This is a genomic window from Streptomyces sp. NPDC058662 (assembly GCF_042716255.1).
Classification (GTDB): domain Bacteria; phylum Actinomycetota; class Actinomycetes; order Streptomycetales; family Streptomycetaceae; genus Streptomyces.
In genome coordinates, this window is record NZ_JBHXRU010000043.1 from 1 (window position 1) to 52,508 (window position 52,508).

The following is a 52,508-nucleotide window of genomic DNA, read 5'->3' on the forward strand; positions in this document are numbered from 1 at the left end:
CCGCCGCACCATCCAGCCCCGCCGGCGTTTGAGGCGCGGGGGTCCGGGGGCGGAGCCCCCGGCAACGGCGCCGCACCCGGCACCCACACCGGCACGGGCACCGCACCGCCACCCCACCCCGGCCCGCGGCTAGCGCAACGCGTCGGCGACTTCCCGCGCCGCGTCGACCACCCGCGGCCCCACCCGCTCCGGCACCGCATCGGCCAGCATGACGACGCCGACGCTGCCCTCCAGCCCGGTGATCCCCACGAGCGGCGCGGCAGCACCACTGGCGCCGGCCTCCAACTCGCCGTGGGTGAGCGTGTAGCCGGGCTCGATGAGGGAGCCCTGGCGGGCCGCCAGAATGGCCCGCCCCGCGGCCCCGCGGTCCAGCGGGTGGCGGAAGCCGGCCCGGTAGGCCACGTGGTAGTCCGTCCAGGTCGGCTCCACCACGGCGACGGCGAGCGCCTCGGTGCCGTCGACGAGGGTCAGGTGCGCGGTGGCACCTATGTCCTCGGCGAGGGACCGCAGCGCGGGCAGGGCCGCCTCGCGTACGAGGGGGTGCACCTGCCGGCCCAGCCGCAGCACCCCGAGCCCGACGCGGGCCCGGCCGCCGAGGTCGCGGCGGACCAGGGCGTGCTGTTCGAGGGTGGCCAGAAGGCGGTAGACCACGGTGCGGTTCACACCGAGGCGGTTGGACAGCTCGGTGACGGTCAGACCGTGGTCGGTGTCGGCGAGCAGTTTGAGGACTCTGAGCCCTCTGTCGAGAGTCTGGGAGGTTTCCGCGGTCACGACGCCTCTCCCTCTTTCGGTGGGCGGCGGTGACTCTCGGGGTGGCGCGCCGCCGGTCCCGCGGCGGCGCACGGAGAGGCCGCCGGTAGCGGCCATGGCACCGGCTGCGCTCCCGCGGCGGCGCTGCCACGGTGCGTTCGATGCGGGGACACTAGCGATCGGGTTCGCTCAGCGGAAGGGCTCGTCCAGAATCCGGGCGCGTACTACCTCTTTGTGCCGTTTCTTGTCCGCTCTCGGTGTCATTTCGTGACCTCTGGGCTCACAGGTCCCGGCAGTCACGCGAACGGGGCCCGTGCGCGTCCGCGCCCGGGCCCCGCTCCCCTGCCGACGGGCTCACCGCATACGGGTGGCCCACTCCTGCACCTTCTTGATCCGCTCGCGCAGCTGCCCGGCCGTCGCCTCCGCGCTGGGCGGGCCGCCGCACACCCGGCGCAGCTCCGTGTGGATCACGCCGTGCGGCTTGCCGCTCTGGTGGACGTACGCGCCGACCATGGTGTTGAGCGACTTGCGCAGCTCCAGCAGCTCCTTGTGCGAAACCACGGGCCGCCGGTCGGCCGGCAGCTCCAGCAGGTCCGCCTCCGCGTCCGGCTTGCGCCGGCTGTGCGCGATCTGCCGCGACTGCCGCTTCTGCAGGAGCATCTGGACCTGGTCCGGCTCCAGCAGCCCCGGGATGCCGAGGTAGTCCTGCTCCTCCTCGCTGCCGGGGTGCGCCTGCATGCCGAACTCGGCGCCGTCGTAGAGGACCCGGTCGAAGACCGCGTCGGACTCCAGCGCCTCGAAGGACATCTGCTCGTCCTCGCCGGTGTCCTCGTCCTCCTGCTTGTTCGCCTCGTCCATCTCCTTCTCGGACTCGGCGTACGGGTCCTCCTCGCCCTGCTTCTTCGGCTTGTCGAGGACGTGGTCGCGCTCGACCTCCATCTCGTTGGCGAAGCCGAGCAGGTAGGGGATGGTCGGCAGGAACACCGAGGCGGTCTCGCCGCGCCGGCGCGAACGCACGAAGCGCCCGACGGCCTGCGCGAAGAACAGCGGGGTGGAGATCGTCGTCGCGTACACGCCGACCGCCAGGCGCGGCACGTCGACGCCCTCCGACACCATCCGGACCGCGACCATCCAGCGGCTGCCGTCCGCGCTGAACTCATCGATCCGCTTCGACGCGCCGGTGTCGTCGGACAGCACCACCGTGGCCCTGCTGCCGGTGATGTCCTTGAGCAGCTTCGCGTAGGCGCGCGCCGACTCCTGGTCGGAGGCGATGACGAGGCCGCCCGCGTCCGGGATGCCCTTGCGGACCTCGGTCAGGCGCTGGTCGGCGGCGCGCAGCACGTTGGGCATCCAGTCGCCGCGCGGGTCCAGGGCGGTCCGCCAGGCCTGCGAGATGGCGTCCTTGGTCATCGGCTCGCCGAGCCGGGCGGCGATCTCGTCGCCGGCCTTCGTCCGCCAGCGCATGTTGCCGCTGTAGGAGAGGAAGATGACGGGCCGCACGACGCCGTCGCCGAGCGCGTTCCCGTAGCCGTAGGTGTAGTCGGCGGAGGACCGGCGGATGCCGTCGTTGCCCTCCTCGTAGGTGACGAAGGGAATGGGGTTGGTGTCGGACCGGAAGGGCGTACCGGTCAGGGCCAGGCGGCGGGTCGCCGGGTCGAAGGCCTCCAGGCAGGCCTCGCCCCAGGACTTCGAGTCGCCGGCGTGGTGGATCTCGTCGAGGATCACGAGGGTCTTGCGCTGCTCGCAGCGGTTGCGGTGCAGCATCGGGCGTACGCCGACGCCGGCGTAGGTGACGGCGACCCCGTGGTAGTCCTTGCTCAGCGGCCCGGCGGAGTACTCCGGGTCCAGCCGGATGCCTATCCGGGCGGCGGCCTCGGCCCACTGCTTCTTCAGGTGCTCGGTCGGCGCGACCACGGTCACCTGCTGCACGACGTGGTGGTGCAGCAGCCAGGAGGCGAGGGTGAGCGCGAAGGTGGTCTTGCCCGCTCCGGGCGTCGCGACCGCGAGGAAGTCCCGCGGCTGCGTCTGGATGTAGCGGTCCAGCGCCCCCTGCTGCCAGGCACGCAGCGCGTTGGCGGTGCCCCAGGGGGCGCGGCCGGGGAAGGCGGGTGAGAGGTGGTGGGAGGCGGTAGTAGTCACGGTCTCCGGTTCGTGCTCTCGGCGTACTCGCGTACTGGTGCGGGCAGTCGTACGTAGGACAACCGGGCCACCCTACCGGCACGGGCCCGACCCTCGCGGAGGGACAGGCCCGTGACCTCGGCGGGTGCGGCGAGCGTCACACCGCCGGGAGCGCCAGGTCCCGCAGCCCCCGGCCGATGTCCCTGACGTCGTCCGCCCTCCCGGTGGCGACGCCGACCACCGGCCGCTCGGCCGCGTCGATGTCCGCGCGCAGCTGCACGCCGTTCAGCGCGAGAGAGACGACCGCGGACAACGGCGGGGCCGGGCCGGGACTACTCCGCGGCGACGGTTCCCGCCGGGGCCGGGTCCAGCCGGGTGGCGACCCAGGCGCCCACCAGCGCCACGCAGGCCATCGGCAGGAAGACCACCACGAACGCGCCGGGGTGCGAGGCGCTCCCCCCTGCGGTGACGGCGTGCGCGGCCCCCACCGCGCCGCCGCCCAGCGCGGCGAAGGCCGCGCCCCCGCCGGCCAGCAGCACCACGTTCGCCAGCGCGTCCGAGATCTGCAGCGAGGCGGAGTTCGACCCGGCCTCCTCCGGCGCCGACAGTTTCAGCAGCAGCACGCTCGTCGAGCCGATCACGAGGCCCATCCCCAGGCAGCCCGACCCCCAGGCCACCGCCAGCGTCCACACCGGCACCGACTCGATCAGCACGGCGGGGGCCGCGGCGATGGCCAGCGCCACCAGCACCATCCCGCCCACCATCAGCCGCTCCCGGTACGGCGCCATCCGGCCCTTGGACTGCACCCACGAGCCCGCCGCCCACGTCACTCCGCCCAGCGCGAGCGAGAACCCGGCCAGCGTCGGGCTCAGCCCGCGCTGGGTCACGAGCATCAGCGGTATGAAGCTCTCCGCCCCGACGAAGGCCCCCGCCGCCACCCCACGCAGCAGCACCACGGACGGCAGTCCGCGCCGGGCTCGGTAGGTCCCGCGCGGCAGCAGCCCCCGTACGGCGGGGACCAGCAGGGACGCGCCGGCCACGGCCGGGACCAACGACAGCCACCGCAGGTCCTGGGCGGCGTACTGGAGCAGCCCGGCGCCCGCCGAGACGGCCAGGGCCAGCCGGATCCGCCGCCGGTCGAGGGCGACGGGCGGCGCGGACGGGTCCACCGGTCCGGAGGCGGTGCGCCGGATCGCCGGCAGCGCGAGCACGAGCGGTACGACCACCAGCACCGGTATCCCCAGGAAGACCCACCGCCAGCCGAGGTGCTCGGTGACCGTGCCCGAGGCCAGCGGTCCGACGATCGAGGGGACCACCCAGCTCGCGGCGAAGGCCGCCATGATCGCGGGGCGCAGCCGCTCGTCGTAGGCCCGGCTGACGACCACGTACAGGGCGACGATGACCAGGCCGCCGCCGAAGCCCTGCACGGCGCGGCCGAGCACGAACACCCACATGGCGCCGGCCGTCCCGGAGAGCACCAGCCCGGCGGCGAACGAGCCGATGCCGAGGGCGACCGGCCGCAGCGGCCCCTGCCGGTCGGCCCACTGGCCCGAGAGGACCATGCCGAACAGGCTGGTGGTGAAGTAGGCCGAGAAGGCGAAGGCGTAGAGCCCCATCCCCTCCAGCTCGCGGGCGGCGACCGGCATGGCGGTGCCTACGGCGGTGGCCTCGAAGGCGATGAGGAGGACGACGGAGATGATCCCGATGCTGAGCGTCCGGTACGCGGGGCCCAGGATGCCGCGCGGCGGCGGGGGCGGTGCGGCCTGCGCGGTCTTCTCGGGTATGTGGGGGTCGAGGGCGCTCATCGCCCCAGAGTAAGGTGCGTAACCTCGTTTGGACCCTGTCCATTCGGCGGATCCCGCCCTCGGTCGCAGGTCCTGGTCCCTGCGGAACCCGCAGGACTGTGAACGCGGTGTGGCAGTCGCGTTGCGCCGCCCGCCCGACCCTTCCGACGGCCCGCCCGCGCCCCGTACGGTCGGGGACATCACCACCCAGCCGTGTGCCCGAGTGGTTGAGGGACTCGCCTGCAAAGCGAGTTACGCCGGTTCGATTCCGGTCACGGCTTCCAGCGCCTGAGCAGGCAAAATGAAAGGCGGCACCCTTGAAGGGTGCCGCCCTTCTCCCTTCTCCGGTCTCGATTCCCGTCTCAGTTGACGACCACGGGCGAGGCCACCGGACAGCTGATCGAGATGCCTGACGTCTCAACCACGCTGCTCAGGAGCCTCGTTGACCGATCCACTTTGGATCGCATGAATCATTGAATCGTGTGCGAAATCTGAAATCCTGCCGACTTGCGATCAGGATTGCGGAGTGCTGCTCTGGAATAGGCGGGGGCTGAAGAGCTGAATGTTCCGGGCCCAAATCGGCGGCGTTCAGCCGAAGTAGGGGGACGACACGTCGTGTGACGACGGGATGCCCCGCGCTCCGACGCTATTCGGAGGTTCACGATGACCCAGGTCTCTTCTGCCCGCATTCCACTGCGCCAGATCATGGCCCTGCTCTTGACGGCCGCCCTGACGCTCTCCCTCTCGGTGGTGCTCACCGTCACCTCGACGAAAGATGCAGCCGCCTTGTGCTCCGCCAACCGGTTCAACGGCACGTGGCGCTCGTCCGACGCGAGGCTGAAGCGTATTGACGTATGGCAGGGAGAGGACTGCCACCTGTACGCCAGGGCCTGGGACGTCTGCGAGCACGACTCGTCGCGTATCTGCAGCTGGGGAAACAGGAGAATGGGAGACAGTCCCGAGCCGAACTTCCAGTTCGTCGGATACAACTGGAGCAATGCCAATGAGGTGCTGCACCTGCGGATGCAGAGCGACAGGTCTCGCATCTCGGTGTGGGACAGCACCGACTACAACAACGGTAAGAAGGTCAGCTTCACGGTCACGATGTACAAGAGCCGTTGAGCCCGCGAACACCGCGCATCGCCCCGCAAGGCCACCGGTCTGGCGGGGCGGTGCGTCTCCACGCGGCCCCGGCCGCGTGGAGACGGCCCCGGCCGCGGCGGGTCGTGCGCGGGCGTGCGGGCCGGGTCAGCTCTGGGGTGCGGCCACCGCCGCCGAGGGGCGGATCGGGATGCGGTTCACCGGGCGGCCGGTGGCAGCCCGTACCGCCGAGGCCACCGCCGCCGGCGCCGTGACCACGGGCACCGCGCTGGCGGCCTTCGCGCCGAACGGGGCCACCACGTCGCGCTCCTCGACGAGCTTGACGATGCGGACGGTCGGGGCGTCCAGGGAGGTCGGCAGGGCGTACCCGGTGAGGTCCGGGTGGCGGACCAGGCCGGCGACCGTGCGCAGGTTCTCCGTCAGCGCCGCGCCCACGCCCTGGGTGACGCCCGCTTCGATGCGGGCCTCCAGCTGGCGGGGGTTGAGGACCCGGCCCACGTCCTGGGCCACGGCCAGCTCCACCACGCGTACCGAGCCGAGCTCGATGTCCACGTCGACCACCGCGCGGATCGCGCAGAAGGCGAGGCCCACGAAGGCGTCGCCCTGCCCGTCCGCGTCGAGCGGTTCCGTGGGGTGCGGGCGGCATTGCGCCGTCGCCCAGAGTTCCTTGCCCGCGATCGCCTCCGCGACCGTCGTGGAGAACGCGCCGTCATACGAGGTGATCCGGCCGTCCGCGATCTGCAGCAGTTCCGTGGACATGCCCAACTTGTGGGCCATCGGCTGGAGGAGCTGGGTGCGGACCATCTTCGCCGCCCGCTCCACGGCCCCGCCCGACACCCAGGTGTGGCGGCCGTGCGCCGCCGGGCCGGCCGGCGGCTGGTCGGTGTCGACCGGCGCCGTCACGACCTCGTCCACGCCCAGCGTCTCCTGGACGATCTGGCGGGCGAGCGTGGCGAAGCCCTGGCCCGTGTCGACCGCGGCGCAGATCACCGTGGCGATGCCGTCCTGGACCTTCACGGTGGCGGTCGAGACCTCGTCCGTCCCCTCGGCGCCGAGCATGTGCACCATGCCGACCCCGTACCCGACGCCGCGCCGCACCGCGCCCGGCTCCCCCGCGCCCTCGGGGCCGCCGGGCAGCAGCCACTCGTCCTCCGGGGTGTCCTTCGGCAGAGCGGGCAGCTCGAAGTCGCGTACGGCGCGCAGCAGTTCCGCCACCGGTGCCGGACAGGTCACCGTCTGGCCGGTGGGCAGGAGGTCGCCGGTGGACAGCACGTTGCGCAGGCGCAGTTCCGCGCCGTCGATGCCGAGCGCCGCCGCGAGCTTGTCCATCTGGCCCTCGTACGCGGCGCACACCTGCATGGCGCCCTCGCCCCGGACATGGCCCGACGGCGGGTTGTTCGTACGGACCGCCCAGCCCTCCACGAAGGCGTGCGGGACGACGTACGGGCCGCAGGCGAAGGCCACCGCCGCGGCCAGGGACTCCGAGGAGGCGTCGGCGTAGGCGCCCGCGTCCATCAGGATCTGCGCCTCGACCTTGACCAGCCGGCCCTCCGCGTCCGCGTGGTGGCGGTAGCGCAGCAGCGTCGGGTGCCGGTGGGTGTGGCCGAGGAAGGACTCCTCGCGGGTCGCGGCCAGCTTGACCGGGCAGCCCGTACGCAGGGCCAGCAGGCCGAGCGGCAGCTGGAAGGCAGCGTCCTCGCGGTCGGCGGTCGCGCCGGGGACCCCGGTGACGACGACCCGCACCCGGTCGGGCTCCAGCCCGAAGCAGGCGGCGGCCAGGTCGCGGTCGCTGTGCGGGTCGGTGGAGGCGGTGTAGAGCTCCACTCCCCCGTCGGGGCGCGGTACGGCCAGTCCCGCCTCGGCGCCGATGGGCGCGGGGTCCTGGCGGCCGATCCGGTACAGGCCCTCGACGACGACCTCGCCGGTCGCCTCCGGGTCGCCGTAGCGGAGCGGGATGTGCCGGATCAGGTTGCCGTCGGGGTGCAGGGCGGGGGCGCCGAAGGACTGCTCGGGGTCGGTGACCGGGTCGAGGAGCTCGTACTCGACGGCGATGGCGGCCGCGGCGAGCCGCGCCGTGTCCGGGTGGTCCGCGGCGACGGCGGCGATGGGCTCGCCGTGGTGGCGGACGACGTCGTGCGCGAACACCGGCCGGTCGGCGATCCGGCGGCCGTGCGTGGTGGCGCCGGGAACGTCCGCGTGGGTGACGACGGCGCGGACGCCGGGCATCCCGGCGGCGGCCGAGGTGTCGATGGAGAGAATCCTGGCGTGGGCGTGCGGGGAGCGCAGTACGGCGGCCCACAGCAGGCCCTCGGCCCACAGGTCCGCGGCGTACGGGAAGGTGCCCTCGGTCTTGGCCCGGGCGTCGGCGGCCGGGACCGAGGCCCCGATGCCGCGCGGCACCCACTGCTCGGGGGCATCGGGCCCGCCCGATGCCGAGGCCGTCGTCACGGTGCTCCCCGTCGTCACCGCCGACGTCGCCGTCGCCGCGTCCTGCCCGCTCACGCCGTCCCTCCGTGGTGGATGCCGCCCTCGCCGGGCGGTGCCTGGTGCGGGATACGCGGCTCCGACGGCGTCGGAGCCTGTCCCGGTGCCTGGGGGGCGGGTCCGGCTGCGACGGCGCCGCGCTCGGCCACGACCTCGCGGACGGCGCCGATCACCCCTGCGTAGCCGGAGCAGCGGCAGAGGTTGCCGCACAGCGCCTGCCGGGTCTCCAGCTCGCTGGGGGCGTGGTTGCCCTCCAGCAGGTCGTGGATGGTCATGGCCATGCCCGGCACGCAGAATCCGCACTGCACCGCGCCCGACCTGCACAACGCCTGCTGCACGTCCGAGAGTTCCCCGTCCGTGGCGAGTCCCTCGACCGTACGGACCTCACTGCCGGCGGCCGTCGCGGCCGGCACCAGGCAGGAGGCGACGAGCCGGCCGTCGACCTGCACGGCGCAGGCCCCGCACTCGCCCTGCGAGCAGCCGTCCTTGGCGCCGGCGAGGCCGAGGCGCTCGCGCAGCACGTAGAGGAGGGACTCCCCGATCCAGGCGGCGGTGACGGGACGGTCCGCGCCGTTGACGCGCAGCACGTAGGAGGCCGACGGGTGCTCCAGCCGGGCGGCGGCCTCGGCCGCCTCCCGCTCGTCCCCGTGGGCCGGCGCCTGCTCCGTGCCGTGGGGGCCCGTGTCCGCGTCCTCGTCCGGGAGCGCCGCGAGGGGCTCTGCGCCGCCCGGTCCGTCCGCCTCCGGGCCGGCGCCGTCGGCGCCTTCGCCGCCCTCGGCGTCGGGGGCGGCGAACCCGCGCCCGTCCGTGCCGGCGGTCCCGGGGGCCGGGTCGTCGGCGGCGGGGTCAGTGGCCGCTTCGGGTTCGGGTACGGGGCCGGGCGCGGGTACGGAGCCGGTTACGGGCACGGACCCGGTCGCGGGGTCGGCTACGGGTACGGGTACGGGTACGGGTACGGGGCTCTCGTCCGGGCCGTGGCCGAAGGCCGCGAAGCCGTGCCCGTCCGTGTCGGCGGGCGGGGTGGACCGTGCGTACCCCTCGGGCTCCGCGGACCCTTCGGGCCGCGCCTGCGCCCGTACGCCGCCGAACATGTCCAGCCCGTGGGGCGCCGCCGACGGCTGCGCCGCTTCCGCGGCCGGGCCGGCGGCCACCGGGCCCTCGCCCGGCTCCGCCCCCGGGTGCGGGCGCTCGCCCGCGAGGGGGGTGGCCGCCGCGCCGTGGGCGGCCTCGATGTCGTACGCGCTGTCGATGTCGTGCGCGGCCGGGTGGGCCGGTGCGGCCTCCGGCAGCGGGGTGCCCACGCCGGGGCCGCCCAGTACGCGGGGCCCTCGCCGCGGGCCGCCGACGCCCGGGCCGCCGAACGGGCGTGCCGCGGCAGCCTCGGCGGTCGAGGCCGCCACCGCCTCGTCCGTGCCGGGCAGCAGGCCCGCGCCGTGCGCGTCCGGGCCGGTTTCCGCGGCGGGCTGCCGCCCCGCGTAGCCGCGCGCGGCCTCGAAGTCGGGGTGGTTCGCCCACGGGGCCGCGGCCCCGCCGGGCAGCGTCGCCGGCGCCTGGCTCCAGTCGGCGCCCAGCCCGCCCTGCCGGAAGTCCCCGGTCGGGTCGGCGTCCGGCGCACCCTGGTGGAAGTCCCCGCCGTGCTCAAGCTGTTCCGGCGCGGGCCACTGCCCGGTCGCCGAGGCCGCGGCAAGGCCCTGTCCCAGGCCCCGCCCCGCGCCCGCGCGCCCGCCCAGGGCCAGACCCTCGCCCGAGGTGTCCCGGCCCGGCTGGAAGTGCCACTCGGCCGTCGCGCTCGGATCCGACTCCGGCTCCGCCTCGGCGAACGACGCCGCCGACGATGCCGCGAGGGACGCCGCCACCGACGCCGGGATCGGGATCGAGGCCGGGATCGGCCCGCCCACGGACGGGGGACCGGCGGGGGCCGCCGCGGCCCCCGCCTCGGGCCACTGCACCGGGAGCGTCCAGGTGCCGGTGGCCGCCGGGTCCGTACTGGCCGAACCGAGCGGCACGATCATCGGCGGCGGCACGTAGCCGTGCCCGGGCGCGGCCAGCGGCTCCCCGGTGCCGAGCGCGTCCAGCATGTCCTGCGGCAGTTTCACGAAGGCCGTCGCGTCGGAGTCGTAGTCGCCGCCGTGCGGCACCGGCTCCCAGCCCCAGTCGGGGCCCGCCGGCCCCGCGCCGTCCGCGTTCCCAGTCGCTCCGCTCACGTACCCGTTCTCGTTCCCGCTCATGAGGTCAGCGCCCTCCCCAGGGCCCTGCGTGCCAGCACGGCCACCGTCCGCCGCAGATGCAGTACACCCGGAGCCACCGGTTCGCCCTGGTCGGGCACGCAGGCGGCCGCGACGTACTCGCCGAAGGCCTCCAGCGCCTCGGAGGCCAGGCTCCGGTCCCCGTCCCAGTCGATCAGGGAGGCCACCCACTGCTCGGCCTCCAGCGGCCGCAGCGGCATCGGGGCCACCGCGCCGATGGCGATGCGCACGCCCCGGCGTGCGGGGTCCAGGACGAGACCCACGGACGCCACCGCGCGCCCCGGACCCGTCCGCCCCGTGGCCTTGAGGAAAACCTGCGGCGCGTGCAGCAGCGGCACCCGCACGAAGCCGATCAGCTCGCCGGGCCGCAGCATGTCCCGGCCCGCCAGCAGGTGCGACACCGGGATCTCGCGCCGCGAGCCGCCCGGGCCGACGATGAGCAGGAGGGCTTCCAGCGCGGCCAGCACGGGCAGTGCGTCCCCGGTCGGCGCGGCGGTGGCGATGTTCCCGCCGAGCGTGCCGGCGTTGCGGATCTGCGGGGGCCCGGCGGCGCGCGCGGCGGCCGCCAGCGCGGGGATCAGGGCGGCGAAGTCCGGCCGCCCCATCCGGGCGTGGGTGAGTCCCGCGCCGAGCAGCGCGTGGCCGTCCTGGTACTGCCAGCCGCGGATCTCGTTGATGCGGCCCAGGCCCACCAGGGCGGCGGGCCGCAGCAGTCCGGCGTTGACGGCGGCCATGAGGTCGGTGCCTCCGGCGACGGGCACGGCGGCGGGCATGGCGGTGAGAGCCGCCACGGCCTCGTCGAGCGAGACCGGCAGCGTCACGGACTGCGCCGCCTGCGGGCCGCGAGCCCCCTGAGGTGAATCCAGTGCGTGCGGTGCGTGCGTGGTCAACCCAGCTGCCCCTTCCCGATGTCCCGGTCCCGGCGCTCCCGCCTGTCCGCCGTACGGTACGTCCTCACCGCCGGGACGTGGCAACTCTGGCACATCTTCCGGGGCGCTCCGGCGCGAGGGTCCGCCGGGCGGCGCGGCCCGCCCGAGTCGCCCGCCCCGTCCGGTCCACGTCCCGTGCACGTCCGGTCCCGTCCGCACTCCGTCGCGGGGCCCTCCGTCCGACTCGCCCTGTCTGCGCATCACCTCTCCAGATCGCCCGATTTTCGCCGTATCGGGGTAAATCTCAGGAGAGTTCCGGTTCGGGCCGCCACCCGGTTGTCACACGTTCGGGGGCTCGCCCTCGATCGGCCGCCCGAGCACTCCGGGCCTGCGCTGCCACGGCAGCGGACCTCCCGGCGGCCGGTAGCCGACGCCGAGCGCGTCCAGCCGCGCGTAGTGCCCGTCGCGCTCCCCCTCGCCGCCCGCCAGCCGCGCCGCGAAGTCCGCGAAGTCCCGGTCGGCCGGCTCCGGCAGCCGGGACCACACCACTTCCGCGAAGGCCACCAGCCGGGGGAACACCTGGTAGTCGACCCGGCTCTGGCTCTCCATCACCTCGGTCCACACATTGGCCTGCGCCCCGAGCACATGGGCGGCGGCCAGCTCCGACAGCTTCGGCGGCACGGGCTCGAAGCGGTAGACGTCCTCCAGCGTGCGCACGTACCCGATGGGCATCGGCTCCCGCACGCCGCCGTCCTGACGGTGGTCCAGGTACACGTGCTGCTCGGGGCACATCACCACGTCGTGCCCGGCCTCGGCGGCGGCGACGCCGCCGGCGTAGCCGCGCCACGAGGAGACGGCGGCGCCGTCCGCCAGCCCGCCCTCCAGGATCTCGTCCCATCCGATCAGCCGCCGCCCGCGCGCCGCGAGCCAGCCGTCGAAGTGGCGGATGAACCAGGACTGCAGACCGTCCTCCCCGTCCACGCCCAGCTCCGCGATCCGCGCCCGCGCCGTCGCGGAGGCCTTCCACTGGGACTTGGGGCACTCGTCCCCGCCCACGTGCACGAACGGCGAGACCTCGGCGGGGAACAGCTCCAGCAGCTCCTCGAACACCCCCTCGTAGAAGCGCAGGACGGGCTCGGTCGGAGCGAGCACGTTCTCGCTGATCCCCCAGTCGTCCCACACCTCCAGCGCCGAGGTGTCCACCACGTCCGTGTTCCCCAGCTCCGGGTACGCGGCGATGGCGGCCTGCGAGTGCCCCGGTACGTCGATCTCCGGGACCACCCGCACATGCCGCTCGGCGGCGTACGCGACGATCTCGCGGATGTCGTCCTGCGTGTAGTAACCGCCGTGCGGGGTCTCGTTCCACAGCGGCGAGGCCCGGTGGCCCCAGCGGCTGCGCGCCCGCCACGCGCCGACCTCGGTGAGGCGCGGGTACCGCTTGATCTCGACGCGCCAGCCCTGGTCGTCCGTCAGGTGCAGGTGCAGCACGTTGAGCTTGTGCGCGGCGAGCAGGTCGATGGTGCGCAGCACGCCGTCCTTGGGCATGAAGTGCCGGGCGACGTCGAGCATCATGCCGCGCCAGCCGAAGCGGGGCGCGTCCTCGACGGTCCCGCGGGGCAGCGTCCACGTCCGGCCGGGAGCGGGCGCCCGCCGGTACGCGTCGGGGCCGAGCAGCTGGCGCAGCGTCTGGGCGCCCCAGAACACCCCGGCGGCCGACCCCCCGACCAGCCCCACCCCCTCGGCTCCGACCTCCAGCCGGTACCCCTCGGCGGGCAGTTCCCCGTCGACGGCCAGCCGTACGCCGCCCGGGCCGCCGGGCGGCGGGGGCGGGAAGCCGTACCCGGTGGCGGCCCCCAGCTCCCGCCGCAGCCAGCGCGCGACCCCCTCGACCCCGGGGGCGGCGGCGAGGGTGGTTGCGGGCCCCAGTTCCAGGAGGCGGCCGCCCTCGTCCGGCGTCACGTGCGCGGGGCGGGGAATCAGGTGCATGGGGGCGAGCCCTTCGCGTCGATTCATTGCACCCTGCGCAACAGCCGTTCCACAGAGCGCGCGTCGAGCCGACCCTAACCCGCCCCGCGGACACGGCAAAGGCCCCCGGCGGCGCTGACGCGCACCGGGGGCCCTGGTCCTGCCCGAGAGGGGCCGGACTACTTGTCCTTGCCGCCCTTGTCCTTGTCCCCGCCCGGGCCCATGGACTCGTAGATCTCCTTGCACATGGGGCAGACCGGGTACTTCTTCGGATCCCGGCCCGGCACCCAGACCTTGCCGCAGAGCGCGACGACGGGGGTCCCGTCGAGGGCGCTCGCCATGATCTTGTCCTTCTGGACGTAGTGGGCGAAGCGCTCGTGGTCGCCGTCACCGTGCGACACCTGCGGCGTCGGCTCTACGAGGGTCCCCGTGCCTGTCCCGCGCTCGGGCTCAAGAGTGCTCATGAGGCAAGGGTACTGAACACCGCCCGGCTCAGTTGAGCGACGGGTCGTCCGGATAGGTGGCGACCATCGCGAGCTCACTGCGCTGGCGGCGCAGTACCGCCCGCCACAACCGCTCCGGGTCGGGGAAGGACACGTCTCCGGGCTCGGACTCCACCACGTACCAGGCGCCCTCGCCCACTTCGGCCTCCAGCTGGCCCGGGCCCCAGCCCGAGTAGCCGGCGAAGATCCGCAGTGAACCGAGGGCCGGGGCCAGCAGCTCCGGCGGCGCCTCCAGGTCGACCAGGCCGATGGCCCCGTGCACCCGGCGCCAGCCGAGCGGGCCCTCCTCGCCCGGGATGACCGCGAGCCCCAGGGCCGCGTCCAGGGCGACCGGCCCGCCCTGGAAGACCACGCCGGGGTCGCCGGCCAGGGGCGCCCAGGGCAGCAGGACGTCACCGACGCCCACTGGGGTCGGCCGGTTGAGGACCACGCCGAGCGAGCCCTTCTCGTCGTGGTCGAGCAGCAGCACCACCGCGCGGTCGAAGTTCGGGTCCGCGAGGGCGGGGGTGGCCACGAGCAGCCGCCCTGTGAGGGAGGACACCTCGGTCATGCCGACATGATCTCGCACATTCGCTCCTGGAGGGGACCGGGCGGCGGGATCGATCCGTACGCGCTCGCGTCCGCAGATCAGGGCCCGCGGCGGCGACGGCGGGGGCGTGGCGCCGACGCGGGCGGAATGCGACGCTCCGCCATGAGGTGGGTACGGAGGGTGCTGTGGCTGATTCATGACAGTCCTACGGCCGCGTCAGCCTTACGAACAGGGGGGTGGTGGCCCTTACCCTTTTCACTGGCCACCTGCCCACCCCTCTCCGGAACGCGAGATTCATGACCGGCACAGTCAGTGACGATGTACTGCTTGTCCACGGCGGCACCCCGCTTGAGGGCGAGATCCGTGTCCGCGGTGCGAAGAACCTCGTGCCCAAGGCCATGGTCGCCGCTCTGCTCGGCAGCGGACCCAGCCGACTGCGCAACGTTCCCGACATCCGCGACGTGCGGGTCGTGCGCGGGCTGCTCCAGCTGCACGGGGTGACGGTCCGTCCCGGCGAGGAACCGGGCGAGCTGGTGCTCGACCCCACCCACGTCGAGAGCGCGAACGTCGCCGACATCGACGCCCACGCGGGCTCGTCGCGCATCCCGATCCTCTTCTGCGGCCCCCTGCTGCACCGGCTCGGCCACGCCTTCATCCCGGGTCTGGGCGGCTGCGACATCGGCGGCCGGCCGATCGACTTCCACTTCGACGTGCTCCGCCAGTTCGGCGCGACCATCGAGAAGCGCGAGGGCGGCCAGTACCTGGAGGCCCCCCAGCGGCTGCGCGGCTGCAAGATCCGCCTCCCCTACCCGTCGGTCGGCTCGACCGAGCAGGTGCTGCTGACGGCCGTCCTGGCCGAGGGCGTCACCGAGCTGAGCAACGCCGCGGTGGAGCCGGAGATCGAGGACCTGATCTGCGTGCTGCAGAAGATGGGCGCGATCATCTCCCTCGACACCGACCGGACCATCCGGATCACGGGCGTCGACCAGCTGGGCGGCTACAACCACAAGGCGCTCCCGGACCGCCTGGAAGCCGCCTCCTGGGCCTCCGCGGCCCTGGCGACCGGCGGCAACATCTACGTGCGCGGCGCCCAGCAGCGCTCGATGATGACCTTCCTGAACACCTTCCGCCGCGTCGGCGGGGCCTTCGAGATCGACGACGACGGCATCCGCTTCTGGCACCCGGGCGGCCCGCTCAACGCCATCGCGCTGGAGACGGACGTGCACCCGGGCTTCCAGACCGACTGGCAGCAGCCGCTGGTCGTCGCCCTCACCCAGGCCTCCGGCCTGTCGATCGTCCACGAGACGGTCTACGAGTCCCGGCTCGGGTTCACCTCGGCGCTCAACCAGATGGGTGCGCACATCCAGCTGTACCGGGAGTGCCTGGGCGGGTCGGCCTGCCGCTTCGGCCAGCGCAACTTCCTGCACTCGGCGGTCGTCTCCGGCCCCACCAAGCTGCAGGGCGCCGACCTGGTCATCCCCGACCTGCGCGGCGGGTTCTCGTACCTGATCGCGGCGCTGGCGGCCGAGGGCACCTCGCGGGTCCACGGCATCGACCTGATCAACCGGGGCTACGAGAACTTCATGGAGAAGCTCGTGGAGCTCGGCGCGAAGGTCGAGCTGCCGGGCGGCGACGTCGTCTGACCCGGCCGAGTACGAGGAAGCCCCCCGCGCCCCCGAACAGGGGCCCGGGGGGCTTCCTCGTACTCCTCGCGCCCCCACGCGGGCCGCGGGCCCCGGACAGGCCGAAGGGCGGCCGCCCCGCATGGGGTGGCCGCCCTTCGGCGTACTGCCTGGGCCGTACCGCCGTACCGTCGCACGTGCCGCACTGCTGTGCGCGGGCGCGTGCCGTACCGCCGCACTCGCCGTTCCGCCGTCGCGGGGACCGTTGGGGCCCCCGGCGGCGGAGCGGGACTACTTGCCCTTGGCGGCTTCCTTGAGCTTGGAGCCCGCGGAGACCTTCACGCTGTAGCCGGCCGGGATCTGGATGGGGTCGCCGGTCTGCGGGTTGCGCGCGGTGCGAGCGGCACGGTGGGTGCGCTCGAAGGTCAGGAAGCCGGGGATGGTGACCTTCTCGTCGCCCTTGGCGACAATCTCGCCGACGGTCTCGGCGAGCGCGGCCAGAACGGCGTCGGCGTCCTTGCGGGTCACCTCGGCGCGCTCGGACAGAGCGGCCACCAGCTCACTGCGGTTCATGTTGTACTCCCGTGTTCAACTTGCCTTAGAGGCGTGAGATCGAAGCCGATGCTGCCAGGGCCCTCGGACAGTCCCCGGACCCGGGTCTGAACGTCAGACCCTCTCGCCCGGTTACGCATCCTGCCCCCACCAGCGGCGGGAAAGCCAATCCGGCACCCGCCGGGGTCACACGAAAAGCGCCACAGTCACGCCGCGTGACGCTGCGTCCGCACCCGTCGGATGCGGACCGCGGTCCTCGCGGGCATCCCCGCAACCCTAGAGGCGGCCCGGTGGGGCCGCATCCCGCGACGCGCCGGTGATCAGACGGACGTGGGGGCCGTCACAGCGGGCGAGGCGGCCTTGCGGACAGCGCCCGCGACCGCGCCGGCGACCTTGTCGTTGAACACCGACGGGATGATGTAGTTCGCGTTCAGCTCGTCCTCGCCGACCACGTCCGCGAGGGCGCTCGCGGCGGCCAGCATCATGTCCGTGTTCACCGTGCGGGACTGGGCGTCCAGCAGGCCGCGGAAGACACCCGGGAAGACCAGCACGTTGTTGATCTGGTTCGGGAAGTCGGAGCGGCCGGTGGCGACGACGGCGGCGGTCTGGCGGGCCACGGCCGGGTCCACTTCGGGGTCCGGGTTCGCGAGCGCGAACACGATCGCGCCTTCGGCCATGGCGGCGACGTCCTCGCCGGAGAGCACGTTGGGGGCCGAGACGCCGATGAAGACGTCGGCGCCGACCACGGCCTCCTTGAGGGTGCCGGTGTAGCCCTCGGGGTTGGTGTTGTCGGCGATCCAGCGCAGCGGGGAGTCCTGGTCCGCGTCGACGAGGTCGGGGCGGCCGGCGTGCACGACGCCGTGGATGTCGGCGCTGACGGCGTTCTTCACACCCGCCGCGAGAAGCAGTTTGAGGATGGCGGTACCGGCCGCTCCGGCGCCCGACATGACCACCTTGACGTCGCCAACTGCCTTGCCCACCACGCGCAGTGCGTTGGTGAGGGCGGCGAGGACCACGATCGCGGTGCCGTGCTGGTCGTCGTGGAAGACGGGGATGTCGAGGGCCTCGCGCAGCCGGGCCTCGATCTCGAAGCAGCGCGGCGCGGAGATGTCCTCCAGGTTGATGCCCGCGAAGCCGGGGGCGATGGCCTTGACGATCGCGACGATCTCGTCGGAGTCCTGGGTGTCGAGGCAGATCGGCCAGGCGTCGATGCCCGCGAAGCGCTTGAAGAGGGCGGCCTTGCCCTCCATGACGGGCAGCGCGGCCATCGGGCCGATGTTGCCGAGGCCCAGGACGGCGGAGCCGTCCGTCACGACTGCGACGGAGTTGCGCTTGATGGTCAGGCGGCGCGCGTCCTCGGGGTTCTCGGCGATCGCCATGCAGACGCGGGCCACACCGGGGGTGTAGATCATCGACAGGTCGTCGCGGTTGCGGATGGGGTGCTTGGACGCCATCTCGATCTTGCCGCCGAGGTGCATCAGGAAGGTCCGGTCGGAGACCTTGCCCAGGCTCACGCCCTCGATCCCGCGCAGCTTCTCCACGATCTCGTCCGCGTGGGCGGTGGAGGTCGCGGCGATGGTGACGTCGATCCGGAGCTTCTCGTGACCGGACGCGGTCACGTCGAGGCCGGTGACCGAGCCGCCGGAGGACTCCACGGCGGTGGTGAGCTGGGAGACCGCGGTTCCGCTCGCGGGCACTTCCAGCCGGACCGTCATCGAATACGAGACGCTGGGCGCCGTTGCCATGGCCGTGTTCCTCTTCTGTCCCTGGTTTTCGCTGTACACACAGGGCCCGCCGCACAGCCGGTGCCGCAGGACCTGTTGTCCGATCGTCCCACCTACCAGCCGGTACAAGGTAACCAGCTACAAATTTCGGAAAGACACTTCCACCATACGAGATACATGGGGGGTGTGGAATGGTGGGTCCATACAAAACAGGTCCGCCCCCTCCACACGGTGGAGGGGGCGGACCTGGTATGACGCCTATGACACCGACCCGCCATGCTCGCCTCGCGGCAAGTGGTCGCTCTGAGCGACGAAGGTTGGGCCCGGGGGCTTGGATCGAGTCGGTGCCTCACCCAGGCTAACAAAGGATCGCCGGAAATGAGCCCCCCACCGGGCCCCGGATCGATCGGACCACGCGCCCGGCCGCGGGCAGAACGGCCCCGCGGGGCGCTGGAGCGCCCCGCGCAGCCGCCCTCGCTACGGCCTGAGCAGGTCCGGCACGCCGTCCGCGTCCGGCCGGTCCCGGTCCGCCGAGACCACCGTGAGCTGCTGCGTCGCGCGCGTCAGCGCCACGTACAGCACCCGCAGGCCCGCCGGGGACTCGTCCGCGATCTCCGCCGGGGAGACGACCACCGTGGCGTCGTACTCCAGCCCCTTGGCCTCCAGGCTGCCCAGCGCCACCGCCCGCTCCCCCAGATCGGCGAGCCAGCCGGCCGCCTCCGCGCGCCGGTCCATGGCCACGACCACGCCCACCGTGCCGTCCACCTGCTCCAGCAGCCTGCGGGTCTCCTCCCGGACGGCCTCGCCAAGGTCTCCGGTCGCGGCGGTGAAGCGGGGCTCAAGGCCCGTGGAGCGCACCGCCGTCGGCGGCTCCATGCCCGGCATCGCCAGCCGCAGCACCCGGGCCGCGACCTCCGCCACCTCGGCCGGGTTGCGGTAGTTCACGGTGAGGGTGAACCGCCGGCGCGGCCGGGAGCCCAGCGCCTCGTCGCGGGCCGCGGCGGCCTCCTGCGGGTCGGTCCAGGAGGACTGCGCCGGGTCTCCGACCACCGTCCACGTGCCGTGCCGGCCCCGGCGGCCGACCATCCGCCACTGCATCGGCGTCAGGTCCTGGGCCTCGTCCACGATCACGTGCGCGTACTCGGTGCGCTCCGCCGCGAGCCGCTCGGCCCGCTCCCACTGGGTCTCCTCGCGGGTCGGCATCAGCTCCTCCAGCCCGCTGAGCTGCTCCAACGGGTCCATCTCGCGCCGGCGCCGGGGCCGGGCCGGGGCTCCGAGCAGCATCTGGAGCTCGTCGAGCAGCGCCACGTCGTGCACCGAGAGGGGGCCCTTGCCGTCCGGGCCCACCCGGCGCAGCGAGCGGGCCAGCTGGCGGGTCTCGCGCTGGTTGAGGTCCCGGCGGGACCAGCGCCCCAGGCGCCGCTCGTCGGCCATCGAGGCGAGCACGCCGCGCGGGGTCAGCTCGGGCCACCAGGCGTTCAGGAAGCCGACGAAGGCGTCCTCGGTGGAGATGTCCTCGTCGAAGGCCGACCGCAGCTCCGCGGCCAGCTCCGGGTCGCTGTGCCGGCCGGAGCTGCCGGACTTGGCGTACAGGGCGTCCAGGAGCAGCTTGCGGGCGCGCGGGCGCAGCAGGTTGACGGGCGCGGTGCCGCTGAGCACGTTCTGCCGGATCCGGTCCAGCTCCGCGGCCTCCAGCTCCTGGCGGCGGCCGAAGGCCACGACGCGCAGCCGGTCGGGTGCGTTGCCGAGTTCCAGGGCGCCCCGTACGGCCTTGCGCAGCACCTTGAGCATCCGCGAGGAGCCCTTGATCCGGGCGACGGCGGGGTCGTCGTACGTGGTCGCCTCCGCGCCGTCGACCAGGGAGCCCAGGGCCCGGATGGCGACCTGGCCCTCCTCGCCGAGGGAGGGCAGCACGCCCTCGGTGTACGCGACGAGGAGCGGGGTCGGGGAGACGATCAGGATGCCGCCGGAGTAGCGCCGCCGGTCCTGGTAGAGCAGGTAGGCGGCGCGGTGCAGGGCGACGGCGGTCTTGCCCGTGCCCGGTCCGCCGGCGACCTCCGCGACGGAGGCGGCGGGGGCCCGGATGACGAGGTCCTGCTCGGCCTGGATGGAGGAGACGATGTCGCGCATGGAGTGCGTACGGGCCCGGCCGAGGGCGGCCATCAGGGCGCCGTCGCCGATGACCGGGAGTTCCGCGCCGTCCAGGAAGGCGGTGACCTCCGGGCGCATCAGGTCGTCCTCGACGCCGAGCACCTTGCGGCCCTTGGAGCGGATCACGCGGCGGCGCACGACGCGGCCGGGGTCCTTGGGCGTGGAGCGGTAGAACGGCGCGGCGGCCGGCGCGCGCCAGTCGATGACGAGCGGCGCGTAGTCGGAGTCGAGGACGCCGATCCGGCCGATGTGGAGCGTCTCGGCGACATCGGCGGTGAGGTCCTCGCGGATCGCGTCGTCGGCGGGCTCGACGGAGGTGTAGGCGCCGTCCGGGCCGCGCTCCCCGTCCTTGCCGAGCACCAGGTCGACGCGGCCGAAGAGGAAGTCCTCGAACTCGTTGTTCAGCCGGTTCAGGTGGATACCCGCCCGGAAGACCTGCGCGTCGCGTTCGGCGAGGGCGCCGGGCGTGCCGACCTGGCCCCTCTTGGCCGCGTCGTTCATGAGGAACTCGGCCTCGTGGATCTTCTCCTCAAGGCGTCGGTACACCCGGTCGAGATGCGTCTGCTCGACCGCGATCTCCCGATCGCGGACGGAATCCGCCGTGCTGTCGACAGCGGCATTCTGCGCGGCCACCAAGGCCCCCTTCTGACGTGCATGGGCGACCGTCAACCGTACGCGAATCGGCCCCTTGTCCGCACGCCCGTTCCGGAACCGGAGTCAGCGAGTCACGCGGATCCGGCCGAAAGGGTGCGGCGGCGGTGCCGGGCGACCCGCTCGCGGTTGCCGCAGAGCTCGCTGGAGCACCAGCGGCGCCGGTGGCCGCGGGAGGTGTCCAGGTAGACCCGGGTGCAGCCGTCGCCCCCGCAGGCCCGCAGCAGCGCCAGGTCGCCGGGGTCGGTCAGCAGCTCGACGGCGTCCCGTGCGACGGCCGCGAGGAGGGCCCCGCACTCCACACCGCCGCACAGCTCCCGGACGAGGTGGCCCTCCCGGTCCCGTACGGCACACAGGCCCGGGGGTGGACCGGCGGCCAGCGCGTTGACCCGGGCGAGGGCGTCCTCGGGCGGTTCGGCGCGGGCGAGTTCCGCCCGTACGAGGGTGTCCACATCGCCGCGCAGGGACCGGAAGGCCGCCGCCCACTCCGGCCCGACCCGCGGGAGCGGCGTCCGGTCGGGGACCAGCCCGGCGCCGGCGAGCCAGAGCCGCAGCGCCTCGCCGTCCCGGATGCCGTCGGGGGAGGTGGAGGTGGCCACCAGGTCCAGGCAGACCCGGCCTGAGTCGAACCGCATGCCCGTCACCGCCTCGGTCGTGGGGCGCCCCACCAGAGTGCCGCTCCGCGCCGCGCAGCGGAACCCCCCGGACCGGTCGCTTGCCGACGGCCCCGCCGGTCAGCCGGGCGGGGGTTCGTCGTGCAGCAGCCGCTGGAAGAGGCGGTGGTCGCGCCAGGCGCCGTTGATGTGGAGGTAGCGCGGCGCGACGCCGTACGGCTCGAAGCCCGCCTTCGCCAGGACCCGTTGCGAAGCGAGGTTGTCGAGCAGGGTGCCCGCCTCGACCCGGTGCAGGCCCAGTTCCTCGCGGGCGACCCGGCAGACCTCCTCCACGGCGGCGGTGGCCAGGCCCTTGCCGTTCCAGGCCCGGTCCACCCAGTAGCCCACCCCGCCGCTGCACAGCGGACCCCGCACGATCGAGCCGAGGTTGATCGTCCCGACGGGCGTGCCGGTGGCCGCCGCGACGAGCACGTACGGGACCGTGCGACCGGCGTCCCGCTCCCCCAGCACGCCCGCGATGCGCTCCCGCTGGCCCCGCTCGGTGTAGAAGGCCCCGGGGCGGGCCGGCTCGTAGGGCGCCATGAACTCCCGGTTCCGTACGAGCGCTTCGGCCAGCCCGGCGGCGTCTCCGAGCGCGAGCCCCCTCATCTGCACCCCGTCAGGCATCATCCGGGCACGCTAACGGACCGCGCCGCGGCATATCCAGCCCCGCGGGTCAGTCGACGGGCGTACCGGCGTACTTGACCTCGCCGCCCGCGTCCAGCGACAGCCGGTAGCCGCGCTTGACCACGGTCTGGATCAGGTTCGGCGCCCCCAGCGCCACCCGCAGCCGGGCCATCGCCGTCTCCACCGCGTGCTCGTCGCGGCCCGCTCCGGGCAGGGCCCGCAGCAGGTCCCCGCGGGAGACCACCCAGCCCGGCCGCCGGGCCAGCGCCCGCAGCAGGGCCATCCCGGCCGGCGGCACCGGCCGCAGTTCCGCGTCCAGGAGCACCGCGTGCCCCCGGATCTCCATCCGGTGCCCCGCCACGGGCAGGACGCGGGCGCGGCCGGGCAGCTCCTTGCAGAGCAGTTGCACCAGCGGGCCCAGCCGGAACCGCTCCGGCTGCACGGTCGCCACCCCGAGGGCCTGCAGCGGCAGCGCGGTCACCGGCCCCACGCAGGCACTGAGCACCCCGCCCCGCAGAGCGGCCAGCACCGGCTCCTCCAGCCCCCGCTGCTCGGCCCGGGACAGCAGCGAGGCGGCCGCCGGCGCCGAGGTGAAGCTGACGGCGTCGACCCCGCCGCCCACCATCGCGTCCAGCAGCCGGTCCAGCGGGGCCAGGTCCTCCGGCGCCATCCACCGGTACACCGGTACGACCACCACGTCCGCCCCGGCCGCCCGCAGCGCCTCCACGAACCCCGGCAGCGGCTCCCCGTGCAGCTGGAGCGCGATGCGCCGGCCGGCGACCCCGCCCGACAGCAGCCGCTCCAGCACCTCCGCCAGCGACTCCGACTCGGGCGACCAGGCCTCCACCAGCCCGGCCGCCCGGATGGCGCCCTTGACCTTGGGTCCGCGCGCGAGCAGTTCGGCGGCCCGCAGCCGCTCCAGCAGTTCCTCCCCGATGCCCCAGCCCTCGGCGGCCTCGATCCAGCCGCGGAAGCCGATGGCCGTGGTGGCGACCACCGCGTCGGGGGCGCAGCCGACGAGTTCCTTCGTGGCGGCCAGCAGCTCGCTGTCGTCGGCCAGCGGCACGATCCGCAGGGCGGGTGCGTGCAGGACCGTGGCCCCGCGCCGGCGGAGCAGGGTGATCAGGTCGTCGGCCCGCCGCGCGGCGGTGACCCCGACCGTGAAACCTGCGAGGGGACCGGTGTGCTGCGTGTCCTCGTACATGTGACCTGCCTTGCCCAGTGGGTCGGTGTCGCGCCGCGGAGCGGGCCCGGATCGGGACCGGAACGGATGGGAACGGGAACCGAGCCTCCCAACATCGCGTGTCAGGCTCGGTTCCCGCATATTTCCGTACCGTAAAGCGACCTGCCGCGGCGGTGCGCCACCGCGTGGTCAGACCGACGTGAGCTGGGCCTTCGGCGCGGCTCCGGGCTCCGGGAGGGCCGCGGCGGCGGGCCGTCGAAGGTATACCGCCCAGGTGACGGCGCAGCCCAGCGCGTAGAACCCGAGGAAGGTGACGAAGGCGGCCGTCCCGGAGCCGGAGGTGAGGAACGCCTCCCGGAAGACCAGGTTGATGCCGAGCCCGCCGAGCGCGCCGACCGCGCCGATCAGCCCCATGGAGGCGCCGGACAGCCGCCGGCCGTAGGCGGCCGCCGCCTCGCCGTCCATACCGCGCGCCAGGGCCTTGGCCTGGAAGATGCCGGGGATCATCTTGTACGTCGAGCCGTTGCCGAGGCCGCTGAGTACGAACAGCGCCACGAAGCCGACCAGGAAGACCGGCAGGGACTGCCGCACGGAGGCCAGGATGACGACCCCGGTGGCGGCGGCCATGGCCACGAAGGTGGCGAGGGTGATCCGGGCCCCGCCGAAGCGGTCGGCGAGCGCGCCGCCCACCGGTCGGATCAGCGAGCCGAGCAGGGGCCCGATGAAGGTCAGCGAGGCGGCCTGCAGCGGGGTCCGCCCGAACTGCGTCTGGAGCACGAGGCCGAAGGCGAAGCTGTAGCCGATGAAGGAGCCGAAGGTGCCGATGTAGAGGAAGGCCATGATCCAGGTGTGCGGCTCGCGGACCGCCTCGCGGACGGCGCCGGTGTCGTTGCGTACGGGCGCCAGGTTGTCCATGCGCAGGGCGGCCAGCGTCGCCGCGAGCACGATCAGCGGGATGTACGCGCCGAGCAGCAGCCTCGGGTGCCCGGCTCCGGCGGTGCTGATGACCAGCAGCGCGACGAGCTGCACCACGGGCACCCCGATGTTGCCGCCGCCCGCGTTGAGCCCGAGGGCCCAGCCCTTCTTGCGCAGGGGGAAGAAGGCGTTGATGTTCGTCATGGAGGAGGCGAAGTTGCCGCCGCCGACGCCCGTCAGCACGGCCACGAGCACGAAGGTGCCGTAGGAGGTGCCCGGTTCCATGACCACGATCGCGGCGACGGTCGGCGCGAGGAGCAGCAGGGCGCTGACGACGGTCCAGTTCCGGCCGCCGAAGCGGGCGACGGCGAAGGTGTAGGGCACTCGCACCATGGCCCCGACGAAGGTGGCGGTGGCGATGAGGAAGAACTTCCCCGCCGGGTCGATGCCGTACTGGGGGCCCATGAAGAGGACCATCACGGACCACAGCGACCAGATGGAGAACCCGATGTGCTCGGAGAGCACGGAGTAGACCAGGTTGCGGCGGGCGATCCGCTCGCCCGATTCCTTCCAGAAGCCCTCGTCCTCGGGATCCCACCGCTCGATCCAGCGGCCTCCCCTGCGCGGTGCGGTCGTACCGGTCATCACACGCCTCCACAAGCTGTCGCGTCCGTGGTGACGACCGTAGGAAGGGCGCGTTTCGGCCCGGGTCCCCGCCGGATGACCGGCGGGAAACCTTGCTCTCACCCGCCGCCCGGTCCCGGTGTGAGCCGCGCGGGGGTCCAGCTCCCGGCGGGCGGATCGAGCCAGCCCCGCTCGGCCGCCAGTTCCCCGGCCGCGGCGCGCAGGGCGTCCAGGCCGGGATGGGTGAAGCCCTTGCGCCACACCATCGACAGGGGGGAGAGCGGCACCGGGCCGGTGAGCGGCCGCTTCTCGCAGCCGGGCAGGTCGACGAAGTCGACGGTCACCAGCACCGGATTGCGGGTCTTGGCCATCACCCGGCGGAACTCCTCCTTGCCCACGGCCACCGGCGCGGGCGGAGCGAGCCGGATGTCGCGCCCGGCGAACAGCTCGCGCGCCAGCCCGGTCCACTCCAGGGTCCGGGGGTTCCCGGCGCCCGCGTACACGGTCTCTCCGGCGAGGGCGTCGAGCGGTACGGCGTCCCGCCCGGCCAGCGGGTGCCCGTCGGGCAGCAGCACGGCGAGCGGCTCGTACCGTACGGGCCGGCGCGCGAGGCGGGCCCGGAGCGCCGGTTCGAGGCCGTCCGCGTAACCGAAGGCCACGTCGAGGCGGCCGGCCGCGATCTCGGCGGCGGCGTGGGTGAGGCCGCTCTCGAAGCGGGCCATGAGCTCGCAGTGCGGGGCGAGTTCGCGGGCCCGCTCCAGGACGGCGCGGCCGGTGCTGGGGCCGTCGGTGTTCAGGTCGACCAGCAGCGGCCGGGGCCCGGCGGCGGTGCCGAAGGCGGCGGCCAGCTCCTCGTGCGCGCCGAGTACGCGCCGCGCCAGCGGCAGTAGCCGCTCGCCGTCGGCGGTCAGCTCCACCTGCCGGGTGGTGCGTACGAACAGGGGTGTGCCCAGGGTGTGTTCCAGCCGCCGGACGTCGCGGCTGAGGGCCTGCTGGGCGATGTAGAGGCGGGCGGCGGCACGGGTGAAGTGCAGTTCCTCGGCGGCGGCGACGAAGCCGCGCAGCAGTCTCGGGTCCACGTCTCGGGGCATCACCCCCGGAGACTAACAACGGAAAGGGGTGAATGACGCCGGATCCGGTGTTGGACCGGGGCGGGGGCCGGGCCGGAGGGTGGTCCCATGCCCGCCACCACCTCGGCTGCCGCCGCCGTGCCCGCCGTCCCTGCCGCCGTCCCTGCCGCCGTCCCTGCCGTCGCCCCTGCCGCCGTCCCTGCCGCCGTCCCTGCCGTCGCCCCTGTTGGCGTCCCTGCCGTCGCCCCTGCCGTCGCCCCTGCCGTCGCCCCTGTTGGCAGCCCTGTTGCCGCCTCTGCCGCCGCGCGGGCCGCGCGGGCCGACCGGGCCGACCGGGCCGACCGGGCCGCCGCGCGGGCTGCCCGGGCCGACCGGGCTGACCGGGCTGACCGGGCTGACCGGGCCGATCCCGCCGCGCCCCGTATGGCCCGGATGACCGTCACCGGCGGCACCCTGGTCATCGTCCCGCCGGCCGTCGGCGGAGCGGGCACCGCCCCGGGCCGCGGGCGTCGGCGACGCCGCGAGCCGGGCCCGTACCGCCGGCTGTTCGCCCTGCCCGGCAGCCGCGGCTTCACCGCCGGGAACCTCCTCGCACGGCTCCCCATGGGCATGTTCGGGATCAGCGCGGTCATGATGATCGCCGACCAGCGCGACTCGTACGCCCTCGCCGGGGCGGTCACCGCCACCGGCCTGGCCGCCACCGCCGTGGTGGCCCCCTGGACCGCCCGGCTGGTCGACCGGCACGGCCATGCCCGGGTCGCCCTGCCCGCCACCCTGATCGCCGTCCTCGGCTCGCTCTGCCTGATCGCGTGCGTCCGTACCGGCGCCCCCGCGTGGACCCTCTTCGCCTCGTACGCCGCGACGGCCACCACCCCCAACATCGGCGGCATGTCCCGCGCCCGCTGGACCCACCTGCTGCGCGGCTCCCCGGCCGCGCACCACGCCGCGATGTCCTTCGAGCAGGCCGCCGACGAGCTCTGCTACATGCTCGGGCCGGTCCTGGCGGCCGTCCTGTGCACCGCGGTCTTCCCCGAGGCGGGCACCCTCGTCGGCGCGGCCCTCTTCCTCACCGGCATGCTCGTCTTCACCGCGCAACGCTCCACGGAGCCCCCGGTGTCCACGGCCCCCCGCCGCGGCTCCCCGCTGCGGGCCCTGGGACCGCTGCTCGTCCTGTTCCTGGCCACCGGGCTGGTCTTCGGCTCGATCGAGGTCGCCTCCATCGCCCACCTGGACGCCTCGGGCCTGGGGGCCGCTTCGGGGCTGGTCCTCGCCCTCCAGGCGGCGGGCTCGTGCGCGGCCGGCCTGCTCTACGGCACCCTGCGCCCGCGTTCGTTGAAGGTCTGCGTGGGCGCCCTGGCCGTGTGCATGACCCTGCCCTGGGCGGCGGCGGCCGCCGGCTCGCTGACCGCCCTCGCGATCGCCCTGCTGCTGGCCGGCATGGCCACGGCGCCGGTGATGGTCACCGCGATGTCGCGGGTCCACGCCGTCACACCCGAGGGCCGGCTCAACGAGGGCATGACCCTCGCCGTGACCGCCATCCTCACGGGCATCGCGGCCGGTTCGGCCGGCGCGGGCCTGGCGGTCGACCGCTTCGGGGCGCCGACGGCGTACCTGCTGCCCGCGGCGGCCGCGTTCCTCGCCCTGCCGGCCGCCGCCGCGGGCCGATTCATGCGGCGGCAGAGTGATCACTCCCGCGTGGTACGCACCATGGCGGGTCGCGATCGGACATAACTGGGGATGCCTTCCCCAGCACCTTCCCCTCGCGGAGGAACTCCCCTTGCCTTCTTCCCGCTCCGTGTCCTCGGCCCTGATCGTCGCGGCCGTCACCGCCTCCTGCCTGGTGCCGGCCGTACCGGCCCTGGCCGACTCGGCGAACATCCGCTTCACCCAGCCGTACCTCCCCTCGATCGCCCCCGGCCGGACGGGCCGCGTCGTCATCGCGGCCGCGGGCGGGCCGGAGGCGGTCGTCAGCAGCACCTTCCGGATCACCGCTCCGGACCGGACGACCTTCCCCGAGGCCCGCATCTACTGGAACGGGCAGCGCGCGGCCGCCCCGTGCCAGAAGTCGGCCGACGCCCGCCGGCTGACGTGCGAGGCCGGCACCCGGGCCGGCTTCGCGTTCCCCGCGAACGCGCAGACGCAGCTGGGAGTTTCGCTCCACGTCGACCCGAACGCCCCGGAGGGCACGACCCTGGGCGGCGGTGAGTGGGCGACCGGCGCCGACGATCCCGTCCTGTTCGCCGTCGCCACCCCGGTGACCGGCCCCAAGGGCGACGACGGGAAGCCGGGCAAGCCCGGCCAGCACGGAAAGCCCGGCCAGCACGGCAAGCCGGGCAAGCCCGGCCCCAAGGGAGAGAAGGGCGACAAGGGGGACAAGGGCGACCGCGGCCCCGCCGGCCCGCGGGGACCACAGGGCCCCGGCGGACCCGCGGGTCCGGAGGGCCCGCAGGGGCCGGCGGGCGGACCGAAGGGCGACAAGGGCGACCGCGGCGACACCGGCCCGGCCGGCCCGCGGGGACCGGAGGGCCGGCAGGGCCCGGGCGGACCCAGGGGCCCGCAGGGGAACCCCGGACCGGCCGGTCCGCAGGGATCCGAGGGGCCCGAGGGTCCCGCAGGTCCCGGTGGGCCCGAAGGACCCCAGGGCCCCGAAGGCCCGCAGGGACCGGCGGGCGGACCCAAGGGCGACAAGGGCGACCGCGGCGACACCGGCCCGGCCGGCCCGCAGGGCCCCGGCGGACCGGGCGGGCCGGCCGGCCCGCAGGGCCCCAAGGGAGACAAGGGCCACCAGGGTCCGAAGGGCGACAAGGGCAAGCCCGGCCCGGCGGGCCCGAAGGGCCCCAAGGGCCACCAGGGCAAGCCCGGCCCCGCCGGCCCGCAGGGCCCGAAGGGCAAGCCCGGCCCGGCCGGACCCCAGGGTCCCAAGGGCCCGAAGGGTCCGAAGGGTCCGAAGGGTGACACCGGCAAGCCCGGCGACTGCAAGTGCGGCGGCCACCACGAGACCCCCAAGGCGAAGATCGTCGTGAAGGGCAAGGGCCTCAACGTCCACTCCGGCCCCGGCACGCACCACAAGACGACCGGCAAGGCCAAGGCCGGCACGGTCGTCGCCCTCCAGTGCAAGGTCAACAGTCAAAAGGTCGACGGCAATTCGGTCTGGTACAAGCTCGCCGACGGCAGCGGCTGGATCGCGGCCCGCTACGCGCTGAACCTCAACAAGGTCCCGTTCTGCTAGCAGCGGCCCGGCACCAGGCATGACGAAGGCCCCGCGGCCCCCGGCCGCGGGGCCTTCGCCCGCACAGCGCACGAGCGAACGAGAACGCCGCCGCCGCGCGCGGGGCCGCCACCGACCCCGGACATGCGAAAACCCCCTGGTCCGGCGACACAGTCGCGGACCAGGGGGTTCATCCACATGGGGTGGTGGAGATGGCGGGAATCGAACCCGCGTCCAACGGTGCAGAAGCAGGGCTTCTCCGAGCGCAGTCCGCTGCGCTTTTCTCAGCCCCGGAGATCACACGGACAAGTCTCCGACGGGCTCAGTCACTGTTTGGTTTCCCTCAAGCCCCCGTGACCGGGGCTAGAGGTTTAGATCCCTAGTTGACGCCAGGATCCGGACCGGGACCACTTCCGGGCTGACGCTCCTCACAGAGGCTTCAGCTCACTGTTATTAGGCAGCGAGGGTGAAGCGGGAGTTATCGCTCTTGGAGTTGGCGATTATTGTTTGCGACATGTGGTTAGCGAGATCATTGCCGCTTCCTCGGCTCGCTTCCCCTGCATCGACATCCGCTGTCGAAACCGATCATCCCCATGTTTCACGCTATTGAGTTGTGGGTACCGCATACGACCGCCCCACCCGCGAGCGGGTGGTGCTGACGCCATGGTACGCGACGTGAACCACCGCGTGCCAGGAGATTAAACCGTACCGCGCTGCTTGCGGCGGACCGCCGAGATCGCGCGGTTCGTCTCGCGGGTGTCCTGCTTCTCCCGCAGCGTCTGCCGCTTGTCGTACTCCTTCTTGCCCTTGGCCAGCGCGATCTCGATCTTCGCCCGGCCGTCCTTGAAGTACAGCGACAGGGGCACGATCGTGTGGCCCGACTCGTCGGCCTTCCGCTCCAGCTTGTCGATCTCCTCGCGGTGCATGAGGAGCTTGCGCTTGCGCCGGGCGCTGTGGTTGGTCCAGGTGCCCTGGCTGTACTCCGGCACGTGCACGTTGTAGAGCCACGCCTCGCCGCCCTCCACCGACACGAAGCCGTCGACCAGCGAGGCCCTGCCCTGGCGCATCGACTTGACCTCGGTGCCCGTGAGCACGAGACCGCACTCGTAGGTGTCGATGATCGCGTAGTCGTGCCGCGCCTTCTTGTTCTGGGCGATCAGCTTGCGCCCTTTTTCCTTAGCCATAGTGCGGCCATTTTCGCACTACGGACCCACCCCGAGGCCACCCAATACCTGCGCGGCCCGTTCCTCGACCCCCTCGCCCGCCGCGAGGTCGGGGGTGATGCCGCTGCCGTCCAGGCTCCGGCCCCCCGGTGTCCGGTACGTACCCACCGTCAGCTCGGCCACCGAGCCGTCCGCGAGCTCCGTCGGCATCTGCACCGACCCCTTGCCGAAGGTGCGGCTGCCCACCGTCACGGCGCGGCCCCGGTCCTGGAGGGCGCCCGTCACCAGTTCGGCCGCGCTCATCGTGCCGCCGTCGACCAGGGCGACCAGCGGGCGGTCCGTGTCCCCGCCCGGATCCGCGTACAGGGCGCGCTCGGCGCCCCGTACGTCGTACGTGGCCACGAGCCCGCCGTCCAGGAAGGCGGAGGCCGCCGCCACCGCCTCGGTGACCAGGCCGCCCCGGTTGCCGCGCAGGTCGAGCATGACCCCGGCGCCCGCCGGGGCGGCGCGGACGGCGGCCCTGACCCGTTCGCCGGAGCCCCGGGTGAAGGAGGCCACCTTGATGACGGTGATCCCGCCCGGGAGGCGGCGTACGGTCACCGGTTCGGTGCGCAGCTGCTCGCGGTGGAGGGTCTGGGTGAGGTCGGCGCCGTCGCGGCTGAGGTTCAGCACGACGGGGGTGCCCGCCGCGCCGCGCAGCAGGGCGACCACGTCGGCCACGGCCAGGCCGGTGACGGCGTGCCCGTCGACGCTCAGCAGCCGGTCCCCGGCCCGCAGGCCGGCCCGGGCGGCGGGGCCGCCCGGCTGGACCTTGTCGATGCCGATGCGGCCGTCGCCGCCGCGTCCGGCCCAGAGTCCGACGCCGGTCCAGCGGCCGTCGAGGTCCTCGGCGAAGGCCGCGTACTCGCCCCGGTCGTAGACGGTGCCCCAGCGGTCCCCGCTGCGGCTGACGACCTCCTGGGCCGCCTTCTTGCCCGACTTCCCCTCGGCGACGGCCTCGGCGGCGGCGCGGGCGACGGCCTCCCGGTCGGCGGTGGCGGCGCGGGGCTGCCCGCCCCCGGACTCCGTGCGGGCGTCCCCGGGCGGCGGTTCGGCGAGGGCTCCCGCACGGGCGGTCCACGCCCCGGGGTCCTCGCGGTTCCAGCAGCCCGTGCTCGCGCCCGTGCCCACGGCCGCGAGGAAGGCCAACGTCAAGACGGCCCCGCGACGCTTGTCGCGGGGCCGGAGACAGAAGGCGGGAAGACCCGGCATGGCGCCGAGTCTAGGACAAGGCCCGCGCCGGTACGGCGGGTTGGCCCCAGAGCGCGGGGGGCGCTCGTCACACCTTCAGGTACTTGCGCAGGGCGACGAAGGCGGCCATCGAGGGCATCAGGAGGCCGATGAACAGGACGTAGGGCAGCTTGCGGAGGACCGACCCCCAGCCCATGAAGTCGATGAGCTGGATCTTGTCCCGCAGTCCGACGCCGTGGTCGATCACGAAGTACTGGCCGCTGACGAGCATGGCGCAGGCGAACATCGCGCCGATCAGCCCGGCCACGGCGGCCTCCATGATGAAGGGGACCTGGATGTAGAAGCTGGAGGCACCCACCAGGCGCATGATCCCCGTCTCCCGCCTGCGGCTGAACGCCGAGACGCGCACGGTGTTGACGATCAGCAGCAGCGCCACGACCAGCATGATCAGCATGATGCCGAGGGCGGCGTAGTTGAGGTAGTTGAGGATCCTGAACAGGTCGTCGATCTCCTTGCGCTGGTCGTCGACGGTGTGGATCCCGTCGCGGCCGGCGAAGGCGGAGGTGACGACCTTGTACTTCTCCGGGTTCTTGAGCTTGACCCGGAAGGACTCCTGCATCTGGTCGGGGGTGATGGAGGAGGCCAGCGCGGTGTGGCCGTACTGCTCCTGGTAGTGCTTGTACGCCTCGTCCGCCGACTCGTAGGCAACGGACTTGACCAGGTCCATCCGCTTGAGCTCGGACTCGATCTGCGCCTTCTGCTCGGCGGTCACCGCGCCCTTGCCGCAGGTGGCCACGCCCGCCGCCTGGGTCTGGGCCCCGTCCGGCTTGTTGGCGGCCTCACCGGCCGCCTCGGCGTCCTGCTTGTTGCAGAGGTAGATCGAGACGTTGGCCTTGTCGTACCAGTAGCCCTTCATCCGGCTGACCTGCTCGCGCATGAGCAGCGAGCCACCGAACAGGGCCAGCGACAGGGCCACGGAGATGATGACCGCGAAGGTCATGGTGAGATTGCGACGGAGACCGACGCCGATCTCCGACATGACGAACTGGGCGCGCATGGCGTCCTTTCAGTGCTGGTAGCCGTAGACGCCGCGCGACTGGTCGCGTACGAGACGGCCCTGTTCGAGTTCGATGACGCGCTTGCGCATCTGGTCCACGATCTGCTGGTCGTGGGTCGCCATGATCACGGTGGTGCCGGTCCGGTTGATACGGTCCAGCAGCTTCATGATGCCGACGGAGGTCTGCGGGTCGAGGTTGCCGGTGGGCTCGTCCGCGATCAGCAGGGCGGGGCGGTTGACGAAGGCGCGGGCGATGGCCACGCGCTGCTGCTCGCCGCCGGAGAGCTCACCGGGCATCCGCTGCTCCTTGCCGCCGAGCCCCACCAGCTCCAGGACCTGCGGGACGGCCTTGCGGATCTCGCCCCTCGGCTTGCCGATGACCTCCTGCGCGAAGGCCACGTTCTCGGCGACCGTCTTGTTGGGCAGCAGGCGGAAGTCCTGGAAGACGGTCCCCAACTGGCGCCGCATCTGCGGGACCTTCCAGTTGGAGAGCTTGGCGAGGTCCTTGCCCAGGACGTGCACCTGGCCGTGGCTCGCCCGTTCCTCGCGCAGGATCAGCCGCAGGAAGGTGGACTTGCCGGAGCCGGAGGAGCCGACGAGGAAGACGAACTCGCCCTTCGCGATGTCCAGGGAGACATCCCTGAGTGCGGGGCGGCTCTGCTTCGGGTAGGACTTGGAGACACTGTCGAATCGGATCACGGGTGCACCACGGTCGCCGGGAGTAGGTGTGCGTGACCATACGCGAACGGGCGCGAGGTGTGGACCCGGCTACCGGACTTGCCCCTTTTATCCCCAGCTCCGGAGGGGTACGGACCGTGATTGCACGGACGGGCCGCGCCGAATGTCGGCGGAGCTGGCACAGTGGTAGGGGGAACGGTCTCGTTCCCCACGCCGTTGTACCCGACAGTGCCCAGGGGACGAGAGGAGGACGCATGACATATGACCGGCTCGTGTGCGCGAACTGCGCCGGACCCGTCAGCCAGGGCCGCTGCCCTGTGTGCCGGGCGAACCGGGAGCGCCTCCAGCAGGAGGGCCCCTTCTCCGGCCTGAACCCCGTGACGCTCATCGTGTTCATGGTGGTTCTCGTGGCAGCCCTGGTCCTGGTGGCCCAGCAGGCCGCGTAGCGCTCGCAGCGCCGCCTGTACGCGCCGTCGCGCCGCGTACCGATCAGCACCCCGCACGACGGAAGGGCCCGGACACCTCTCGGTGTCCGGGCCCTTCACGTACGCGCGTCAGCCGTTACGCGGTCTGCTCCTGCTGCTTGCGCCAGCGGATCCCGGCCTCAAGGAAGCCGTCGATCTCGCCGTCGAGCACCGCCTGCGGGTTGCCGACCTCGAACTCCGTCCGCAGGTCCTTGACCATCTGGTACGGGTGCAGGACGTAGGACCGCATCTGGTTGCCCCAGGAGCTGCCGCCGTCCTTGAGGGCGTCCATCCTGGCCTGCTCCTCCTGGCGGCGCCGCTCCAGCAGCTTGGCCTGGAGGACGTTCATGGCGCTCGCCTTGTTCTGGATCTGCGAGCGCTCGTTCTGGCAGGAGACCACGATGCCCGTCGGCAGGTGCGTGATGCGGACGGCCGAGTCGGTGGTGTTGACGCCCTGGCCGCCGGGGCCGGAGGCGCGGTACACGTCGATGCGCAGCTCGCCCTCGTCGATCTCGACGTGGTCGCTGGACTCGACGACGGGGAGCACCTCGACGCCCGCGAAGGAGGTCTGGCGGCGGCCCTGGTTGTCGAAGGGCGAGATCCGCACCAGGCGGTGGGTGCCCTGCTCGACCGAGAGCGTGCCGTACGCGTAGGGGGCCTTGACCACGAAGGTGGTCGACTTGATTCCGGCCTCTTCCGCGTACGAGGTCTCGTAGACCTCGGTCGGGTAGCCGTGCCGCTCGGCCCAGCGCAGGTACATGCGCTGGAGGCGCTCGGCGAAGTCGGAGGCGTCGACGCCGCCCGCCTCGGCCCGGATGTTGACCAGGGCCTCGCGCTCGGCGTACTCGCCCGACAGGAGGGTCCGGACCTCCATCTCGTCCAGCGCCTTGCGGACGGAGACCAGCTCGGCCTCGGCCTCGGCGAGGGTGTCCGCGTCGTCCATCTCCTGGGCGAGCTCGAAGAGCACCGCGAGGTCGTCGATGCGTCCTCGCAGGGTCTCGGTCTTGCGGACCTCCGCCTGCAGGTGCGAAAGCTTGCTCGTGATCTTCTGGGCGGCCTCCGGGTCGTCCCACAGGGACGGCGCGGCGGCGTGCTCCTCAAGCACGGCGATATCTGCCCTCAGCTTGTCGAGGTCCAGGACGGCCTCGATCGACCCCATGGTCGAGGAGAGGGACTTCAGCTCTTCGGAAACATCGACGACTGCCACGGGTCCAGCGTAGCCGGTCCCCGGACGGCACCGACCTGGCAGGCCGGATCACCCGTACTAATGAATGCTCGTACGGGCGTACGCTCACCATATGACCGTTCTCCTCGTCAAGCGCCGCCATGTGGACCACATGCGTGTCACGACGACGAGCTGTCAGCCGCCGGACCACCGCCAAGCCTGATCCACCCGATCCGACTTGGTCCTGTACGCGGCTCACGCGGCCCCGGCACATCCCTGCCGGCGCCCCTCCCCGCCCGCGGCCCCCGCCACCCCTGGGGAACAGGACCCCGTGACATCCGAAACGGAGCCGTCATGCCGTCCGCGCACACCCTTCCGGTCCTGGACCTCTCCCGGGCCGACGACCCGGCCCAGCGGGCCGATTTCCTCAGGCAGCTGCACGCGGCCGCCCGGGACACCGGATTCCTGCACCTGACCGGGCACGGTGTCACCCCCGCCGAGAGCACCCGGATCCTGGAGCTGACCCGGGCCTTCTTCGCCCTCCCCGAGGCCGAGCGGCTCGCCGTGAGCAATCTGAACTCCCCGCACTTCCGGGGCTACACGCGGATCGGCCACGAGCTCACCGGCGGCTCCTCCGACTGGCGGGACCAGCTGGACGTCGGCGCCGAGCGCCCGGCGCCGGAGCTGGGGCCGGACGACCCGGCGTACCTGTGGCTGGAGGGCCCGAACCAGTGGCCGGCGGCCCTCCCGGAACTGCGGACGGCGGTCCTGGAGTGGCAGTCGCGGCTGGCGGCGGTGGCCCACCGGCTGCTGCGGGAGCTGCTGGTCTCGATCGGCGCCCCGGCGACCTTCTTCGACGAGGCCTTCGCCGACCGCCCCCACCTGCACACGAAGCTGATCCGCTACCCCGGATCCGCCCCCTCCGGCGCGGACCAGGGCGTCGGCGCGCACAAGGACTACGGATTCCTGACCCTGCTGCTCCAGGACGCGGTGGGCGGGCTCCAGGTGGTCCGCGACGGCGGCTACGTGGACGTACCGCCGCTGCCGGGGGCCTTCGTGGTCAACCTGGGCGAGCTGCTGGAGATCGCGACGGAGGGCTACCTGACGGCCACCGACCACCGGGTCGTCAGCCCGCCGGGATCGGTCGAGCGCTACTCGGTCCCCTTCTTCTACAACCCGCGGCTGGACGCGGTGGTCGAGACCGTCCCGGGCGACTACCTGCGCTCGGCGCCGGGCGTCGCGCACGACGCGACGAACCCGCTGCACGCGGAGTACGGGCGCAACGAGCTCAAGGGCTGGGTCCGCGCCCACCCGGCCGTCGCACGACGCTGGCACCCGGAGCTGGTGCCCGCGTAGGCCGTCCCCCTCGGGACCTGCCGGGCCCCGCCGGCATCGCGGCCGCGGGCCGGGCCTGCGCCCCGGCTGCGGCGCCGTACGGGCTACGGGGCGCGCGAGCCCGACTGCTTGCTGTCCGGGGCCGGCGGCTCGTCCCCGCCGCCCGACAGGGCGAACCAGCTCCCCACCCCCACCGCGGCGGCCAGCGCCAGCGCCGAGGCCGACAGGACCAGCCGCCGCTTGCGCGCCGCCTCCGCCCGGTGCCGGGCGGAACCCGGCCGGTGGCCGCCGGCGGGCCGGGGCACGCGGGCGGTGCCGAGCGCGCCGCCCGCCAGCTCGTCCGGGCCCGGGACCCGCATCGAGGTGTGGGTGTCCCGGTTGGAGTCCGTCGCCGACCCCGGCACCAGCGGGACGACGCCCCGGCGGCGGACCGGGTCGGCGGCGGCGGCCTCCTCGGCCTCCGAGGGCTGCGGCTCCGCGTCGTCCGGCTCGTCCACGTCCAGCGGCGGCATACCGGCCAGCAGCGGCAGCAGGTCCCGCAGGCGGACCGACAGCTCGGACGCCCGCAGCCGCGAGGCCGGGGCCTTGGCCAGGCACTGCACCATCAGCTGCCACAACTCGTCGGGGATACCGGGCAGCGGCACCACGGTCTCGGTGACGTGCCGGCGCAGCACCGCGCCCGGGTGGCCCCCGCCGAACGGGGTGAAACCGGCCAGCAGCTCGTACAGGACGGTCGCCAGGGCGTATATGTCGACGGCCGCCCGCGGGGGCAGGCCCTCCACGATCTCGGGCGCCAGGTAGTCGGGGGTGCCGATGATCCGGGTCGTCGGGGCCGAGACCCGCCCCGCCGAGGCCCGGCGCGGGGAGTCGATCAGCTTGGCCACGCCGAAGTCGGTGAGCAGCGCCGGGTGCGATCCTCCCGGGCCGAGCGGGCCCTGCATGTCCAGCAGCACGTTCTCCGGCTTGACGTCGCGGTGCACGACCCCGGCCGCGTGCGCCGCCGCCAGCGCGTCGGCGACGTCGGCGACGATGGCCACGGCCGCCTCGGGGGCGAGCCGCCGCTCCCGGTCGAGGCGCGTGCGCAGGTCCGTACCGCGCACGAGGTCCATGACCAGGGCGAGGTCGTTGCCGTCGACGACGAGGTCCCGGACGGAGACCACGTGCGGGTGGTCCAGGCCGAGCAGCGCGCTGCGCTCCTGGACGAAGCGTCCGACCAGCTCCTGGTCGGACGCGAGGTCCTCGCGCAGCAGTTTGACGGCGACGGGCCCGTCCGGCCCCTCGCCCAGCCACACCGTGCCCGCGCTGCCGCGCCCCAGGATCTGGTGCGCGGTGTACCGGCTGCCGATCTTCCGTGCCACGACTGCTCCCTCAGCGGCTGGCCTACGCACCAAAGCTACGCGGCCGGACCCCGGTTGGAGGCCAGTAGGGGCCCCGATTCGCGGCGACCTCCCCTTCTACGGGCGAAATCACGCCCCAGAAGTCGACAAATCCACGATGTCGGCGCCGCGGGGTCCCGCTCAGGGTGTGCCGCCGCCCGTGGTCCCGCCGATGTCGCCGACCCAGGTCGCGATGTCGGAGCCCCACGTCCACACCTGGTCCCACCAGCCGCGGCCGGTACCGACCCACTCCTGGAGGGGGGTCATCTCCCAGATCAGCCATCCGGCGACGAAGAACATCAGGATCAGGACCAGGCAGCCCTTGAGGCAGCCGAGCCCGGGGATCCGCACCGGGTTGGCGCTGCGGCGGCGCGGCTCGCGCGGGGCCCGCTGCGGCGGCGCCTGCGGGGGCTGCTGCTGCGGGGGCTGCTGCTGCGGCTGCTGCGGCTGGCGGTACTGGGGCTGCTGCGGCTGCTGGTACTGCTGCGGCTGGTGCTGCTGCGGCTGGTAGTGCTGCGGCGGACCCGGCGCGTACTGCTGCTGGGGCGGCTGCTGCGGCGGCTGGGGCGGTCGCTGGTACGGCTGCTGCGGTCGCCCCTGGCCGCGGCCCAGCTGGCCCTGCTGGCCGTACGGCTGCTGGGGCGGCTGGGGCGGCTGCTGGCCGTACTGCTGGGGCCGCTGCTGCGGAGGCGGAGGCGCCTGGCGCTGCGGGCGGCGGCGCAGGGGGTCCTCGCTCGGGTCGAGGTACTGCATCTGGGTCTGCTCGTTGCGGTCGCGCGCGGCCGCCATCTGGGACTGCCACGGGTGCGGCTGGTCCGGCCGGTCCACGGGCGGCATCACGGACGTGGCGTCCGCCGCCGCCCCGCCGGCCGCACCCGCGGCGGGGAGCACGGAGGTGGCGTCGGCCGCGCCGACCGGCGGCATGACACTGGTCATGGCGTTGGGGTCGTAGGCACCCGCCTGGGGGCCGGCGCCGGGCAGCACCTGCGTGAGGTCGGCGGCGCCCGGCGTCTCGGGGACCGGGGCGGGCGAGGGGTCGGGCGCGAGCAGCGCGCCGACGCCGAGCGCGGCCTCGACCTCGGCGGCCGAGGAGTGCACGCCGATGCCGGCGGCGACCACGCGCAGGGCGCGCGCCAGGCTCTCGGCGCTGGGGCGCTCGTTCGGCTCCTTGCGCAGGCAGCGCTCGACGACCGTCCACAGCGGTTCGGGCACGGTGGAGGGCCGCTGCGGGTCCTCGCTGAGGTGGCGGTGGAGCACTTCGAGTGCGGTACCGCCGGCGAACGGCGGGCGGCCGGTGAGCAGCTCGTAGAGCAGGATGCCGGCGCCGTAGATGTCGACGGCGGAGGTCTGCGGGCGGCCCTCGGCGGACTCGGGGGCGACGTAGGCCGGGGTGCCGACGAACTCGTGGGTGCGGGTCAGACCCGGGGAGTCCGCGAGGCGGGCGATGCCGAAGTCGGTGAGCATCGGCCGCATCTGGCCGCCGCTCTCGTCGAGCAGCACGTTGGCGGGCTTGAGGTCCCGGTGGACCACGCCGTCGGCGTGGCTGGCGGCGAGCGCGTCCGCGATCTGGGCGGTCAGCAGGCTCGCGGCGACGGGGCTGAACGGGCCGTTCTCGCGCAGGTACCGGTGCAGGTCCGGGCCGTCGATGAGGTCCATGACCAGGGCGAGCAGGTCGCCCTCGACGACGAGGTCGCGGGTGCGCACGATGTTGGGGTGCGTGAGCCGGAGCAGGACGGCGCGCTCGCGCAGGAAGCGCATGACGATGTCCGGGTCGTGGGCCAGCTCCTCCTTGAGGACCTTGATGGCCACGGTCTCGCCGGGGCGCCCGGCCACGGCCGCCTCCGCGCCGGCGGTCTCCCGCTGGTGGGCGCGCCAGACGGTGCCCGTCGCGCCGCGCCCGAGCGGCTCTTCGAGCAGGTACTTGCTGCCGACTGGCCGCACGTCTCGCGCTCCCCTGCTGTCGTCTGTCTCGTCGATATGTTTTCCGGCCCACTCTAGGGGGTGTCCCCGGGGTAGACGCCGAGCACCTGAGGTTGGTTGCCGCACATGTGTACGCAGGGTGATTTTCCCTGGGTATGCCGGAGGCGATTTTCCCGGGCTTCGCCGGTCACCCGCCCGGCCGGGGTGTGCGCCGGGGGCGCCTCGGCGGCGGGACGCGCCGGATCAAGATCAATTGTCGGCGGGCGCCGGGCGTGTTGTCCACGACAGGTGCGAGGATGCACCCGTACGGAACGGCACGGGACGGGAGCCCCGCCTTCCGGCAGACCTGACCGGACGACGCGTCCGTGCCGGGTGGGGGCGGTCGGGCAGCCATGCCCGCGGGTCCCTGCCGGGCGCACGCACCGCGCACCGCGCAGAAGGGACCGCTGACGGCGATGCAGATCCGGCTGACCGTCCTCGGGTCGCGCAGCGGCCACCAGACCGCGACCGGCCCCGCCCGTTGTGACGTGCTCGTCACCGCGCCCGCCGGCACCGCGCTGGCCGCGGTGGCCTCCGGGCTCGCGGCGACCGTCGGCGGCCCCGACACGGGCGGCACGGTCGTGCTGTACGCGGGATCCGAGCGGCTGGACCTCCAGCGGCGGGTGCTCGGCGAGCCGCCGCTGGTGGACGGTGCGGTACTGGCCCTGAACGCGCCCGTACCCGACGGCCTGCCCGAGGAGAGCCTCGGCGCGCCGCAGCTGCACGTCGTGGCCGGTCCGGACGCGGGCGGGGTGCACCTGCTGCACAGCGGCCGGATCTCGGTGGGGCGCTCCGCCGACGCGGACGTCCCGCTGGACGATCCGGACGTGTCCCGGCTGCACTGCGCGGTCACGGTGACGCCCGACGGCCGCGTGGCGGTGGCCGATCTCGGCTCGACGAACGGCACCACCCTGGACGGCGCCCCGGTGGGCCCGCGATCGGTGGCCCTGCCACCGGGCGCGCTGCTGCGGGTCGGCGAGTCCACCCTGCGCCTGGCCGCGGCGACGACCGCGGCCCCGCCCCGCCCGGTGACCCCGGACCTGGAGGGGCACCTCTCCCTCACCTCGGCGGCCGCGGGCCGGGCCGCGGGCCCCGAATCCGCCGGTACGGGCATGCCCTCGGCCGGGGTCCCTTCCCCCCGCTCCCCCGAGGGGCGGCCCGCGCCCCCCGCCGGCGGCGGGACGAACGGACCCGGCGACGGCGCGGGCGGCCGGGGCGCGGCCCGCCCCGCCGAGCCGCACGGGACGGGGTCACCCGCACCCGGAGCCGCCGGAGACCGGACGGACGGACGAGGTACGGACGGGCGCGGTACGGACGGGCGCGGTGCCGCAGCAGTTGACGGAGATTGGCCCGGCGGACGCGGGACGGACGGACGCGGGACGGACGGACGCGGGACCGCCGCCGACGGAGACCGGACCGACCCACGCGGGACGGACGGACGCGGGACCGCCGACGCCGACCGGACCGGCGGGCGCGGTACCGACCTGCGCGGCAGCGACCTGCGCGGCAGCGACCTGCGCGCCCCCGGCGGCGCACCGTACGCGCCCGCCGCGGCGCGACTCCCCGGCGGCGGTCCCGCCGAGGACGACGGGCGGTCGGCGGTGCGGCGCAAGGGGCTCGGGGCCTGGGCCCGGAAGTGGGTGCGCGGGGAAGAGGCCGCGCAGGCCCCGGCCGAGCCCGCGCCGCCCGCCACCCCGGCCGCGCCCGACGCCGACGACCCCGCCGCGCTGCTGCTGGCCGCGCTGGGCCCCACCGAGCGGCTGTGGTCCCGTACCCCCGGGCACCCCGCCGCCCTGGAGGTCGGACTCGGCGCCGGCAGCCGCGTGGCGCTGCGCTCCGTCGGGGCGCTCGGCGTCGCGGGCCCCCGCGCCCGGCTGGCCGGAGTCGCCCGCAACCTGGTCGCCCAGCTCGCCGGGCTGCACGCGCCCGCCCAGCTGGAGATCGTGCTCATCGCCGCCGACCGCGCCCGCGGCCTCGCCGACCGCCGCCGGGACTGGGGCTGGCTCGGCTGGCTGCCCCATGTGCGCCCCGCGCACGGCCAGGACTGCCGGCTGCTCCTCGCCTACGACCGCGACCAGGCGGCCGCGCGCACCGGCGAGCTGACCCGGCGCCTCGACGACAGCCCGCTCGGCACGCACTGGGCCGCCGCCGATCCCGAGCGGGTGCGTCACGCCGCGGCCGCGTACGAGGGCCCGTACACCCTCCTCGTGCTCGACGGCGATCCCGGCGCGGGCCCCCTGCGCGATGTCACCGGCCGTCTCGCCTCGCACGGCCCGGCCGCCGGGATCCACGTACTCGTCCTCGCCGAGGCCCCCGCCGCCACCCCCGCCTCGCCGGTCGCCGAGACCTACGAGAGCGCCTGCGCGAGCGCGCCCGCCTTCCGGGACTGCGGGGTGGTCGCCCTGCTCAGCGGGGACGTCGCCACCGCCGTACGGACCTTCGCGATCAGCGCCGGCCGGCCGGTGCCGTCCGGGGGCACCGCCACCGCGGACGCCGTCTCCGCCGCCTGGGCCGAGCGCTTCGCGCGGGCCCTGGCGCCGCTGCGCGCGGACGGCGGCGGCGCCGCCGAGCCGTACCGGCCGGCCGCCGCGACCCTGCCCGCCACCGCCCGGCTGCTGGACGAGCTGGGGCTCGCCCGGGCCACCCCGGCGTCCCTGATGGCCCGTTGGGCGGCCGCCACCGACCAGGGCCAGGACTCGGGCGGTCTCGCCGAGATCGTCCTGGGCAGCGGCCGGCGCGGACCCGTCGGCGCCGAACTGGTCCACGACGGCCCGCACCTGATCGTCGAGGGTCCCGCCGGGAGCGGCCGGACCGAGCTGCTGCGGTCGGTGGCGGCCTCGCTGTCGGCGGCCGCCCGGCCGGACCGGCTCGGGCTGCTCCTCCTCGACGGGGCGGGCGGCGAGCGCGGCGACGGGCTGCGGCCCTGTACCGAGCTCCCGCACGTCTCGGCCCACCTCGTGGCCTCCGACCCGGTGCGCATGCGCGAGTTCGCCCAGTCCCTCGGCGCGGAGCTCAAGCGCCGCGCCGAACTGCTGGACGGGACGTCGTTCGCGGACTGGCACGCCCGCCGCGAAGTCTCCGACCGTATGGTCGCGCCCCGCCGCCCCACCCCCGGCGAGCAGGGCGGCGACGTGGAGACGCAGCGCACGGGCACCCTCCGGCTGCGCGCGTCGGCGCTGCGCACCGATCCGGCCGGTCCGAGTCCGCTGCCGCGCCTGGTGGTGCTGGTCGACGACCTGGACGCACTCGTCGCCCCCGGGCTCGGCAGTACCGGCCGCCCCGCCGCCGGTTCGGTGGTGCGGGCCCTGGAGGCGGTGGCCCGGGACGGCGCCCGGCTGGGCGTCCACCTGGTGGCCGCCACCGCCCGCCCGGACCGCACGGCGCAGACCGGGCCGGCCCGGCTGGCCACCCTGCGCGTCGAGTTGGACGCCCCCGACCAGCCCGGACCGGGCCGGGGCCTGCTCCGGTACGCCGACGGGCGGACCGTGCCGTTCCAGGGCGGCCGGGTCACCGGCCGGATCCCCCGTACCGCGACACTGCGGCCGACGGTGGTCCCGGTGGAGTGGGAGCGGATGGGCGATCCGCCGGCCCGCCGGCCCGTGCGCGAGCTGGGCAACGGGCCGACCGACCTGGCCCTGCTCGCCAGCGCGCTGGACCGGGCCTCGCACCTGGTCTCGGCGACACCCGTCCGCTTCCCGTCGGCGCCCTGAGCAGCCCCGGACTGCCGCCCCCGGGGATCGAGGCGGTATTGCGGGGGCGCGCGGGTCGGCGTAGACCTGTGGTCCAGGACACACACCGGACGACACCGGGCACCACGCACCGGGCATCGGGGGCAGAGTCATGCGCGCGCACGGAACGAGGCGGACGACACCCACCTGGACGGCACTGGCGGCGGCGGGCGCGCTCGCGCTCACCGCGTGCGGGGGCGGCGGGGGCGCGGCGGAGCCGGATCCGCCGGGCGGCTCCCAGGCCGCGCCCCGGGTGCAGTTACCGAAGCTGACCGGGGAGAAGCTGGAGGTCGCGGCCGTCTGGACGGGCCCGGAGCAGGAGAACTTCACCAAGGTCCTCAAGGAGTTCGAGAAGCGGACGGGAGCCACCGTCACCTTCGTCCCCGCCCAGGATCCGATCGTCACCTTCCTCGGTACGAAGATCGCGGGCGGGGAGCCGCCGGACGTGGCACTGCTCCCGCAGGTGGGGGCGCTGGTCTCGGCGGTGCGCAACAAGTGGGTGCAGCCGGTGGGCCCGGAGGCTCAGGCCCAGCTCGACGCCAACTACTCGGCGGGTTGGAAATCGCTCGGCGCGGTCGAGGGCGCCCAGTACGGGGTCTACTACAAGGCCGCCAACAAGTCGCTGATCTGGTACAACGCGAAGGCCTTCGAGGCGGCGGGCGTCAAACCGCCGACGACCTGGAAGGAATTGCTGACCGCGGCCGACACCCTGTCCGCCTCCGGCACCCCGGCGGTCTCGGTGGCGGGCGCGGACGGCTGGACCCTCACCGACTGGTTCGAGAACGTCTACCTCTCCCAGGCGGGGCCGCAGAAGTACGACCAGCTGGCCCGGCACGAGATCAAGTGGACGGACGACAGCGTCAAGCAGGCGCTGACCACCCTGGGCGAGCTGTTCGGGCGCGGGGACTTCCTCGCCGGCGGGGCGAGCGGGGCGCTGTCCACGGAGTTCCCCAAGTCGGTGACGCAGACGTTCACCGGCGGGGACCGGCCGGCGGCCGCGATGGTCTTCGAAGGGGACTTCGTCGCGGTGAACATCGCGCAGACCGAGGCGAAGGTGGGCGAGGACGCGCTGGTCTTCCCCTTCCCGGCGGTCGGCGCCAAGGCGCCGGTCGTCTCGGGCGGTGACGTGGCGGTCGCGTTGAAGCCCTCCAAGGGCGCCCAGGCCCTGCTGACGTTCCTCGCCTCGCCGGACGCGGCGGAGATCCACGCCCGTGCGGGCGGCTTCCTCTCGCCCAACAAGGCGGTCGACCCGGCCGCCTATCCGAACGACATCCAGCGGGGCATCGCGAAGGCGCTGATCGCGGCGGGCGACGACTTCCGCTTCGACATGTCGGACCAGGCCCCGGCCGCCTTCGGCGGGACCCCGGGCGCGGGCGAGTGGAAGGCGCTCCAGGACTTCCTGGCGAACCCGTCGGACGTGGCGGGTGCCCAGGCGAAACTGGAGGCTGACGCCGCCCGGGCCTACGGGAACTGATCCCGTGCCGGCCCCCGCACCGGACTCCGCCCCCGCCGCCGTCCCCGTACCGGGGCGGGCGGCGGGCCCCGGGTCCCGTTCCGCTGCGCCCCCTGCCCCGGCCCCGGGTCCTGCGGCCCGTTCGCCGGAGGCCCGGCGTCGCCGGCTGATCGCGGCGGCGTTCCTCCTCCCGGCCCTCGTCCTGCTCGGCGCGCTCGTCGTGCAGCCGATCGGCTACTCCCTCTACCGCAGCTTCTTCGACCGCTCCGGCGACGTGTTCGTCGGCGCCGCCAACTACCGGCAGATCCTCTCGGACGACACCATCCGCACGGCTCTGCGCAACACGGCGCTGTGGGTGGTGCTGGCGCCGGCCGTGGCCACCGCCCTCGGCCTGATCTTCGCCGTGCTCACGGAACGGGTGCGCTGGGGCACGGCGTTCAAACTGCTCGTCTTCATGCCGATGGCCATCTCCATGCTGGCGGCGGGCATCATCTTCCGGCTCGTCTACGACCACGACCCCGACCGGGGCGTCGCCAACGCCGTCTGGGTCGGGGTGCACGACACCTTCGCCCAGTCCTCGGCCTTCCCCAAGGCGCGCCCCGGCCGCGACTCCCCGCTGGAGCCGTCCGAAGGAGGCGCGTTCGTCACCCGCGACCCCGTCCGCGCGGGCACCCCGGTCCTGCTGCCGCTGGTCGGGGTGGCCCCGGAGTCACTGCCCCCGGGGACCTCGACGGCGGCCGCCGCGGGAGCCGAGCCCGGCAAGGTCACCGGAACGGTGTGGCAGGACTTCACCCGGGGCGGGGGCGGCCGTACGAACGCGGTCGACGCCACCGAGCAGGGCTTCGCCGGGATGCGGGTCGAGGCGGTCAGGGACGGGCGGGTCGTGGACGCGGCGAGAGCGCGCGCCGACGGCACGTTCACACTGTCCGCGAGGGCCGACGGGGCGCGGCTGCGGCTGCCCGGGGCGAACTTCCGGGAGGCGTACGGAGGCGTCCAGTGGCTGGGCCCGGCGCTGGTGACCCCGGCGGTCATCGGGTCGTACGTGTGGATGTGGGCCGGCTTCGCGATGGTGCTGATCGGGGCCGGGCTGGCGGCGGTGCCGCGCGAGCTGCTGGAGGCGGCGCGCGTGGACGGGGCGAGCGAGTGGCAGGTGTTCCGGCGGGTGACCGTGCCGCTGCTGGCCCCCGTCCTCGTGGTCGTCCTGGTCACCCTCGTCATCAACGTCATGAAGGTCTTCGACCTGGTCTTCGTGATCGCGCCGGGCGCGGTCCAGGACGACGCGAACGTCCTCGCGCTCCAGCTGTACCGGACCTCCTTCGGCACGGACGCCGATCCGGGCCTGGGCAGCGCCATCGCGGTGCTGCTGCTGGTGCTGGTGGTCCCGGTGATGCTGGTGAACATCCGCCGGCTGCGGAAGGAGCGGTCCCGATGAACGGTTCCCCGAAGCCCGCCGGGACGCCCGCTTGGACGCCGGCCGGGACGACTGCCGACAAGCCCGCCGAGAGGCCGGCCGGGAACCCCGCGGGGAAGCCCTCGTGGGCGCAGCGCGCCGCGGGCGGCCTCGGAGGCGGGGTCCTGCGCCTCTTCCTGGCCGGGGCGGCGCTCTTCTGGCTGCTGCCCACCCTGGGCCTGCTCGTCTCCTCCTTCCTCTCCCCCGCCGACCTCAACGGGGGCGGCTGGTGGCAGGTGTTCACCGCGCCCGCGCGTCTGACGTCGGAGAACTACGAGCGGCTGCTGGCCGACGAGGCGATCACCGGCTCCCTGCTCAACACCGTGGCGATCGCCGTCCCGGCGACCCTGCTCGTCCTCGTCCTGGGCTCCTTCGCCGGATACGCCTTCGCCTGGCTGGAGTTCCCCGGCCGCGACGCGCTCTTCCTCGTCGTCGTCGGCCTGCTCGTGGTCCCGGTGCAGGTGGCACTGATCCCCGTCTCGGAACTGTTCGGCGCGGTCGGCCTGTTCGAGACCACCGCCGGGGTGGTGCTCTTCCACACCGCCTTCGGGCTGCCCTTCGCCGTGTTCCTGCTGCGCAACTTCTTCGCGGAGATCCCGCGCGAGCTGCTGGAGGCGGCCCGCCTCGACGGCGCGGGGGAACTGCGCCTGTTCGCCCGCGTGGTGCTGCCGCTGGGCGGCCCGGCGATCGCCTCCCTCGGCATCTTCCAGTTCCTGTGGGTGTGGAACGACATGCTGGTCGCCCTGGTCTTCGCCGATGCGGCGAACCCTCCGATCACGGTCGCGCTCCAGCAGCAGGTACGGCAGTTCGGGAACAACGTCGACGTCCTGGCACCGGGCGCGTTCCTGTCGATGGTGGTGCCGCTCGTCGTGTTCTTCGCCTTCCAGCGGCAGTTCGTCTCGGGGGTGATGGCCGGCGCGATCAAGTGACCGACGTGCGGCGGCGGCGCCGCGTAACCCGAATGCCGCACGGGGCGTAACCCGATCACCACGCCGGGGGTTCCTGGGCCACATGCCCGCCCGCCGACCCCTGGATGTGCCGTGCCCCGGTTCAGCGTCATCGTGCCCGCGTACAAGGTCCAGGCGTACCTCCGGGAGAGTCTGGACTCGGTCCTGACCCAGTCGTACCCGGATCTGGAACTGATCGCGGTCGACGACGCCTCCCCCGACGCCTGCGGTTCGATCATCGACGAGTACGCGGCCCGGGATCCGCGGGTCACCGCCGTGCACCTGGCGCACCACCTGGGACTGGGCCCGGCCCGCAACGCGGGCCTGGCCCGGGCCACCGGCGACTACCTGGTCTTCCTCGACGGCGACGACACCCTGACGCCGGGCGCGCTGCAGGCCGTCACCGACCGCCTGAAGGCCACCGGCTCACCCGACGTGCTGGTCTACGACTACGCCCGCGCCTTCTGGACGGGCGAGGTCGTGCGCAACCAGTTGTCGGGGCGGCTGTCGGAGGAGGGTCCGGCCAGCTTCCGGCTCGCCGACCGCCCGGCGCTGCTGGGCCTGCTGATGGTGGTGTGGAACAAGGCGTACCGGCGCGAGTACGCGGAGCGCGAGGGCCTGAGCTTCCCACCCGGCCTGTACGAGGACACTCCCTGGACGTACCCGGCCCTGCTGGCCGCGGAGTCCGTCGCCGTCCTGGACCGCGTCTGCGTCCACTACCGCCAGCGCCGCACGGGCTCGATCCTGACCACCCCCGGCCGACGCCACCTCGACGTGTTCGACCAGTACGACCGGGTCTTCGCCTACCTCGCGGGCCGCCCGGAGCTGGAGCGCTGGCGCCCCGCCGTGCACCGGCGGATGGCCGAGCACTTCTGCGCCCTGTACGCCGACCCGCGCCGCCTCCCGCGCGCCGGCCGGGCCGAGTTCTTCCGCCGGGCCTCCGCCCTGCTGCGCCGCTACCGGGCCCCGGGCGGCGGGAGCGCGCTGCCGTCGCCGCTGTCCCTGACCGACCGCCTCCGGCACACCCTGATGCGCCTGGGCACCCGGCGCACGTACCGGCTGCTGTCGCTGCTGCGCGCGGCCGGGACGGCGGCCGGGCGCGGGGCGACGGCCGTGGGGCGCGGACTGCGCGAGACGTCGCTGCGCCTGCACTACCGGATCCAGCGCCTGCTGCCGCTGCGCCCGGAGCTGGCGGTCTTCTCCGCGTACTGGCACGGCGGTTACGCCTGCAACCCGGCGGCGATCGAGGCGAAGCTGCGCGAACTGGCGCCCAGGATGCGGACGGCGTGGATCTGCGAACCCGCGCACGCCTCCACGCTCCCGAAGCAGACGACGGCGCTGCGGCCCGGCTCCGCGGCGTACTGGACGGCCCTGGCCCGGGCCACGTACCTGACCACGAACGTCAACTTCGACCGCGCGCTGGTCAAGCGCCGGGGCCAGGTCCTGCTCCAGACCCAGCACGGCACCCCGCTCAAGCGGGTCGGCCTCGACCTCCAGGACCGCCCGGCGGCGACCCCCACGACGGACTTCGCCGGGTTGCTGCGCGGCGCGGACCAGTGGGACTACCTGCTGTCCGCGAACCGGCACTCCACCCTGGTCTGGGAGAAGGCCCTCCCCTCGGCGTACACCACCCTCGAATACGGCTACCCCCGCAACGACGTCTTCCACCGCGCCGGCCGGACGGACGTGCGGGAGCTGCGCGAGCGCCTGGGCGTCCCGACGGGCTCCACGGCGATCCTCTACGCGCCCACGCACCGCGACTACCGGCGCAGCCGGCCGGACCACCTGGACTTCGAACGGGTACTGCGCGACCTCGGCCCCCGGTTCACGATCCTGGTCCGCACCCACCTCACGTACGCGGGCACCGGCGCTGCGCCCATCGACCACCCGCGGCTGATCGACGTCTCCGCACACCCGTCGGTGGAGGACCTCTGCCTGGCGTCGGACGCGCTGGTGACGGACTACTCGTCCCTGATGTTCGACTACGCGGTGCTCGACCGGCCCATCGTGATCCACGCGGACGACTGGGAGGCGTACGAGGCGGCCCGGGGGACGTACTTCGACCTGCGGTCCTGCCCGCCGGGAGCGATCGCCCGGACCGAGGACGAGCTGGTGGACATCTTCGCGACGGGGCACTGGCGGGGCTCGCGCTCGGCGCAGCTGCGCGCCGCGTTCCGCGGCCGGTTCTGCCCGTACGACGACGGGCACGCGGCGGAGCGGGTGGTCCGGCGCGTCTTCCTGGGCCAGTCCGCCCCGTTCCCGGCGATCCTCCCCCCGGAAAACCGCCACCCCTGCCCCTCTCCCACCGAAGCCACCCCACCCCCCGCCCCAACCCCCCTGACAACGTCCCCCTTCCCCTTCTAACCCCGCCGGCGTTCCAGCCCCGCCGGCGTTTGAGGCGCGGGTCCGGGCAGAGCCCGAATCAGCCCCGCCGACCCCCTCCAGCCCCGCCGGCGTTTGAGGCGCGGGGTCCGGGGCGGAGCCCCGCGAGGCCGAGCCGCAGGCTCACACGCTCCGCAGCCCCGCCACCACCGACCGCGCCAACTCGTCCAGATACCCCGCCGGGACGGCATCCCGCACGACGACCTGCCGCCAGTACAACGGCCCGATCGCCAGATCGAGCGCCCGCTCCGGCGACACCCCCGCCGCCAACTCCCCCCGCGCGACCGCCTCGCCGACGATCCCCTCCGCCAGCCGCCGCTGCCCGTCCAGCAGCGCCCCCCGCACCGCGTCCGCGATCTCCGGGTTCCGCGCCGCCTCGACCAGCAGGTCAGGGATCACCGCCGACGCCACCGGGTGCCCCAGCACGTGCGACATGACCTCCAGCAGGGCCCGTACGTCCCCGTACAGGGACCCCGTCGCCGGCACGGGCAGCCCGTCCGCCGCGAAGGCTGCCACCAGGTCGAGCACCAGGTGCAGCTTCGACTTCCAGCGCCGGTACACCGCCGTCTTGCCGACCCCGGCCCGGCGCGCGATGCCCTCGATGGACATCCGGGAGAACCCGACGGCGGCCAGTTCCGCGAGCACCGCGGCTCGGATCGCCTCGGTCACGTCCTCGCGCAGGACGGCCGCTCCGGCCGGAGCCCGCCGAGCGGCGGTAGGCGCGGGAGCGGCGGCGGACGTGGGAGCGGGGGCGGCGGAGTCCTGGGGCATGCACGGAGCATAGCCCCACCTTCGTGACGACGATACGGTTGCGTTCCGACGCACCGCCGCCTAACCTCGCGGTAGCGACGATACGGACCCGTCCCATCGCCAGCGACGCCCTGACCTCGACGTGACGACGGCACGCACCGGACCACCCCGGACCGCCGGCCACGCCCCGACCCCGGCGAAAGCGACCCTTGTGACCACCGCGACCGCACCCCAACCCGCAGCCCCCCAACCCCCCGCACCCCAATCCGCCACACCCCCGCCCGCGGCCCCTCCGCCCCCGGACCCGCCCTCCTCCGCCCACCTCGCGGAGCTCGCCGCCGCCCACGGCCTCACCCTGAGCGGCGCCCGCCCCACGCTCCCCCGCTACATCGCGCAGCTGTGGGGCCGCCGCCACTTCGTCACCGCGTACGCGACCGCCCGTATGCGGGCGCAGTACAGCACCGCGCGGCTCGGCCAGGTCTGGCACCTGGCGACCCCGCTGCTGAACGCCGCGGTCTACTACTTCGTCTTCGGCGTGGTCATGCGCGCCGGCCACCAGGTGCCCGACTACGTGCCGTTCCTGATCACCGGCGTGTTCGTGTGGGACTTCATCGGAAGCTCCGTCAACGCCGGCACCCGCTCCGTCCACAGCAACCGCGGTCTGGTCCGCGCGCTGCACTTCCCGCGCGCCGGCCTGCCGATCTCCGCCGTAGTCCAGCTCTTCCAGCAGCTGCTCGTCTCCATGGGCGCCCTGGCCGTCCTGCTGATCGCCCTCGGCCAGACCCCCGGCCCCGCCTGGCTGCTGGCCGTGCCCACCCTCCTCCTGACGGCCGTCTTCGCCGCCGGCTGCGCCATGGTCCTGGCCCGCGTCGGCAGCAGGAGCCCTGACGTCAGCCAGTTGATGCCGTTCGTCCTGCGCACCTGGATGTACTCCTCGGGCGTCATGTGGTCCATCGACACCCTGCTCACGACGGACCACCTGCCGCACTGGGTGTCCCTGGCCCTCAAGCTCAACCCGGCGGCCGTCTACATCGACCTGATGCGCTTCTCACTGATCGACAGCTTCCCCGCCCACGCGCTGCCGCAGCACGTCTGGTGGATCGCACTCGGCTGGGCGCTGCTCGCCGGGGCCGGCGGCTTCGTCTACTTCTGGAAGGCCGAGGAGGAGTACGGGCGTGGCTGACACCGAAACCAGGACCCCCACCGTGATCGCCGACGGCGTCCACGTCGTCTACCAGGTGCGGGGCGGCGGCCGCAGGGGCGGCGCCACCGCCGCCCTCAGCCGGATCTTCTCCCGCGGACCGGCCCCCGGCGTCAGCGAGGTGCACGCCGTCAAAGGCGTTACCTTCACCGCGTACAAGGGCGAGGCCATCGGCCTGATCGGCTCCAACGGCTCCGGGAAGTCCACTTTGCTGGCCGCCATCGCCGGCCTCCAACCGGTGGCCCGGGGCAGGATCTACTCGCAGGGCCGGCCGTCCCTGCTGGGCGTGAACGCCGCCCTGATGAACGAGCTGTCCGGCGAGCGCAATGTCGTGCTCGGCGGCCTCGCGATGGGGATGGCCAGGGAGCGGATCCGCGAGCGCTACCAGGACATCGTCGACTTCTCCGGCATCAACGAGAAGGGCGACTTCATCTCCCTGCCCATGCGTACCTACTCCTCCGGTATGGGCGCCCGGCTGCGGTTCTCCATCGCCGCCGCCAAGGACCACGACGTCCTGATGATCGACGAGGCCCTGGCCACCGGCGACGCGGCCTTCCAGCGCCGCAGCCAGGCCCGGATCGAAGAGCTGCGTGAACGCGCCGGCACCGTCTTCCTCGTGAGCCACGGCATCAACACGGTCCGCGAGACCTGCGACCGCGCGATCTGGCTGGAGTCGGGCGTACTGCGCATGGACGGCCCGTCCGAGGAGGTCTGCGCCGCGTACGAGGCCTCCACCCGCCGCTGAGTCGGCCCCCCGCGATCCGCGCCGGGCGGCGTCCGCGATACGGCGCCGGGCGCGCCCGGGGACGGCGAAGGCCCCGGCCCCCGGAACGTGCCGGGG

The 52,508-nt window shown here is 74.0% G+C and carries 39 protein-coding genes, 1 tRNA gene and 1 other RNA gene; 14 read left to right on the forward strand and 27 right to left on the reverse strand.

The features are described from left to right. Window positions 1–129: 129 nt before the first annotated feature. From ACFWUQ_RS17260 to ACFWUQ_RS17275, 4 genes are all read right to left on the reverse strand, one after another. Window positions 130–771, reverse strand: coding sequence for an IclR family transcriptional regulator (locus tag ACFWUQ_RS17260; protein WP_007264382.1), 642 nt, complete (start codon window positions 769–771; stop codon window positions 130–132). Between the two features lie 333 nt (window positions 772–1,104). Further along, entirely contained in the window at window positions 1,105–2,889 is a 1,785-nt protein-coding gene (locus ACFWUQ_RS17265; RefSeq protein WP_384538607.1) for a DEAD/DEAH box helicase, read from the reverse strand. Between the two features lie 136 nt (window positions 2,890–3,025). Further along, window positions 3,026–3,148, reverse strand: a complete 123-nt coding sequence (locus ACFWUQ_RS17270) for a hypothetical protein (protein WP_384538609.1) — start codon at window positions 3,146–3,148, stop codon at window positions 3,026–3,028. A 52-nt stretch (window positions 3,149–3,200) separates the two neighbouring features. Beyond that, window positions 3,201–4,673, reverse strand: a complete 1,473-nt coding sequence (locus ACFWUQ_RS17275) for an MFS transporter (protein ID WP_384538610.1) — start codon at window positions 4,671–4,673, stop codon at window positions 3,201–3,203. Between the two features lie 188 nt (window positions 4,674–4,861). On the opposite strand from ACFWUQ_RS17275, the gene ACFWUQ_RS17280 reads away from it, so the two are divergent. Then, window positions 4,862–4,936: transfer RNA gene (locus tag ACFWUQ_RS17280), tRNA-Cys, on the forward strand. Between the two features lie 379 nt (window positions 4,937–5,315). Beyond that, window positions 5,316–5,774, forward strand: coding sequence for a hypothetical protein (locus ACFWUQ_RS17285; protein ID WP_384538611.1), 459 nt, complete (start codon window positions 5,316–5,318; stop codon window positions 5,772–5,774). Between the two features lie 126 nt (window positions 5,775–5,900). On the opposite strand, the gene ACFWUQ_RS17290 is transcribed toward ACFWUQ_RS17285, so the two are convergent. The 6 genes from ACFWUQ_RS17290 to ACFWUQ_RS17315 all read right to left on the reverse strand — a co-directional run bounded on the left by ACFWUQ_RS17290 (window position 5,901) and on the right by ACFWUQ_RS17315 (window position 14,370). Continuing rightward, window positions 5,901–8,255 (reverse strand): xanthine dehydrogenase family protein molybdopterin-binding subunit, encoded by a 2,355-nt coding sequence (locus ACFWUQ_RS17290; RefSeq protein ID WP_384538612.1) that lies wholly within the window; start codon window positions 8,253–8,255, stop codon window positions 5,901–5,903. Beyond that, on the reverse strand, window positions 8,252–10,441 hold the full coding sequence (locus ACFWUQ_RS17295; RefSeq protein WP_384538614.1) for a 2Fe-2S iron-sulfur cluster-binding protein: 2,190 nt from the start codon (window positions 10,439–10,441) through the stop codon (window positions 8,252–8,254). The genes ACFWUQ_RS17290 and ACFWUQ_RS17295 overlap by 4 nt, the downstream gene beginning before the upstream one ends. Window positions 10,442–10,461: 20 nt before the next feature. Further along, the gene (locus ACFWUQ_RS17300; RefSeq protein WP_384538663.1) at window positions 10,462–11,349 is read right to left on the reverse strand and encodes an FAD binding domain-containing protein; all 888 of its coding nucleotides are present in this window, start codon (window positions 11,347–11,349) and stop codon (window positions 10,462–10,464) included. A gap of 342 nt (window positions 11,350–11,691) precedes the next feature. Then, window positions 11,692–13,338: a beta-N-acetylhexosaminidase gene (locus tag ACFWUQ_RS17305; RefSeq protein WP_384538615.1), complete on the reverse strand. Its 1,647-nt coding sequence runs from the start codon at window positions 13,336–13,338 to the stop codon at window positions 11,692–11,694. 158 nt (window positions 13,339–13,496) lie between these two features. After that, the gene (locus ACFWUQ_RS17310) at window positions 13,497–13,781 is read right to left on the reverse strand and encodes a DUF3039 domain-containing protein (protein WP_030010729.1); all 285 of its coding nucleotides are present in this window, start codon (window positions 13,779–13,781) and stop codon (window positions 13,497–13,499) included. A 28-nt stretch (window positions 13,782–13,809) separates the two neighbouring features. After that, complete coding sequence (locus ACFWUQ_RS17315) at window positions 13,810–14,370, reverse strand: YqgE/AlgH family protein (RefSeq protein ID WP_384538617.1); 561 nt, start codon at window positions 14,368–14,370, stop codon at window positions 13,810–13,812. Window positions 14,371–14,645: 275 nt separating this feature from the next. Between ACFWUQ_RS17315 and murA the strand changes: the two genes are divergently transcribed. Then, window positions 14,646–15,992, forward strand: a complete 1,347-nt coding sequence (murA, locus tag ACFWUQ_RS17320; protein WP_384538619.1) for a UDP-N-acetylglucosamine 1-carboxyvinyltransferase — start codon at window positions 14,646–14,648, stop codon at window positions 15,990–15,992. A 270-nt stretch (window positions 15,993–16,262) separates the two neighbouring features. Here the strand turns inward: murA and ACFWUQ_RS17325 are convergent, their stop codons facing one another. The 8 genes from ACFWUQ_RS17325 to ACFWUQ_RS17360 form a co-directional block, all read right to left on the reverse strand. Beyond that, window positions 16,263–16,544 carry an HU family DNA-binding protein gene (locus ACFWUQ_RS17325; RefSeq protein ID WP_007264399.1) on the reverse strand — a complete coding sequence of 94 codons (282 nt, stop codon included), beginning with the start codon at window positions 16,542–16,544 and terminating at the stop codon, window positions 16,263–16,265. Between the two features lie 299 nt (window positions 16,545–16,843). Continuing rightward, on the reverse strand, window positions 16,844–18,268 hold the full coding sequence (locus tag ACFWUQ_RS17330) for an NAD-dependent malic enzyme (protein WP_384538620.1): 1,425 nt from the start codon (window positions 18,266–18,268) through the stop codon (window positions 16,844–16,846). A 456-nt stretch (window positions 18,269–18,724) separates the two neighbouring features. Then, window positions 18,725–21,031 carry a HelD family protein gene (locus ACFWUQ_RS17335; protein ID WP_384538622.1) on the reverse strand — a complete coding sequence of 769 codons (2,307 nt, stop codon included), beginning with the start codon at window positions 21,029–21,031 and terminating at the stop codon, window positions 18,725–18,727. A 92-nt stretch (window positions 21,032–21,123) separates the two neighbouring features. Then, complete coding sequence (locus tag ACFWUQ_RS17340; RefSeq protein WP_384538664.1) at window positions 21,124–21,684, reverse strand: CGNR zinc finger domain-containing protein; 561 nt, start codon at window positions 21,682–21,684, stop codon at window positions 21,124–21,126. 99 nt (window positions 21,685–21,783) lie between these two features. Further along, window positions 21,784–22,332 carry a GNAT family N-acetyltransferase gene (locus ACFWUQ_RS17345; RefSeq protein ID WP_384538624.1) on the reverse strand — a complete coding sequence of 183 codons (549 nt, stop codon included), beginning with the start codon at window positions 22,330–22,332 and terminating at the stop codon, window positions 21,784–21,786. 46 nt (window positions 22,333–22,378) lie between these two features. After that, the gene (locus tag ACFWUQ_RS17350) at window positions 22,379–23,533 is read right to left on the reverse strand and encodes a uroporphyrinogen-III synthase (RefSeq protein WP_384538626.1); all 1,155 of its coding nucleotides are present in this window, start codon (window positions 23,531–23,533) and stop codon (window positions 22,379–22,381) included. 168 nt (window positions 23,534–23,701) lie between these two features. Next, window positions 23,702–25,072: an MFS transporter gene (locus tag ACFWUQ_RS17355; protein WP_384538628.1), complete on the reverse strand. Its 1,371-nt coding sequence runs from the start codon at window positions 25,070–25,072 to the stop codon at window positions 23,702–23,704. 98 nt (window positions 25,073–25,170) lie between these two features. Beyond that, a complete protein-coding gene (locus ACFWUQ_RS17360; protein ID WP_384538630.1) occupies window positions 25,171–26,142 on the reverse strand; it encodes a LysR family transcriptional regulator in 972 nt (323 codons plus the stop codon). A 411-nt stretch (window positions 26,143–26,553) separates the two neighbouring features. Between ACFWUQ_RS17360 and ACFWUQ_RS17365 the strand changes: the two genes are divergently transcribed. Together ACFWUQ_RS17365 and ACFWUQ_RS17370 are read left to right on the forward strand one after the other, a co-directional pair. Then, a complete protein-coding gene (locus tag ACFWUQ_RS17365) occupies window positions 26,554–27,852 on the forward strand; it encodes an MFS transporter (RefSeq protein ID WP_384538632.1) in 1,299 nt (432 codons plus the stop codon). Window positions 27,853–27,898: 46 nt separating this feature from the next. Continuing rightward, entirely contained in the window at window positions 27,899–29,350 is a 1,452-nt protein-coding gene (locus ACFWUQ_RS17370) for an SH3 domain-containing protein (RefSeq protein ID WP_384538634.1), read from the forward strand. Window positions 29,351–29,533: 183 nt separating this feature from the next. On the opposite strand, the gene ssrA is transcribed toward ACFWUQ_RS17370, so the two are convergent. The 5 genes from ssrA to ftsE all read right to left on the reverse strand — a co-directional run bounded on the left by ssrA (window position 29,534) and on the right by ftsE (window position 33,478). Next, window positions 29,534–29,922, reverse strand: a transfer-messenger RNA (tmRNA) gene (ssrA, locus tag ACFWUQ_RS17375). A gap of 105 nt (window positions 29,923–30,027) precedes the next feature. After that, a complete protein-coding gene (gene smpB / locus ACFWUQ_RS17380) occupies window positions 30,028–30,513 on the reverse strand; it encodes an SsrA-binding protein SmpB (protein WP_384538636.1) in 486 nt (161 codons plus the stop codon). A gap of 18 nt (window positions 30,514–30,531) precedes the next feature. Next, entirely contained in the window at window positions 30,532–31,743 is a 1,212-nt protein-coding gene (locus tag ACFWUQ_RS17385; protein WP_384538638.1) for a S41 family peptidase, read from the reverse strand. A 67-nt stretch (window positions 31,744–31,810) separates the two neighbouring features. Further along, entirely contained in the window at window positions 31,811–32,779 is a 969-nt protein-coding gene (gene ftsX, locus ACFWUQ_RS17390; protein WP_384538640.1) for a permease-like cell division protein FtsX, read from the reverse strand. Window positions 32,780–32,788: 9 nt separating this feature from the next. Continuing rightward, entirely contained in the window at window positions 32,789–33,478 is a 690-nt protein-coding gene (ftsE, locus tag ACFWUQ_RS17395; RefSeq protein WP_384538642.1) for a cell division ATP-binding protein FtsE, read from the reverse strand. 233 nt (window positions 33,479–33,711) lie between these two features. Here ftsE and ACFWUQ_RS17400 point away from each other — a divergent pair, with 233 nt between their 5' ends. Beyond that, on the forward strand, window positions 33,712–33,903 hold the full coding sequence (locus ACFWUQ_RS17400; RefSeq protein ID WP_384538643.1) for a hypothetical protein: 192 nt from the start codon (window positions 33,712–33,714) through the stop codon (window positions 33,901–33,903). 115 nt (window positions 33,904–34,018) lie between these two features. Here the strand turns inward: ACFWUQ_RS17400 and prfB are convergent, their stop codons facing one another. Then, window positions 34,019–35,128: a peptide chain release factor 2 gene (prfB, locus tag ACFWUQ_RS17405; RefSeq protein ID WP_384538645.1), complete on the reverse strand. Its 1,110-nt coding sequence runs from the start codon at window positions 35,126–35,128 to the stop codon at window positions 34,019–34,021. A gap of 312 nt (window positions 35,129–35,440) precedes the next feature. On the opposite strand from prfB, the gene ACFWUQ_RS17410 reads away from it, so the two are divergent. Further along, window positions 35,441–36,442 (forward strand): isopenicillin N synthase family dioxygenase, encoded by a 1,002-nt coding sequence (locus ACFWUQ_RS17410; protein ID WP_384538647.1) that lies wholly within the window; start codon window positions 35,441–35,443, stop codon window positions 36,440–36,442. Window positions 36,443–36,525: 83 nt separating this feature from the next. On the opposite strand, the gene ACFWUQ_RS17415 is transcribed toward ACFWUQ_RS17410, so the two are convergent. Both ACFWUQ_RS17415 and ACFWUQ_RS17420 read right to left on the reverse strand, forming a co-directional pair. Next, a complete protein-coding gene (locus ACFWUQ_RS17415; RefSeq protein ID WP_384538648.1) occupies window positions 36,526–37,779 on the reverse strand; it encodes a serine/threonine-protein kinase in 1,254 nt (417 codons plus the stop codon). A gap of 159 nt (window positions 37,780–37,938) precedes the next feature. Further along, entirely contained in the window at window positions 37,939–39,738 is a 1,800-nt protein-coding gene (locus ACFWUQ_RS17420) for a serine/threonine-protein kinase (protein WP_384538650.1), read from the reverse strand. Between the two features lie 434 nt (window positions 39,739–40,172). Here ACFWUQ_RS17420 and ACFWUQ_RS17425 point away from each other — a divergent pair, with 434 nt between their 5' ends. From ACFWUQ_RS17425 to ACFWUQ_RS17445, 5 genes are all read left to right on the forward strand, one after another. Then, window positions 40,173–43,466, forward strand: coding sequence for an FtsK/SpoIIIE domain-containing protein (locus tag ACFWUQ_RS17425; RefSeq protein ID WP_384538666.1), 3,294 nt, complete (start codon window positions 40,173–40,175; stop codon window positions 43,464–43,466). Window positions 43,467–43,596: 130 nt separating this feature from the next. Next, on the forward strand, window positions 43,597–44,958 hold the full coding sequence (locus ACFWUQ_RS17430; protein WP_384538652.1) for an ABC transporter substrate-binding protein: 1,362 nt from the start codon (window positions 43,597–43,599) through the stop codon (window positions 44,956–44,958). A gap of 4 nt (window positions 44,959–44,962) precedes the next feature. Beyond that, on the forward strand, window positions 44,963–46,369 hold the full coding sequence (locus ACFWUQ_RS17435; protein ID WP_384538654.1) for a carbohydrate ABC transporter permease: 1,407 nt from the start codon (window positions 44,963–44,965) through the stop codon (window positions 46,367–46,369). After that, window positions 46,366–47,316, forward strand: a complete 951-nt coding sequence (locus ACFWUQ_RS17440) for a carbohydrate ABC transporter permease (RefSeq protein ID WP_384538655.1) — start codon at window positions 46,366–46,368, stop codon at window positions 47,314–47,316. Before ACFWUQ_RS17435 ends, ACFWUQ_RS17440 begins: the two co-directional genes overlap by 4 nt. Window positions 47,317–47,427: 111 nt before the next feature. Continuing rightward, window positions 47,428–49,698 carry a CDP-glycerol glycerophosphotransferase family protein gene (locus ACFWUQ_RS17445; RefSeq protein WP_384538657.1) on the forward strand — a complete coding sequence of 757 codons (2,271 nt, stop codon included), beginning with the start codon at window positions 47,428–47,430 and terminating at the stop codon, window positions 49,696–49,698. A gap of 141 nt (window positions 49,699–49,839) precedes the next feature. Here ACFWUQ_RS17445 and ACFWUQ_RS17450 read toward each other — a convergent pair whose 3' ends face one another. Next, window positions 49,840–50,487 carry a TetR/AcrR family transcriptional regulator gene (locus ACFWUQ_RS17450; protein ID WP_384538659.1) on the reverse strand — a complete coding sequence of 216 codons (648 nt, stop codon included), beginning with the start codon at window positions 50,485–50,487 and terminating at the stop codon, window positions 49,840–49,842. A gap of 190 nt (window positions 50,488–50,677) precedes the next feature. Here ACFWUQ_RS17450 and ACFWUQ_RS17455 point away from each other — a divergent pair, with 190 nt between their 5' ends. Then, window positions 50,678–51,649 (forward strand): ABC transporter permease, encoded by a 972-nt coding sequence (locus ACFWUQ_RS17455; protein WP_384538661.1) that lies wholly within the window; start codon window positions 50,678–50,680, stop codon window positions 51,647–51,649. After that, a complete protein-coding gene (locus ACFWUQ_RS17460) occupies window positions 51,642–52,412 on the forward strand; it encodes an ABC transporter ATP-binding protein (RefSeq protein ID WP_384538662.1) in 771 nt (256 codons plus the stop codon). The genes ACFWUQ_RS17455 and ACFWUQ_RS17460 overlap by 8 nt, the downstream gene beginning before the upstream one ends. Window positions 52,413–52,508: the final 96 nt, after the last annotated feature.

Bases quoted from the DNA above. Each gene is read 5' to 3' on its own strand.
- ACFWUQ_RS17410 (WP_384538647.1), top strand. From the start codon at position 35,441: ATGCCGTCCGCGCACACCCTTCCGGTCCTGGACCTCTCCCGGGCCGAC.
- ACFWUQ_RS17340 (WP_384538664.1), bottom strand. From the start codon at position 21,684: ATGCGGTTCGACTCAGGCCGGGTCTGCCTGGACCTGGTGGCCACCTCC.
- ACFWUQ_RS17310 (WP_030010729.1), bottom strand. From the start codon at position 13,781: ATGAGCACTCTTGAGCCCGAGCGCGGGACAGGCACGGGGACCCTCGTA.
- murA (WP_384538619.1), top strand. From the start codon at position 14,646: ATGACCGGCACAGTCAGTGACGATGTACTGCTTGTCCACGGCGGCACC.
- ACFWUQ_RS17430 (WP_384538652.1), top strand. From the start codon at position 43,597: ATGCGCGCGCACGGAACGAGGCGGACGACACCCACCTGGACGGCACTG.
- ACFWUQ_RS17365 (WP_384538632.1), top strand. From the start codon at position 26,554: ATGACCGTCACCGGCGGCACCCTGGTCATCGTCCCGCCGGCCGTCGGC.
- ACFWUQ_RS17400 (WP_384538643.1), top strand. From the start codon at position 33,712: ATGACATATGACCGGCTCGTGTGCGCGAACTGCGCCGGACCCGTCAGC.
- ACFWUQ_RS17345 (WP_384538624.1), bottom strand. From the start codon at position 22,332: ATGATGCCTGACGGGGTGCAGATGAGGGGGCTCGCGCTCGGAGACGCC.
- ACFWUQ_RS17385 (WP_384538638.1), bottom strand. From the start codon at position 31,743: ATGCCGGGTCTTCCCGCCTTCTGTCTCCGGCCCCGCGACAAGCGTCGC.
- ftsX (WP_384538640.1), bottom strand. From the start codon at position 32,779: ATGCGCGCCCAGTTCGTCATGTCGGAGATCGGCGTCGGTCTCCGTCGC.
- ACFWUQ_RS17350 (WP_384538626.1), bottom strand. From the start codon at position 23,533: ATGTACGAGGACACGCAGCACACCGGTCCCCTCGCAGGTTTCACGGTC.
- ACFWUQ_RS17330 (WP_384538620.1), bottom strand. From the start codon at position 18,268: ATGGCAACGGCGCCCAGCGTCTCGTATTCGATGACGGTCCGGCTGGAA.
- ACFWUQ_RS17285 (WP_384538611.1), top strand. From the start codon at position 5,316: ATGACCCAGGTCTCTTCTGCCCGCATTCCACTGCGCCAGATCATGGCC.
- ACFWUQ_RS17425 (WP_384538666.1), top strand. From the start codon at position 40,173: ATGCAGATCCGGCTGACCGTCCTCGGGTCGCGCAGCGGCCACCAGACC.
- smpB (WP_384538636.1), bottom strand. From the start codon at position 30,513: ATGGCTAAGGAAAAAGGGCGCAAGCTGATCGCCCAGAACAAGAAGGCG.
- ACFWUQ_RS17325 (WP_007264399.1), bottom strand. From the start codon at position 16,544: ATGAACCGCAGTGAGCTGGTGGCCGCTCTGTCCGAGCGCGCCGAGGTG.
- ACFWUQ_RS17360 (WP_384538630.1), bottom strand. From the start codon at position 26,142: ATGCCCCGAGACGTGGACCCGAGACTGCTGCGCGGCTTCGTCGCCGCC.
- ACFWUQ_RS17355 (WP_384538628.1), bottom strand. From the start codon at position 25,072: ATGACCGGTACGACCGCACCGCGCAGGGGAGGCCGCTGGATCGAGCGG.
- ACFWUQ_RS17450 (WP_384538659.1), bottom strand. From the start codon at position 50,487: ATGCCCCAGGACTCCGCCGCCCCCGCTCCCACGTCCGCCGCCGCTCCC.
- ACFWUQ_RS17440 (WP_384538655.1), top strand. From the start codon at position 46,366: ATGAACGGTTCCCCGAAGCCCGCCGGGACGCCCGCTTGGACGCCGGCC.
- ACFWUQ_RS17315 (WP_384538617.1), bottom strand. From the start codon at position 14,370: ATGACCGAGGTGTCCTCCCTCACAGGGCGGCTGCTCGTGGCCACCCCC.
- ACFWUQ_RS17305 (WP_384538615.1), bottom strand. From the start codon at position 13,338: ATGCACCTGATTCCCCGCCCCGCGCACGTGACGCCGGACGAGGGCGGC.
- ACFWUQ_RS17275 (WP_384538610.1), bottom strand. From the start codon at position 4,673: ATGAGCGCCCTCGACCCCCACATACCCGAGAAGACCGCGCAGGCCGCA.